We start from the raw sequence: 50,376 nt of genomic DNA, 5'->3' as shown, positions 1-50,376 counted from the left end.
GATACGATTTCATCTGATGACTTATATCGACCTTTTTAAGTTTCTTGAAGATCCAAACAAAAAATGGAAGGAGCTGACCACGAAACCACCAGATAAACAATTAACCCTATTTTGAAGCACACCCCCCCCCCCTTGCTATAGGGTTTAAAAGAAAAATAACGTTTGTATTGGGGCCAATGGTTACTTTTATTAAAAATCGTGTTTTAACCGGACACTAATGATCCTTTTTAAAGAATTTTAAGTCAGGGTTTTATAGAAAGGAAAAAAGCGCTACTTTTGCAGCCTAAAATTTTTCAATAATGAAATCAATTACGATCAACGGATCTAAAAGAGAAAGCGTAGGAAAGAAAGCCACGAAGGCCCTACGTAATGCTGGACAGGTTCCTTGCGTATTATACGGGGGAGATGCCAAGCCGTTGCATTTTGCAACAGAAGAAATTTCGTTTAACGACCTTGTGTACACCCCAGATGTGCATACAGTGGAAATTAAGTTTGGAGATAGCGAGAAAATTAACGCTATTCTTCAGGACATTCAATTCCACCCGGTTACCGATGCTATTTTGCACGTAGATTTCTACCAGATTAGTGATGATAAACCAATCACTATGGAAATTCCTATCCATACCGAAGGTATTGCGAGAGGTGTTAAAAATGGTGGTGTTTTACGTTACAACTTACGTCGTTTAAAAGTAAAAGGTTTGGCTAACGAATTGCCAGATTATATTACTGCAAACGTTTCTAAACTTAAAATTGGTCAAAAACTTTACGTTACTGCTGTTGCAGATGAGTCTTACGAGATTCAGCATCCAGATAACACAGTAATTTGTCAGGTTAGAACTTCACGTAACATTGTTGCCCTTGAGGACGACGAAGATGAAGACGAAGTACCAGCAGACGAAGTACCATCTACTGAAACAGATGATGTTGCTGCAGTTAAAGAAGGAGAAGATAATTAATCTTTTCTTTTTTCAGCAAAAATCTAAAAGCATCCCAAACGGGGTGCTTTTTTTATTTCCGAAGGTTTTTAAATTAATCCTCAAAAAACTACTTCAGAGCAAGTTCACGACTTTTTTATAAAAAATAGCATTATAACTTATTACGTTCGGGGCAAACCCTGAAGCATTTAAATCTCGATTATCGAGTAAAAACTTTTAGTTAGATATTTTAATAATTTTATCTTTACCAAAACAATCGCTATGCTGTCTTTCTTCGGAAAAATACTCAGTAAGAAAAAGCTCCAGGAAGAAGAACAAGATCCCATGAAGAAATTTTTGATCGCCGGGTTGGGAAATCCTGGTCCTAAGTACGAAAATACCCGCCATAATATAGGTTTTAAGATTCTTGATTATATAGCCGAAAAAGAAGAGGTAAGTTTTTCTACAGAAAAATTAGGAGATGTAGCTCAATTTAAATTCAAGGGCAGAACCTTTATACTGCTGAAACCTTCAACCTATATGAATTTAAGCGGAAAAGCCATTAATTACTGGCTTCAGAAAGAAAAAATAGCTTTAGAAAACCTTCTGGTAATTACAGACGATCTTAATTTAGCTTTTGGAACTATTCGATTAAAAACCAAAGGAAGTGATGGTGGTCATAACGGATTAAAAGATATTCAGAATACCTTAAACACTACCAAATACAATAGATTTAGATTCGGTATTAGTGATGAGTTTTCCAAAGGCCAACAAGTAGATTACGTTTTGGGAGAATGGGGAGAAGAAGAGCAAAAGGAATTGCCCGAACGCTTTGAGAAATCGGCCGAGTTGGTAAAATCTTTTGGAACCGCAGGCGTTTCTAACACAATGAATTCTTTTAACGGAAAATAAGTTGAGCTTGAAGATACATAAAGGAGCAAATGTTTTTAAAGGTGAAAAACAAACCGTAGTCACCATCGGCACCTTTGATGGGGTTCACGCCGGGCACCAAAAAATTATAAAACGTCTTGTAGATGCCGCGAAGATCGAGAATCTTGAGTCGGTGATCTTTACTTTTTTTCCACATCCAAGAATGGTGCTGCAAAAAGAAAGCGGGTTGAAACTTATAAATACCATAGAAGAACGTACCGAAATCCTGGAAAAAACCGGAATAGATCATTTGGTAGTTCATCCTTTTACCCAACAATTTTCAAGACTTACTGCCCAGGAATTTGTTCGTGATATATTGGTTAATCGCTTAAAAGCAAAAAAAGTGATTATTGGTTATGATCATCGTTTTGGCCGGAATCGTACTGCCGATATCAATACCCTAAAACAGTTTGGCGAAGAATATGGTTTTGATGTAGAAGAGATCACCAAACAGGAAGTAGATCAGGTAGCGGTAAGTTCTACAAAGATCAGGAATGCACTTTTAGACGGAAGGGTAGAACAGGCCAATAGTTTCTTGCAAACTCCTTTTAGCTTAAAGGGAACTGTGGTGAAAGGCCGCGGTTTGGGAAAAGAATTCAATTACCCAACCGCAAATTTAAGTCTTAAAGAAGACTATAAATTAATCCCGAAAAACGGCGTGTATGTGGTTCGTTCGGTAATTAACGAAAAACGCTACTTTGGGATGATGAATATTGGCACTAATCCCACAGTTGGTGGAAAAGACCAAACCATAGAAACTTATTTCTTTAATCTAGACCAGGATCTTTACGGTGCTGAACTAAAAATTGAAATGCTGGTAAGAATTCGCGATGAGAAAAAATTCGCTTCAGTAAATGCCTTAAAAGTCGCTATGCGCCAGGACGCGGCTTTCTCCAGGCAATATATTAAAGATAATTATGCTGAATAAATGGCTTTTTAAGCAAGTAGATAATTCGGCGCTTATTGCTTTCCGAATTATTTTTGGCTTGCTTATTACCCTTGAAGCCGTTGGTGCTATTTTTACCGGTTGGATTCGTAGAACACTCATCGAACCCGATTTCACTTTTAATTTTATAGGTTTTGAATTTCTGCAACCACTTCCGGGTGAAGGGATGTTGTATTACTACGGAATTTTGGGACTGTTTGGTATTTTCGTAATGCTTGGCTTCAAATACCGCTTTAGTATTTTTTGTTATACCATTATGTGGGCAGGAGTCTACCTGATGCAAAAATCATCTTATAATAATCATTATTATTTACTGATGCTGTTATGCGGAATTATGTTTTTTCTGCCCGCACATCGCTACCTCTCCATTGACGCCTGGAAAAAACCAGATTTTCGAAAAATTGCCATGCCGCAATGGGTCTGGCTTTTAATTGTTTTGCAATTATGGATTGTATATACTTACGCCTCAGTAGCAAAATTATACCCAGATTGGCTTGATGGTACGTTGCCGGCTATGCTTATGCGTGGGAAAGCCGATTATTGGCTGGTAGGAGAAATACTTCAGCAGGCTTGGGTTAGGTATGTTATTACTTATTTTGGATTAATATTCGATTTATTAATTATTCCTGCACTTTTATGGAAACGAACCCGCTTGCCGGCTTTTATCCTCGCTATTTTCTTTCACCTTTTTAATAGCTTTATTTTTCATATTGGGATTTTCCCATATTTATCGTTGGCCTTTTGCCTGTTCTTTTTTCCTTCAAAAAAGATCAATAAATACATTCTTCGGAATAAAAAACCTTATTACCGTAAAGGCGAAATAATAATCCCTTCTTATAGGAAACCACTAATTGCATTGCTTTCTATCTGGTTTGTAATTCAAATTGCTTTACCGCTTAGGCACTGGTTTTTTCAGGATAATGTATTGTGGACTGAAGAAGGACATCGCTTAAGTTGGCGAATGATGCTGCGTTCGCGTTCAGGAAAAACCACTTTTAAAGTTGTTGAAAAAGGAAAAAAAGACACTATTTACGTAAATAAAGCAAGTTTTTTGAGCCGAAAACAAATGCGATCGGTAAGTTCAAAACCCGATATGATGTGGCAGTTTGCCCAACGCCTGGAGAGAGATTATGCCAAAAAAGGTAAAGATGTACAGGTGTTTGTAAAATCTAAAATTAGTATAAATGGCCGTCCCTATGAGCCGTTTATTGATCCAAAAGTAGATCTTGCTGCTGAAAAATGGCAGCATTTTAAACATCACGATTGGATTTTACCTTCAAAATTAGACTAGATTTTTAGAGTGCTTTTGTTACATTTGCTGCTTCAAATTAGTTAAATTACTTCGGGGCAAGCCCACGAAGCATTAAGAGAAAATAATTTATAATTTCGAGGCCCGCCTCGAAGCATTTAACTCTCGATTATCGAGTAAAAGAAAGCTATGTTACAGGTTAACCATATCAGGGAAAATAAAGAAGATTTCATCAAGGGACTCAAAAAACGAAATTTTGAGGCTGAAAATATTCTTGAAGAGGTATTGCAGTTAGACGAAAAACGTCGTGCAACCCAGGTGAAACTCGATGATATTTTAGCTGAATCTAACCGGCTTTCTAAAGAAATTGGAATGATGTTCAAAAATGGCGAGCATCAAAAAGCCAACCTGATTAAAGAAAAAACGGGGAAACTAAAAGAAGATTCTAAAGCGCTTTCTGAAGAACTTTCAGAAATAGTTTTGAAGCTGGAAACCTTGCTTTATACCATTCCTAACGTTCCGCACGATTCTGTGCCAGCGGGAACTTCAGAAGAAGATAACGAAGAAATTTTCAAAGAGGGTGCTGTGCCGGTCCTTGCCGAAGGTTCGCTTCCGCACTGGGAGTTAGCTAAAAAATACGATATCATAGATTTTGAACTCGGAAATAAAGTAACCGGTGCCGGATTTCCTGTTTATAAAGGAAAAGGAGCCAGGTTGCAACGTGCTTTAATCACTTACTTTCTGGATAAAGCGATTGATGCCGGTTATACCGAATATCAATTGCCTTTAATGATCAACGAAGCTTCCGGATTGGGAACAGGGCAATTACCCGATAAAGAAGGCCAGATGTACCACATCACAGCCGATGATCTTTATATGATCCCAACCGCTGAGGTACCAATGACGAATATGTATCGCGACCGATTGCTAACCGATAAGGATTTCCCAATCGCCTGTACCGGTTATACTCCGTGTTTTAGGAGAGAAGCAGGTTCATACGGCGCACACGTGCGTGGACTTAACCGTTTGCACCAGTTTGATAAAGTGGAGCTGGTAAGAATTGAAAAGCCCGAAGATTCCTATGAAGCTTTAGATAATATGGTTGAACATATTAAGGATATTTTAGCCGATCTTAAATTACCTTACCGAATTTTAAGACTTTGTGGTGGAGACCTCGGTTTCACTGCAGCGCTTACTTACGATTTCGAGGTTTTTTCTACCGCACAGGATCGCTGGTTGGAAATTAGCTCGGTTTCAAATTTTGAGACTTTCCAGGCTAACAGGCTTAAACTTCGGTATAAAAATAAAGAAGGAAAAAAGGAATTGGTACACACACTTAACGGAAGCGCTTTAGCCCTACCACGTGTATTAGCCGGAATCCTCGAAAATTATCAAACCGAAGATGGAATTAAGGTTCCCTATGTGCTGGTGCCATACACCGGCTTTGATCTTATAGATTAAACGGCTAAAAATATTGATTCAAAGGGCAAATCCTTATCTTTACGGGATGCGTGTTGCCTTAATATTCTTAATTTTATTTTGCTCCATTTCAGGTGCCCGGGCGCAGTCTGAGGTTTTGGCGCGTAATTTTTTCGATCAGGGGGAATTTGAAAAATCCTTAAAAACCTACGAGCAATTGCTGAAAGAAAATCCGCAGAATACTTCCTATTTTTTCGGGTTGGTAGAAAGTCATCAGCAACTTGAAAATTTCACGAAAGCGAAAGAATTGCTTAGGGAGAAATTGAATAACTCTGCCAATAATCCAACGCTATTAATTGAATTGGGCCATAATTATGAACTTCAGCAAAATACAGAAAGAGCAGAACAATTCTACACAGAAGCCTTAAGCGCGGTAGATGCACGCCCAAATTACGCATATTCCATAGCCCGAACTTTTCAGAAATACAGCTTACTGAAAAATGCCGCCGAAACTTATGAAAAGGCGATGCAGTTAAATAATGAGTTGAACTACAACTTACAACTCGCCCGAATTTACGGGGAACAGGGGAAGACCGAAGAAATGTTTAAGAATTACCTGGAGTTGATTGAAGCCAACCCAGATTTTTTCTCGATCGCCAATCGTGAATTCGGAAAATATATTTCAGCAGATCCCTCAACCGAAGCCAATATTGCATTTAGAAGGTTGTTGCTTACCAAACTTCAACAAAATCCCAGTTTACTCTATAACGAAATGCTCAGCTGGCTTTTTATCCAGGAACAAGAATATTTAAAAGCCTTTTCCCAGGAAAAAGCTATTTACAGGCGAAGCGATAAGAGTTTACAAAGTATTTTAAACCTTGCCGTAATGGCACGGGAGGCTGAAGATTATGACGCGGCGATTGAGATTGTAAATTATGTTATTGTTAAAGCCCCTTCAGAAAATATTGTGCTACAGGGAAACCAGTTTTTATTAAAAATGCAACTGGAAAATGAAGATGAAAATGTCTATTCAGAAGTAGAGAAAAGGTATTCTGAATTGCTGGAGCAGTTTGGAACCGGCCTTAACACCTTGGCTTTGCAAATAGATTTTGCAAATTTCCTGGCTTTTAAACAAGATGAAAAAGACGAAGCCATCGCTTTATTGAAAGAACTTTCAGAGCAGGCAAATCGGGATTTTGACAAAGCAATGATTAAACTTGCGTTGGCCGATATTTTGGTACTTCAGGAGAAATTTAATGAAGCGCTCATTTATTATTCCCAGGTTCAGAATTTGGTTAAAAACGATGAGATTTCGCAGAATGCACGGTTTAAAGTAGCTAAGACCAGTTATTTTAAAGGCGATTTCAAATGGGCAAAACAACAGTTGGATGTTTTAAAATCTTCTACCTCACAGCTTATTGCGAATGATGCGATGGAATTGAGTTTGTTAATTGAAGACAATTCTATTGAAGATTCCACCCAAACAGCGCTTAAAAAATATGCCCGTGCCGATTTGCTGGATTTTCAGGAGAAAAATTTGGAAGCCATTCAACTTTTGGGAGAGATTTTAAACCTTCATAAAGGTGAAAAAATAGAAGATGAAGCCTTGTTGAAACAAGCCCTGCTTTTTGAAGAAACAGGCCAGCCTGAAGGCGCCGAGAAAAATTATCTAGCGATAATTCAAAACTTTAATACCGATATCCTGGCAGATAACGCCCATTATTATTTAGCCGAATTATATGCAAATGAGCTGCAGAATCTGGAAAAAGCCAAAGAATATTACGAACAAATAATTTTTAACTTTGCCGACAGTATTTATTTTGTGGAAGCCCGCAAAAAGTACCGCGAACTAAGAGGAGATTACCAGGAAACCCCATAAAAAATCAACATGTACATATATAACGTAACCATAAATATTGAAGAAGCTATTCACGACGATTGGGTGAAATGGATGAAAGAAGAGCATATCCCTGAAATGCTGAATACGGGAAAATTCAAAAAAGCTTTAATGACCCGCGTGATGGTGACCGAAGCTATGGGCGGCATTACATATTCTGTTCAATACACCGCTGAAAATAAAGCTGAATTGGAGAAATATTACGAAGAAGATGCCGAAAGGTTAAGAGGAAAAAGCAAAGCTTTTGAAGGAAAATTCGTGGCTTTTAGAACCGAAATGCAGGTAATTAGCGAGCAATAATTTATGGGGAAGTTTAAGAAAAAAGCCAGAACTTCACAGTATGAAGATGGTGAGGTAAGAGCAAAAAAACATCTTGGCCAGCATTTTTTAACCGATGAAAGTGTGGCAGAGCAAATAGCTGAAACCCTTAGCTATAAAGGCTATAATAAGGTTTTGGAAATTGGTCCCGGGATGGGCGTTTTAACCAAATATTTACTAAAGCAGGACACTGAGGTTCACGTAATAGAAATTGATACTGAAAGCGTCGCTTATCTTCAGGAACATTATCCGCAACTAGAAGATAGAATTCATCAATTCGATTTTCTTAAATATGATGTGGGAACCACTTTTCGCGATGAGGCTTTTGCCGTAATTGGGAATTTTCCGTACAATATTTCAACGCAAATCGTTTTTAAAGTTTTAGAATTAAAACACCAGATTCCTGAGTTTTCGGGAATGTTTCAAAAGGAAGTTGCCCAGCGAATTTGTGGGAAAGAAGGCAATAAAACCTACGGAATTCTTTCGGTGCTGGTGCAGGCCTTTTACGAAGCTGAATACTTGTTTACAGTGCCGCCTTCAGTATTCAATCCGCCGCCAAAAGTAGAAAGCGGTGTGCTGCGATTAATTCGGAAAGAAGATTTTAGCCTTCCGTGTGACGAAAAACTTTTTTTTAGGGTAGTCAAAACAGCATTTCAGCAGCGTAGAAAGACAATGCGCAACAGTTTAAAAACTTTCGATTTACCCGATAATTTAAGGGAAGATACTATATTTGACAAACGTCCTGAGCAACTCGGTTATCAGGAATTTATAGATTTGACCCTTAAAATTCAGCCGTATGCAATTTCAAATCAGTAGTGAATTAATAGAAAAATTACAGTTCCTCATAGAGCAAGAACATAATGAGGAATTGCTATTGCACCTTGAAGACGTGCACCACGCTGATATTGCCGAAATTCTAACAGAACTTTCCTTAGAAGAAGCCACGTATATCGTTAAGCTTCTGGACAGCCAGAAAACGGCCGAGGCTTTAATGGAGCTGGAAGAAGGGGTTCGGGAACGTATTTTGGATACGCTTTCGGCAAAAGAGATTGCCGAAGAACTGGAAGAAATGGATACCGATGATGCCGCCGATATCATTTCTGAACTTTCTCCTGAGCGTCAGCAAAATGTTATTGCCGAACTCGTAGACGAGGAACACGCCGATAATATTGTGGAACTGCTACGTTACGATGAGGATTCTGCCGGTGGACTAATGGCGAAAGAGCTCGTAAAAGTTAACGAGAACTGGAGTGTGACCGGCTGTATGACCGAGATGCGCGAACAGGCTGAAAATGTGACCCGCGTACATTCCATTTATGTAGTAGACGATAAAAATAAACTTAAAGGAAGGCTTTCGCTTAAAGATTTACTTACTGCACCCAGCCACGCGAATATCCAGGATGTGTATATTCCGCAGGTAGATTATGTAACGGTGCATACCGAAGGAGAGGAAGTAGCCCGGATAATGCAAAAATATGACCTGGAAGCAATTCCAGTGGTAGATGAAATGGGCCGCCTTGTGGGAAGGATCACCATTGATGATATTGTAGATTTTATAAAAGAAGAAGCTGAAAAAGATTACCAGATGGCTTCTGGTATTTCTGAATCTGTAGAAGCCGATGATAGTCTTTTAAGATTAACAAGGGCGCGTTTGCCCTGGTTGGTACTAGGCCTTTTTGGCGGGTTGGGAAGTGTTTACATAATGAAAGGTTTTGAAGAAGCTCTGGAACAATTTCCAATTTTATTCTTTTTCACCCCTTTAATAGCCGCAATGGCAGGAAATGTTGGAGTACAATCCAGCGCGATTATTGTACAGGGACTTGCAAATGACAATTTAAGAGGTAGTTTATTACAGCGCTTAATTAAAGAAGTGGGACTTAGCTTAATAAATGGAGTTGCTTTGGGAATCCTGGTTATGCTTTTTGGGTTTATTGTAGGCCAGGATCAATTGGTTAGCATTACCATAGCCTCATCCTTACTTGCAGTAATTATAGTGGCTGCGTTGGTGGGGACTTTTGTGCCAATCATTTTAAATAAACAGGGGATTGATCCTGCGATTGCAACGGGACCTTTTATTACCACCAGTAATGATATCTTCGGGATTTTCCTCTTTTTCTATATTTCTAAATTAGTGCTTGGCTTTTAACTAAAAGGCTTCAGGCTTTATGTTTTAAAAATCATTCTTTAACTTTGGGGTTTTGTGATTAAAAAACCTCGATTAATATCTTTCGAGAAACTAATTTGAAACCCAAATCAGGCTGTTCAATTGGGTCTATTGGCGTCAAGCTGAACTTGTTTCAGCTTCTAACATGTTTGAATTATTATAAACTTAGATCTCCGAATAAATTTCGGAGCAAGCTCTGAAACAAATTCAGGATGACGATTCAATAAACTTTGCAGACAGTCTCATATAAATCTCACTCAGTGAGTAAACAAATGAAACCGCCTTCATTTCAACATACATCATCCATTCTCAAACTTAATTTTATTGTAATGAGGAAAAAGCCAGTTTTTGAGCTTTCTCCCGGCGGGCGTTATTTTAAAAAAAATAAAAACTCAATTTTAGAGCAATGATTATTTTACATTCAGATACCAATCACCCAACTTTAATCAAACAACTAGACGATGCAGGGCATCACAATATTGAAGGTTTCTCGCAATCGCGGGAGGAAACCCTGGAAAACCAGCATTTATATGACGGGATAGTGATTAGAAGTCGTTATACAATCGATAAAGAATTTATAGATGGTGCGCCCAATTTAAAATTTATCGCTAGAGTAGGAGCGGGCCTTGAAAATATTGATGTGGAATACGCTGAAGAACACGGAATCACCTTATTTTCTGCACCCGAAGGAAACCGAAATGCCGTTGGTGAACATACTCTTGGCATGTTACTTTCCCTTTTTAATAGATTGAATAAAGCCGATAGGGAAGTTCGCGAAGGTCTTTGGCATCGGGAAGAAAACCGTGGTTTGGAATTAGATGGTAAAACTGTGGGAATCATTGGCTACGGAAATATGGGAAAAGCCTTCGCTAAAAAGTTACGCGGATTTGAGGTTGAAGTTCTTTGCTACGATATTAAAGACGGTGTAGGCGATGAAAATGTGCGTCAGGTCTCTTTGGAAGAATTTAGGGAGAAATGTGATGTGGTGAGCTTGCACACCCCTTGGACACCGGAGACCGATCAAATGATCAATAAAGAATTCATCGATGCTTATAAAAAGCCTTTTTGGTTTATAAATACCGCTCGCGGTAAAAACGTAGTTACAGCGGATCTTGTAGATGCACTAAAAGACGGTCGTGTACTTGGTGCAGGCCTGGATGTTCTGGAATATGAAAAGGCTTCTTTTGAAAGTCTTTTTTCTAACAAAAAGAACGTTTCGCTGAGTATTGAGAATCAAATTCCTGATGCTATGCGAGAACTTATGTTTTTGAATAATGTGATTTTGAGTCCGCACGTGGCGGGTTGGACCAAAGAATCTCATGAACGTCTCGCCAGTGTAATCGCCGGTAAGATCATCGATAAATTTGGAAAAGGGGAAGGGAAGTAATTTCTTCCGTCATTCTGAATTTATTTCAGAATCTAATATCTTAAATATTTATCCCTTGAAACAGTAAATTTTCGTCATTACAGTCCTGATAATTATTGGGATTGTAATGACGTTCATAATTTAAAACTTAAACTGAATTATCGTATTTTCAGAAAAATTAATTCAGAAAATATGAATAAAAGAGTCACAGGAATTGGCGGGGTTTTCTTTAAAACCAAAGATCCGAAAGCGGTAAAGGAATGGTATAGCAAACATTTAGGCTTAAATACCGATCAATGGGGTTGTACTTTTTGGTGGATGGATGAGAACGGGAATAAATGCTCAACCCAATGGAGTCCTTTTAAAGAAGACACCGAACATTTTAAGCCTTCAGAAAAAGATTTTATGATGAATTACCGCGTGGAAAATCTAGAAGAATTACTGGAAACCTTAAAAGGTGAAGGTGTAGAGGTAATGGACGAAATTCAAAAGGTGGAAGAAGGAAAGTTTGGTTGGATTATGGATTTAGAGGGTAATAAAATAGAGCTCTGGGAACCAAACGATAAGGCTTTTCTGTAAGCTAAAACCTTCTTTTTTAAGTATAAACTGAAAAAAATATTAAATTCTTTTTCTTTCTAATTCCTATTAATCGTAATATTGCGATATATAAATCTTTAGAATATGAAAACATCAGAATTATTCGATTTGCTAAAACAGCATCAGGAAAAACCATTGTTGTTCGAGTACGCGCCCAACTTACTGGTTGGCGCAAATTATCACATTACCGAAGTAAAACATCTAAAAATTGATTCAGTAGACTGTGGTGCGGGAACCGATGCCTGGAACGAAACCATTATTCAGTTATGGGAAAGTCCGGAAGAAATTGGAAAAACAGAGTTTATGAAAACTGCCAAAGCTATGTCGATTTTAGATAAAGTTGGCCAGATGAAAGCTTACGATTTGGAAGCTGAGGTAAAGTTTGAATATAGCAATGCAAACTTTCATACCGCTCAATTATTCGTGACCGGATTTTTGATTAAAAACGGAAATCTATTAATAAAACTGGACATAAATCCAACCGACTGTAAAGCGAAAGAAACCTGTGGCGTGGCTCAACCGGAGGAAGTTGCCGTAAACGAATGTGCACCCGGCGGCGGTTGTTGCTAAAACAAATCTTTATGAAAAACGTACTTGTACTTTGTACCGGAAATTCCTGCAGAAGCCAGATGGCGCATGGCTATTTAGAGCATTTTGCTAAAAATAAAGCTAAAATTTACAGCGCAGGAATTGAAACCCACGGTTTAAATAAAAAAGCGGTGGCAATAATGAAAGATGATGGACTGGATATTTCCTATCACACCAGCAATCATGTAGATGAATATAAGGATGTAGAATTCGATTTTATAATCACGGTTTGTGATCACGCGAATGAGAATTGTCCGTTTATTCCTTCAAAAAATGCTGTAAGGTTACATCAGAATTTTAAAGATCCTTCAAAAGTAGAGGGTTCAGAAGAAGTTATTCAGGAGGCTTTTAAAACCACCCGAAATGAAATTAAAGTCTGGTGCGAAAAGTTTGTAAATGATAATCTATAAAATAAAAAATGCTGTTTGATATATTATCACATAGTAGATCCTGAAACAAGTTCAGGATGACTTGAATTATCAAACAGCATTTATATAAAAAGTTATTTTGTGAAAATTCTATTAATTATTCTGACTCAATTCTATAAGTGCAGATTTAATCGATTCTTCTCCTTCAAGCGCCTGGAATGCCATATTTTTCCCTAAAGGATCCGCAAGGCACATCACTAATAAGAACGCCACATCGTCTCGAGAAATTTCTCCGCGTTCTTCCAATTTAAGGGCAAGTTTTACTTTAGCGAGTCCCATGTCGTCGGTAAGTCGGCCGGGTTGCACGATGGTATAAACAATTCCGCTATCCACTAAATAATCATCGGCTTCTTTTTTCGCTCTTAGGTAATGTTCCAGGTCTCCACCTTCTTCAGGCTTGTCGGTTCCCATAGCGCTAAGCATAATGAATTTTTTCACATTGAATTTCTTGGCGGCATCAACCATTTTTTTGGCACCTTCCTGGTCTACCGCCGTGGTTTTGTCGGGGCCGGTGCTACCACCAGAACCTGCGGCAAAAATCACACGGTCAATTCCTTTAAAAGCGTGTTCTACATCGCCTTCAAGATCTGCCATCACGCTTTCGACCTCCATGTCGTCAAAGATTTGCTTTTGCTCCTCTTTACGAATCATCGCGATTGGCTTAAAATGCTCGGTATTATTTAAAATTTCAATTACCCTTTTTCCTGTTTGTCCGGTAGAACCGGCTATTAATATCTTTTCCATTTTTTTTTAAATTTTATACAGTTTGAAGATAAGGATGAATTGAAAGCCTTCATAGCGAATACTTCAGAATAACATGAAATTAACAGCTTAATGTGCAGAATTGAACTTTGCTTCCAGTTCTTTCTGAAATTCCTCCATCACTGGTTTTACAGTGCTTTCCGGTAAATCTTCAATCCTAATGTACATCAAGCCATCTACCGCGTTATTGAAAAGCGGATCTACATTAAAAGCGACCACTTTCGCGTTTTGCTTGATGTATTTTTTTATCAAAACCGGTAAGCGCATATTTTCGGGTTCAATTTCATCAATAATCTTGTCGAATTTATTGAGATCGGCTTCACTGGCCTCAAAAACAAAATCTTTATCGGCGTCTTTTAATTTTACCTTGAACTCTTTTTTTGGCTTAATATATTGCGCAACATAAGGATCATAGTAATGCGATTTCATAAACTCGATCATCAGCGACTTGGAAAAATTTGAAAATTTATTGCTTATGCTCACCCCGCCAATAAGATATTTATGCTCCGGAAAACGCAGTGTACAGTGCACAATTCCTTTCCAGAGCAAAAACAGGGGCATTGGTTTTTGCTGATATTCTTTAATAATAAATGCCCGACCCATTTCTATAGACTGACTCATCATTTTATGCAATTCCGGCTCAAACCTGAATAGTTCCTGAAGGTAAAATCCATCAATCCCGCGCCTGGCATAAATTTCATTTCCCATTCCCATACGGTATGCTCCGGCTACTTTTTTTGCTTCGTTATCCCATAAAAACAGGTGGTAGTAGTAATCGTCAAATTTGTCAAGATCGGTGGCCTTGTTCGTGCCTTCGCCAATTTCCCTAAAGGTGATTTCCCGTAACCTTCCCAGTTCGGCTACGATATGTGGGATCACTTCTTTTTTCGCTAAAAAAACTTCGTAATTTTTACTGGACAGTAAACGCTTGTCCATTTGGCGGCAATTCTCGACTTCGATTTCCATTAGAGCTTTAGCCGTTTCTTCCGCGATCTTTTTTGGAGATTTTGGAAGTTTCAAATGCTTCGGAATTTTTTCGAAAAGCTTCTTCTTTTCAAAAACATTAGCCAGCATATAGGTTTTTCGGCGTAAAAATGCCGTAAAAGTTTCCAGATTTGGGTGTTCTAATTGATCTTCTACCGAAATTGGATTTCCAATCCTTACTTTAATTTTTCTTCTTTTCTGAGTAAGCATTTCACTGGGCAGTTTGGCAGTGCGAAAAATATCGCTCATTGAAGCCAGCCTATAGAAAAAAGTGGAATTTTTAGCGTGAAAATAAATAGGCACTACCGGAACTTTTGCTTTTTGAATAAGCTTCATCGCCGCCGGTTCCCAGGGCTTATCTACAATAATTTTTTTGTCTTTATAGGTAGAAACCTCTCCCGCAGGAAACATCCCCAGCGCGTGGCCCTCTTTTAAATGGGAAATCGCTTCTTTAATTCCGCCTAAACTCGATTTTGCTTCTTTATGATCCTCAAACGGATTTACCGGCATAATATAAGGCTTTAGCGGATCTAAACGATGCAAAAGAAAGTTCGCAATCACCTTATAATCGGGGCGTTGGTTTAGTAATAATTTCATCAAAATCATTCCATCAATTCCACCTAGTGGATGATTGGAAATAGTGATAAAAGGACCTGATTTTGGAATGCGTTTCAGGTCTTTTTCAGGAATTTCAAAATCGATCTCAAAACCTTCTAAAATCGAATCTATAAATTCAATTCCACTTAGGTTCTTTCGTTTTTGGTATTCTTTGTTTAGCCTGGAAAGTTTGGTAGTTCGCAGAATTAGCCAACCCATTGACGTTCCAAAAGGGCCAAGTTTCTCAAGGTTCATCACTTTGGCAACTTCCCTGGCACTTACAATTCCCATTTAATAAAAATTAGTTTCGGGTGACAATTTGAAGCGTGTTATGTGTAAGTTGTTTTAGCAAAATTTCCTTGTCTTTTTCAAGGCTTTTTATTGCTTCATCATTAAAATGCCGAATGGTGTACAGAGAAACACCGGGTACAAAACTCACTTTAAATCTTGCCTTTAAATGTTGAAGTAATTTCTCTAACTGGTTGAATTTATTATCTACACAAACCGAAAAACTAATAGCAGAATTCTGGATTAAATCGACTTTCATTTGATACAAATGAAAAAGCCTAAAAATCTCACTCATATTTTCTTCTACCATAAATGAAAAATCCAACGTGGAAAGAGAAATTAAAACCAGATCTTTTTTAACAATAAAACAAGGAATTTCCGGAAAAATAAGTTGCCCCTTTCCAACTTTTGTTCCTGTACTTTCCGGCTTTAAAAAAGGTTTTACAAACAAAGGAATTTCCTTCTGCTGCAGCGGCTGCAATGTTTTTGGGTGAATTACAGAAGCACCATAAAATGCCAGTTCTATTGCTTCTTCATAAGAAATTTGCTGAAGTAATTCCGGATTTTGAAATTCTCGGGGATCGGCATTTAAAACACCGGGAACATCTTTCCAAATAGTTACATTTTCAGCATTTAAGCAATAGGCAAAAATCGCTGCCGTATAATCACTTCCTTCCCGTCCTAGCGTGGTGGTGAAATTATTGGGATCTGAACCAATAAAGCCCTGCGTGATATTTATCTGACTTATATTTAAATTTTGCTGAATAGCTTCCTGGGTTTCTTCCCAGTTTACACCGGCATCGCGGTAAACGCTATCTGTTTTCACAAATTGCCGGGCGTCAAGCCAGTTGTTTTTTATGTTTTGGGAATTGAGATACTCACTAACTATGGTCGTAGAAACCAGTTCGCCGTAGCAAATTACCTGGTCGTAAACAAAATCGTATTGCTCTGATTTATTATGTTGAAGAAAATTTCTAAGTTCTCCAAAAAGTGTACTTATTTTATTGAAAATAGGAGCTTGGGTTTGCGAAAAGAGTTCATTGATAATCTCAAAATGTGCATCTTCTACAGCCTGTAGACTTTCGGGAATTTGCTTGTCAAAAAGATAATCTTTAATAACGATTTCGAGCGCATTGGTGGTTTTTCCCATAGCCGAAATCACGATCACCTTAGGGCCGTTCCCGGTTTTCTCTAATACATTTTGAACATTTCTTACTCCTGCCGCATCTTTGACCGATGCGCCTCCAAACTTAAAAACCTTCATAAATTTTAATCGATATTTTTTTGAATCCCGGTTTCATCCATATGCACGGTGTACCAGTTTTTCTTGATATCGGCTCCTGTGTTTTCGTAGAATTCCTGTGCGTTTTTATTACCTTCAGACACTACCCATTCTACTCTTCTAACGCTATTTTCGTGGCCATATTTTACAACCCTTTTATAGAGAGCGCCGCCAAGCCCGGTGCCACGCATACTTTCTCTAACAATAAGATCTTCTAAATGAACGGTGCGGCCTTTCCAGGTAGAGAACCTAAAATAAACCAGGGCCATTCCTTCAATCTTTTCATTCACTTCGGCTACAAAACATTTAAAATTGCCTTCATCAAAACCCTCGTGCTCAAGATCACTCACGTGAATTTCAACCTGATCTGCTGCACCTTCGTAAGAAGCAAGCTCTTTAATAAGTTCCAAAACTGCGGGCATATCTTCCCGCTTAGCTTCGCGTATATCGTATTCCATAAGTTTGGTGTTTCTACAAAAGTAGGAATAGATTTTAATAAAAAGGGCTATTTATGCAGGCTTAGTGTATTATTAACGTGATTTCTCGAGAAATTTGTCCATTGCTTTCTCGTCCATTTGCACGGTACACCAATCGGTAAAAACTGTTGCGCCGCTGCGGCTATAAAAGTCTCGCGCATGCGTATTCCAGTCTAAAACTACCCATTCGGTACGTTTTACGCCTTCTTCTTTAGCAAATTGAATAACCCTTCTGTATAGTGCATTTCCCAAACCTTTGCCACGCATATTTTTCCTAACTACAAGGTCTTCAAGGTGAACGGTTTTTCCTTTCCAGGTGGAATATCTATAATAGCATAAAGCCATTCCTTCAATTTTTCCCGCTGCTTCGGCTACAAAACAGGTAAACGATGGATTTTCTCTAAAGCCATCTTTTTTGAGGTCTTCCGCAGAAATAATTACGGCGTCGGGCTCTTTTTCAAATTCGGCCAATTCCTGGATAAGTTCTAAAACTGCCGGCATATCTTCCGGCTTTGTTTTTCTGATTTTAAATTCCATTTTTTTGATTGCTTTCATGCAAAAGTAAAGAATGAAATTTCAAAATAGGAATTTCTTAAAATTACAGCTGAAAATTACCAAAAGGACCTACATAAATTGTTTAAATTTTATTTTCTGAAAATTCAATATAATATTAACGAAAACGTTTTAGTAACTAAATAAAATGAATAATTTTGAGGCAAATAACGATATTAGTATATAATGGTTAAGAAAAATCAAACTTTAGGTGAGTTTATTATAGAGAATCAGGAGGCTTTTCCTTATTCTTCGGGAGAACTTTCCCGTTTAATTAGGTCCTTACGCCTGGCGGCTAAAGTGGTAAATCACGAAGTGAATAAAGCAGGTTTAGTAGATATTTTAGGCTTGCATGGCGATACCAATATCCAGGGTGAAGATCAGCAAAAACTGGATGTTTACGCTAATGAAACTTTTATTCAAACCCTAATTAATCGCGAAATTGTTTGCGGAATAGCTTCAGAAGAAAACGACGATTTTATTACTATTTCAGGAAAAAATAATGACAACAATAATAAATACGTAGTCCTTATGGATCCGCTGGATGGGAGCTCTAATATTGATGTAAACGTTTCGGTAGGTACTATTTTTTCTATTTATCGTCGTGTTACTCCAATTGGTACTCCGGTAACTAAAGAAGATTTTTTACAGCCGGGAAATAAGCAGGTAGCTGCCGGTTATATTATTTATGGTACTTCTACAATGCTGGTTTACACTACTGGTTGCGGAGTAAATGGTTTCACCTTAAACCCTGCGTTGGGATCCTGGTATTTGTCACATCCCGATATGAAATTTCCCGAAAACGGTAGTATATATTCTATGAACGAGGGTAATTATGTGCATTTTCCTGAAGGCGTGAAAAAATATATAAAATATTGCCAGGAAGAAAAAGAAGACCGCCCATACACCTCCAGGTATATTGGTTCTATGGTTTCAGATATTCACCGGAATATGATTAAAGGCGGAATTTTTATTTATCCTAAAAGTTCTAAAGCGAATAATGGTAAACTCAGGTTATTGTACGAATGTAATCCAATGGCGTTTATCGTAGAACAGGCAGGAGGTAAAGCCACTGACGGATTTACCAGAATAATGGACATTCAGCCTAAAGAATTACACGAGCGTGCGCCATTTTTCTGCGGAAGTAAAAATATGGTAAATAAAGCTGAAGAATTTATGCAGAAATACGGGTAAAAAATAAGCTCCTTCTTTTAAACGGAGCTTATCTTTATACTCTACTTGTCAAGCAAGTATTGGTAATCCTCAAAATTTAGTTGGCCACTAAAAATCTGGATAGATCTTTTTATGATTTTTTCAGCATTCTCACTTGAAAAACCAAGGCCTATAGCGTAACGCTTGATAAGGGTTTCTTCATCGTGATCTATTTGGTTATCGGCAAAAATGATCTTAAAAAGGTCGTGCAAACGTTCTAAACGTTTTTCCACACTATTATAAGAGCTAATAGGGAATTCAGATGGGCGTTTAATAACCATTTTGTATTCCTGTTCGCTAATATCAAGTTTGCGCGCAAAACGCTCTAAAAGAACACGTTCCTTATCATTGATTTCACCATCTACACTTGCCAGATTTACAATAGAAGCAAAATGGTTAATGTTGCGAAGGTGTTCTCCTGAATCAAATAAATCTGAAAATGACATTTTTAATAATTTTATACCACAAAGATACTTAAAGCATAAAATAAAATTCATTAAAAACCTTCTAAAAGTTTAGTGTTTCATCAATCGCTAATCTTTTCTTAATCCTTTTTTTTAGCGTGGCATTTTGGGTAATTTCAATTCAAGTCTCTAAGAAAAATGAAACCACCTTTACTCGCTTTTAATAAAAAGGGAATTTACTGCGAAGCTGCAGATGTTTACCTGGATCCCTGGAAACCCGTAGATAAAGCCATTATTTCCCACGGCCACGCCGATCATTCCCGCTGGGGAAACAAAAAATATATCACACATCACAGCAATGTTCCTATTATAAAACATCGGTTGGGAGAAATTGAAGTTTCCGGAAAAGAATGGAATGAGACATTTACCATTAATGGCGTGAAATTTTCCCTGCATCCCGCCGGGCATATTATTGGTTCGTCCCAAATTCGGGTTGAATATAAAGGTGAAGTTTGGGTTTTTACCGGCGATTATAAAGATGAAGATGATGGCGTGGCCGTACCTTACGAACCGGTTAAATGCCATACGTTTATTACCGAGTGTACTTTTGGATTGCCCGCTTTTAAATGGCAATCGCAAGCGGAAGTTTTTTCGGAAATCAACAATTGGTGGCAACAAAATAAAGAAAATGGCCAGACTTCTGTAATCTTTGGTTATTCCCTCGGAAAAGCACAACGCCTGCTGAAGCATCTCGATACTTCCATCGGTGAAATTTACACCCACGGCGCTATAGAGAATATGACAGAAGTAATTCGTCCATTATCTGAAATGCCAGAAACTACCAGAATTACCCGTGATACCAAAAATAATGAATTCAAAGGAAATATTGTGGTAGCGCCTCCAAGCGCACACGGCAGTCCATGGATAAAAAAAATGGTAGCCTATGTTACAGCTTCCGCCAGCGGCTGGATGACTTTTCGCGGTGCACGCCGAAGAAGGGCTATAGACCGGGGTTTCGTACTTTCCGATCATTGCGACTGGCAGGGTTTGCTAAAATCAATAAAAGCAACCGGTGCTGAAAAAGTGATTTGCACGCACGGGTACACCGATATATTTTCCCGCTACTTAAGGGAAATCGGTTATGATGCCCGAACAGAAGAAACCCAATACGAAGGTGAAATGGGAGAGGAAGAGTCAAAGAAAGAAATAGAAAATTAAACGGCTTTAACATTTAAATTACATTAGGGAATAAGCATTTTTAGAGGAGGAAATTATGAGAGAAGAAAATCAGGATAAAGAACTTTCCCTTAAAGGTATGCGTGATTTCGCTGAACTCATAAAAACTTTAGATAGTACTAATAAAACCACTCTAAAAGTAGCTGCCTTAACCCATTATTTTAAAAATGCGGAAGATAAAGACAAGGTTTGGACCATTGCTATTTTATCGCATCGCCGTCCGCCACGACCGGTAAACACAACCTTAATGAGGGAATGGGCTTCTGAGCTGGCAAATATTCCGGCGTGGTTATTTGAAGAATCTTATCATATTGTTGGCGATTTAGCTGAAACCATTGCTTTGGTAATTCCGCAAGCCGAAGAACCTTCTGCAAAAAGTCTGAATCAGTTCCTTCAGGAAATTATCGATTTAAAAGCTAAGAGCGAAGCAGAAAAAAAGGAATATTTACACGAAAACTGGCTTTCACTGAATTATTATGAACGCTTTGTTTTTACCAAACTCATTACCGGAAGTTTTCGAATAGGGGTGAGTCAAAAACTAATGACGCGTGCACTTTCAAAAGCAACTGATATCGATGAAGATATTCTGGCCTATAAAATGATGGGTAATTGGAAGCCTGAAAAAACGACTTTTAAAAAACTGATTTTAGAAGAAAACGAAGAAGATTATTTATCAAAACCTTATCCGTTTTACCTGGCCTACGCCATAGATGGTGACGTGGAAGAATTAGGTGACGTAGCCGAGTGGAGCGCTGAGCATAAATGGGATGGCATCCGCTCGCAGGTAATTGTTAGGAATGACGAACTATTTGTTTGGAGCCGCGGGGAAGAGCTGGTCACCGATAAATATCCCGAATTTGAAGATTTCGTGGGGAAGGTTCCTAATGGAACGGTAATAGACGGCGAAATATTACCTTTTCCAGATGGCAAAATTGGGACCTTTAAAGATCTGCAAACCCGAATTGGAAGGAAAAATATCAGTAAAAAATTACTGGAAAAAACTCCCGTAATTTTAAAGGCTTACGATGTTTTGGAATGGAAAGGAGAAGATATAAGAACCGAGCCGTTTATAGAAAGGAGAAAAATTCTGGAGAAGCTTTATGCTGAAGTTGCTGCTGAGGAAATTCCCTTGCATTTATCTGAACGAATTTCTTTTAAAAACTGGGTTGAAGTAGCCGAAGAAAGAGAGCGTGCGCGAGAAGAAAAATCGGAAGGATTAATGCTAAAAAGATTGGATTCGCCATATTTAGTAGGAAGAAAAAAAGGCGACTGGTGGAAGTGGAAAGTAGATCCGCTTACAGTAGATGCAGTGCTCACTTATGCCATGCGTGGTCACGGTAGACGAAAGAATTTATTTACAGATTATACTTTCGGCTTGTGGGACGATGATAAAAAGGAACTGGTGACTTTTGCCAAAGCCTATTCCGGTTTAACCGATGCCGAATTTAGAAAACTGGATAATTGGATCAAGAAAAACACTTTAGAGAGGTTTGGCCCAGTTAGAAGCGTAACTCCACACCATGTTTTTGAAATCGCTTTTGAAGGAATTGCAGAATCCAAACGCCATAAAAGTGGAGTAGCAACCCGTTTCCCAAGAATGGTACGCTGGCGAACCGATAAAAATATACACGAAGCAAATACGCTGGGTGAGTTGCGGGATTTAATACCGGACTAATACGGAAGGATTAAAACATGAATAGAAATCAACTCATAAAAATTGCTGAAATCTGGTTCTCTAACCAGGGGTGGATGCCTTTTGCTTTTCAGAAGCAAACCTGGACTGCATTTTTGCAAGGGAAAAACGGACTATTAAACGCGCCCACGGGTAGCGGAAAAACTTACGCACTTTGGGTACCAATAGTGCTGGATTATTTAAAGAAAAACCCAGAGTATAAAACTAAACATAAAAAGGGCTTAAAAGCAATTTGGATTACGCCCCTGAGAGCGCTTTCGGTAGAAATTGAACAGGCCGCACAACGCTTTGCTAATGAAATTGGAAGCGGATTAACTGTGGGAATCCGCACGGGGGATACCCCGCAAAAAGTACGTGCTGCGCAAAAAAAATCAATGCCCGATTTATTGATTACCACGCCCGAAAGTTTGCAATTATTGCTTTCTTCAAAAAACTACGATAAAACTTTTAAAAAACTAAGCGCCGTGGTGGTTGATGAATGGCACGAATTACTGGGTACCAAGCGCGGCGTGCAAATGGAACTCGCTTTATCGCGTTTAAAAACGGTTTCAGAAGATTTACGAATTTGGGGAATTTCAGCAACGATTGGGAATTTAGAGCAGGCGCGGGAAGTTTTGCTGGGCCCCGATTCTGAAGCTTTTCAAAATTCAGTTTTGATAAGGGCTAATTTGAAGAAAAAGATAAGCGTAAAATCCATTATTCCGGAGAAAATGGAAAAGTTTCCCTGGCGGGGGCATTTGGGTTTGCATTTGATTGATGAGGTTGTTCCCATTATAAAAAATTCCAGAACTACGCTGCTTTTTACCAATACCCGTTCACAATGTGAATTATGGTTTCAAAAGTTAATGCACAAATATCCTGAGTTTGCGGGGGAAGTGGCAATGCATCACGGAAGTATCAACAAGGAAACCCGGCTTTGGGTAGAACAGGCCATTAGAAATGAAACTTTAAAAGCCGTGGTTTGCACGTCCAGCCTGGATTTGGGAGTAGATTTTGCTCCTGTGGAAACCATTATCCAAATCGGTGGACCGAAAGGAGTGGCGCGATTTTTACAACGGGCTGGGAGAAGCGGTCACCAACCGGGAAAAGAAAGTGTAATTCATTTTTTACCGACGCACGCTATAGAACTTATTGAAGCTTCAACTTTACAAAAAGCGGTACAGAAGACTGCCGTAGAAGATAGAATTCCGTATTTGTTGAGTTTTGATGTTTTGGTGCAATATCTCACAACCCTGGCGGTTTCTAACGGATTTTTTCCGAAGGAAGTCTGGCCCGAAATTAAATCTACATTTTGTTTTAATTCGATGACAGAAGGCGAGTGGATTTGGATCTTAAACTTTGTGACAAAAGGCAGCCAGAGCTTGCAGGCTTACGATGAATACAAGAAGATTGAAATTGAAGAAAACGGTCTTTTTAAAGTAAATAATCGTGGGATTGCAATGCGTCACCGCTTGCAAATTGGAACAATTGTGAGCGATGCAGTTTTAAGTGTAAAATACCTGAAAGGCGGTTATATTGGTACGATTGAAGAATGGTTTATTTCTAAACTTACGCCTGGAGACGTATTTACCTTTGCCGGCAGAAACCTGGAATTAGTGCGAATTAAAAGTATGCAGGTTTTGGTGCGAAAATCGAAGAAAAAGACCTCTAAAGTTCCCAGTTGGATGGGCGGTAGGATGGCATTTTCAGCACAAATGAGTGAATTGCTTCGTGAAGAAATGTACGCAGCTTCTGCTTCTACATCTGCCGGATCTACCGAAAAGTCATTAGAATTAAAAGCTTTACAACCAATTCTGGAAAGGCAAAAGAAAGAATCGATTATTCCAAACCAGGATGAATTTTTAATTGAAACTTTTAAGACTCGTGAAGGCTATCATGCGATTTTTTATCCGTTCGAAGGACGGTTTGTACACGAAGCTTTGGGAAGTTTACTGGCGTATCGCATCAGTCTGCTCTCGCCTATTTCCTTCAGTATAGCCTTTAACGATTATGGTTTTGAATTGCTTTCAGACCAGGAAATTGATATGCAGCAAGTTTTGGATAACGACCTTTTTTCTGCAGCATTCCTTATGGATGATCTTTATAAAAGTTTAAACGCTACCGAAATGGCAAGGCGAAAATTCAGGGACATTGCGGTAATTGCCGGGATGGTTTTTACCGGTTACCCTAATAAACTGATTAAAAGCAAGCATCTGCAAAGCAGCTCGCAATTGTTGTTCAGCGTTTTTAAAGATTATGAAGATGATAATTTATTGTATTTGCAATCCTTCAGGGAAACTTTTGAACACCAGTTGGAAGAAGGTCGTTTAAGGTTGGCTTTAGAGCGCATTCAGTATCAAGAGATCATTTGGAAAAACTGCGAAAAACCAACGCCATTTTCTTTTCCGATCATCACAGACCGATTAAGAGAAAAATTATCTTCAGAAAAACTGGAAGATAGGATTAAAAGAATGCTGAAAAGCCTTGAAAATTAGTCTCTCTCGTTTAATCTTTGCAAAACTGTACTGCGAACCACTTCAGTAGTAATTCCAAAAAGAACGTGGGCGAATAGTTCGTTAAATTGCATTCTCATAGGAACATCTGTAGGTTTTGGCTCTAGTCCCATCATTGGGAGCGAAGTTTCGTGAGTCGAAATCCAGGTAGAACCTCCTAAGATTATCCCGTCTGTAATATTTAATTCTTCATTGTCTTTTTTACCGAAACCGTAAGCCGCACCAACACTGGCACCCATAGGGAAATTAACCAATTGCTCGGCTAATTCTTCGTTATCAACACTTATTGGAGACCCGGTGATTTTTGTAGAAAGCTCATCTACAATTTTAATTTGAGCTGAACGTTGCTCAACTTCTCGCACAGTTAAAAAGTGTTCTACCAGGCTCTTTACCGCTGTTCCGGCTAATCCGCCAATTACTCCGGCCAGTAATCCACGACCGGCAGCTTTGGAATAAGAATCTTTTTTCAATAAAGTTTGTACTTTCATATTGTATGATTTACACATTAAAACTATCCATTATGTGAGTTCTCTACAATTGTTTAACAAGGATTTAGCAGCAGAAATTTAAAATTTGGTAATTTTGGGTATGGCACAAAAACTAAATACCGCGATAATACAGGCAAATTTAAAGTGGGAAGATCCGCAGGAAAATAGAAGTCTTTTTTCAAAAGAGATCAAAGCACTTTCTGAAGATGTAGACTTAATTATCCTGCCCGAAATGTTCACTACAGGTTTTAGCATGAATGCTGAAAGGCTGGCCGAACAGACCGATGGTTTAAGTTTACAGTGGATGCGCGAAATTGCAAAACTGAAAGATGCAGCGGTAACCGGAAGCCTGATCATTACCGAAAATAATAATTATTACAACAGACTTTTCTTTGTTTATCCAGATGGAACTTATAAAATCTATGATAAGCGCCACACTTTTACTTTGGCCAACGAACATAAAACCTATACCGCCGGAAAAGAAAGATTGGTGGTCGAATATAAAGGCTGGAAAATTTGTCCGCTTGTATGTTATGACCTGAGGTTCCCGGTTTTTTCGAGAAATACCGAAGATTACGACTTATTAATATACGTGGCCAATTGGCCAAAGAAACGAGTTTTTGCCTGGGATGTTCTTTTAAAGGCCCGCGCTATAGAAAATATGAGCTATTGCATTGGCGTAAACCGAACCGGAAACGATGGAAATAAAGCCGAATACAATGGGCATAGCGCAGTTTACGACGGTTTAGGCCAAAACATAACCGACTTGGATAGGGAAGAGCCTTTTGTACAGGAAATCGCCCTGGACAAAAATCAATTGGAAGAAACCCGAAGTCATTTCAAATTCCTCCAGGATCGCGATGAATTTACTCTAAAGTAAAAGTCTTTGGCATATCCCAGTTAGACCTTACATCTATGGTATCCCGGTAATATTGGATTTCTTCAGGCTGAATTTTCTTTAGATAATTCCCGGTGTCCCATTTTCGATTTTCATTATTATCAAAAATAACCCGAATAAGATATTTTCCGGGCTTTAAAAATCTGAAATGTAAATTAGTATCACCGTTAGAATATTTTTCGGCCTGTACTTCACCTTTTTCATTAGTGAGTTGAACCAGCAGCGGAAAACGATTCACATTTTGAAGCGTTAAAATAATGCTACCATAATCTGCATAAGACTTAGTATTTAAACTCTGTTGAAGGGTGTCGTTGGTTTCTTCAAAAAGATCGGTAATGGCTCCCGGTAAAGCAGTTACGCGATAATCGGTGCTTTCTTCTTTTTCAAAAGATATTACAATTTCGTTTTCAAGGCGGCGCATTTCAGCATTAAATGGAACTATAACAGAATCTCCATCACGAATGCTAATTAGATCCTGATTAAACTCTGTAATTGGCGTATTTGCCTTCAGTTTAAAATCCTGGTCAAACTCAATACCGCCTGAAGGCTCTGTAGTAATATTTAAAGAATCACGTGCGGCTTCCGCTATTTTTGTAAACAGAGTGTCCCGACGGGTTGGGCTTACTACCTCAAAAGAAAGACTGTCGTTCTCGGGACGAATATTATACCAGTAGTAAAGGGTATCGGTTTTACTATCTTTTACTATTCGCGATTTAAAACCTTCCGGTTCTGGGGTTAGTAAGTTGATTTCTACACTATCTACTCCTTTGTTCCCTTGATACCCAAATAAGATTTGATTTCCTTTTAAGAGTTTAGGTCTTTCGGCTTCAAACTCCAGTTCTTCCTTAAAAATGGTTATTTGATAAGTAGAATCTGTAGGTAGGGTAACATAATTCTCGACGAAACCTATTTTTTCATTTTTCGGATTAAAGTTATAATTATCGTTTTTGTCTTCAACGGCAAGTATCTGGTAGGTACCTTCCTTAAGATTTTCGAGTTCAAAATTTACACTACTGTCTAAAGTATAGGTGATATATCTTGGAGTTTCCTTATAAACCAGAGAATCTGAAAAAGTTGAATCTACTTCATATAAAAAAATAGAAATAAATTCGTTTGGGGCTTTTAAATAAGCGTCTTTTATAGTTCCGGAGATTTTCAACGAATCCAGATAATCACCGGTAGAGAAAACGTACTTAAAATAGGGTAACGGGTTGCCCTCGTTATTATCTACAATACTTTTCCCAAAATTAATGGTATAGGTAGTATTTTCCTGAAGGGAATCCAGGTTCTGGATACGCACATCTTTACGCGCCGTTCCCATAGGCATAATGCTTGGGCGTGGTTCTATTGGTGGTGAAATCACTATTTGCTGACGCGCGTCTTCTAATTTCACGTATTCATTGAAAAAAATCCTGATTTCATCTGCAGAGAAATTAGTATTGTAATTTTCAGGATTTGCCCTTATAAATTTTGGCGGTTCTTCATCTTTGGGACCACCTTCTGGCATTCCTTTCTTGGCACATTGCACACATAGCAGAAGTAGAGCGGCAACAAGTAAAATTCCTGGAATTCGTTTCAGCATAATTTATAAATGAAATCTAAAAGCAAAGAAACAATTATTTTAGGTTTTAACGCGGGTATCAATCTGTAATTGCCATAGTCGCGATACTTAATTTGGTGTTTTTTATTTGAAGGAGTTTATTTCCGCAGGCTTCAAGAGTTGCGCCGGTAGTAACCAAATCATCTACCAGCAAGAGATGATTGTTTTCCAGTTTTTCAGGATTTTCTATCATAAAACTTTCGTCTATACTTCCCCATCTTCCCAAACGTTTTTTAAAAGTCTGGGTGCGTGAAGCCGACTTTTTTACCAGCACGTCTTCAATAAATTTGGCATCTAATTTTTTAGCGAGTTCTTTTCCAAATCCGGTTACCTGGTTGAAACCTCTTTGCTTTAATTTTCTACGATGAAGAGGTACGGGTATTACACAGTCAATTTTTTTAAAGCCGGAATGCGATTCCAGTTCCTCTCCAAGCCAGTTTCCGAGGAAAATCCCAACGTCTTCTTGTTTTTTATATTTAAGGTTGTGTATAAGGTTTTGCACTATGCCTTTCTTTTTAAAATAGAGCAAGGAAGTTGCATTTTCAAGGTGAAGGCGGGCATAAAATACTTTTTTGGTTGCATTTTCGTTATCAAGGTGATAATTAGTAGTTGGGAGTTGATGCAAACAGGAAGTGCAAATCACTTTTTCGGCCTTTAATAATGGGCTGTCGCAGCAATTGCATATTTTTGGATAGAATAGGTTGGCTAAATCGTGAAACATTTGTTAAGTCCTTACGCTTTACCTTAATAAACTCCTAAATTTACAAACAAAATTAATTAAAATGATGACCGAAAAGAAAAACAACACCGCGCTTAAAATTTTAACCGGAGTTTTAGCTGTGGCTTTACTGGCCTTAGGTATCTATACAATTAAATTCTATAACGAAGAGAAGGAAAATAAGGCTATCCTCACCAAAGAAAAAGAGGTGATAGAGGACGAACTTAACGATTTAATCATTAAATATGATGAAGCCATAGATGAAAATCAGGTAATGGATCAAAACCTGGTAGATGCCAGAAACCGAATTGAGCGTTTGCTGGATTCAGTAGAAGACAATGAAGCCAACCTGGTATTAATTTCACGTTATCGCCGTGAAATTAGCAATCTGAAATCAGAAAAGGATCGTTTGTTTAGAGTGGTAGATAGTTTGAATCGTCAAAACCAAATGATGTCTCAAACTTTAGATAGTACTAATGTGATTCTTCAGGAAAGAACAAGAGTTTCTGATTCTTTACAAACTACAAACCAGGATCTTTCTAATAAGGTAGATCGTGCAGCACAGCTTAAAGTTACAAATCTTCGTGGCGAAGGGGTAATTGTAAGAAATAGTGGAAAGCTGGTAGAAAACGACCGAACCGGAAGAATAGATCAAATCAGGACTTGTTTTACTATTACCGCCAATGACCTTGCAGGTCCGGGTGAAAGAGATATGTATGTACAGGTTTATAATCCTGAAAATGAACTTGTAGGTGATGAAATTGTGGTAGAACATGAAGGAGGTGCTATGGTTTATAGCGCAGCTTCAAAAGTTTATTACGAAAACAATGAATTGGATGTGTGTTTGCTGGCCAATACCAACGAAGATAAATTACTGGAAGGCACCTATAAAGTGTATATTTATGCTGATGCAACTTTACTGGGAACTGCCTCATTTAACTTAAGATAATTAAAACCTAAATTTCAAAGGCCGCCCTGCTGTTTATCAGGGCGGTTTTTTTATTTTTGCGCTATGGCAAAACAAGAAGACTTTTTTAAAAATGTAATATCCCATGCTAAAGAGTATGGGTATATTTTTGCATCGAGTGAAATATACGACGGACTTAGCGCCGTTTATGATTACGGGCAAAATGGGGCCGAATTAAAGAAAAACATCAAAGATTACTGGTGGAAAAGTATGGTGCAACTGCACCAGAACATAGTAGGTTTAGATGCAGCAATCTTAATGCACCCAACCACCTGGAAGGCTTCTGGACACGTAGATGCATTCAACGATCCTTTAATTGATAATAAAGATTCTAAAAAGCGCTACCGTGCCGATGTTTTGGTTGAAGATTATGCTGAAAAAATCAATCAAAAAGCACAGAAGGAAATTGCAAAGGCAAAGAAACGTTTTGGCGATAAGTTTGATGAAGAAGAATTTGTAACGACCAATCCGCGGGTAATTCGTTATAAAAAGGAAGAAAAAGAAATTCTTGAGCGCCTTGCAAAATCACTTACCGACGAAAATTTAGCTGATGTAAAGGCGTTAATTGAAGAGTTGGAAATCGCCTGCCCTGAAACCGGATCCAGAAACTGGACCGATGTAAAACAGTTCAATCTGATGTTTGGGACCAAACTGGGAGCTTCAGCCGATTCTGCCACAGATCTATATTTACGACCTGAAACCGCTCAGGGAATTTTCGTGAACTTTTCTAACGTGCAAAAAACCGGGAGGATGAAAATTCCTTTTGGAATTGCGCAAATAGGAAAAGCATTTAGAAATGAAATTGTAGCGAGACAATTTATATTCCGCCAGCGGGAATTTGAACAAATGGAAATGCAATTTTTTGTGCGTCCCGGCGAAGAACTTAAATGGTTTGAGCACTGGAAAGAAACCCGCCAAAAATGGCACGCTTCACTTGGACTAGGCGAAGAAAATTATCGTTTTCACGATCACGAAAAAATGGCGCATTATGCTAATGCCGCTACCGATATAGAATTTAATTTTCCTTTTGGATTTAAAGAATTAGAAGGAATTCATTCCAGAACAGACTTTGACCTTAAAGCACACGAAGAACATTCAGGAAAAAAATTACGTTTTTTCGATCCTGAAATGAAAGAAAATTACGTGCCTTATGTAATTGAAACTTCAATTGGTTTAGACAGAATGTTTTTAGCGGTCTTTTCAGCTTCATTAAAAGAAGAAGAATTAGATGGCGGAACAACAAGAACTGTCTTGAAATTACCAGCAGTACTGGCACCTACCAAGGCTGCGGTTCTTCCGTTAGTGAAGAAAGACGGTTTACCCGAGCTTGCCCATGAAATCATTGAAGAATTAAAATGGGATTTTAGGGTGCAGTATGACGAAAAAGATGCAATTGGACGCAGGTACCGTAGGCAAGATGCAGCGGGAACACCACTTTGTATTACCGTAGATCACGATTCGCTGGAAGACAAAAAGGTGACTGTGCGTTATCGCGACACTATGGAGCAAAAACGTGTGGACATTACAGAACTTAAAACACTCATTCAACAGGAAGTGGATTTCAAGACCTGGATGAAGAAATAAATAAGAAGTGTTTTTTAAAATTACAAAAAGGAGCGGTTAATCAACTTAATCGCTCCTTTTGTTTTAGATAAGCATAGAATCATTATTTTTAGAAAGTAAAAGAAGAAGTCGCGTAAAAATGAAAAAAATTGTATTCCTTTTAGTTTTAATTTTTGGTTTTCATTCTATATTTCTGGGGCAGGATAGAGAAACTGCAGGCCCGGTTTATATAGATTCTACCAAAGCAGTGCCTTCTTCTGCAATGTCAAAAAGAAAACTAATTCCTCCGGCAAAGGAATTCAAAATTTACAATCCTAGGAATCGCGGAATTAATAAAATTGTTCCGGGAAAAGGTTTGCCAAAAACCAAAGATGAAGCACTTCAGCAAAAAATGGGGGAAATCCCTGTGAAAGCTCCTTACTTTACTTTTGAAGCTGCTTCTACACAAGCTACACCTACAGATCCTACTGGAGCTGCCGGCCCTAACCACTATGTAAACGGTTGGAATTCGGCTTTTTCAATTTTCGATAAATCAGGAAACAGAATTATGGAGCCCGCTTCTCTCGCCAGTATTGGTGGAGAATTTACCAATGAGACGCTTGGGGACCCTATTATTTTATACGATGATTTTGCCGATAGATTTATAATTTCACAGTTTAGTGATACTCCTGAAAGTTTTTTGATTGCTGTCTCACAAGGCCCAGATCCAATTAATGATGGATGGTATACCTATCGCTTTACCACAAATGGTGTTTTGCCAGATTATCCTAAAATTTCGGTTTGGGGAGATGGGTATTATATTACTACTAATAAAAATTCAAGAACTGCAGCCACCAGTCAGGTGGTTTATGCTTTAGAAAGAGACCAAATGCTTAATGGTGAAACGGCTCAAATTATGTCATTTCCTTTGCCTGGCATTAGAACCAATGGATTTTACAGTCCGGCTGGGTTTTCCGGGATTGGAGAAGAAATGCCTCCACGGGGAAATTCACCAATAATTTTTCTTCAGGACGATTCCTGGGCGGGAGTTAATGAAGATCATTTAAAGCTCTGGCTTATAAATGTAGATTGGAATAATCCTTCAGCTTCAACGATTTCAGAATCTCAGGAATTAGGAGCTGCAGAAGGTGTTTCGCCGTTTATTGCCACATTTGATGGAGGCTCGTTTTCAAACCTATCCCAACCGGGTGACGATACTCCCGAAATTGATGTGCTACAGGCCACAATGATGTATATGACTACTTACAGACGATTTCCAAATTATAATGCCGTGGTGATGAATTTTGTGGTGGATGTAGATCCCAGTGCAGCAGAACACGCGGGGATAAGATGGTATGAGTTAAGGCAGCAGAATGATGGTGGTCCCTGGAGTGTTTACCAGGAAGGAACTTATGCCCCGGATAATAGTGACCGTTTTAGCGGAAGTATTGGCCTGGATGCCGAAGGAAATATAGCCCTGGGTTATACCGTTTTAAATGATAATCCACAAAATCCTGTTTTTCCATCTCTACGTTATACTGGGAGATACCTGAATGATGAGCCGGGAATTATGACTATTGAAGAGCAAAATATTATTGAAGGAGAAAGTCCTAATCCCAATTCAAGATATGGGGATTACGCGCATTTGAGTGTAGATGCTGCAGACGGACTCACTTTTTGGCATAATGGTGAGTATTTTGTTGGCCAGGAGAGGAGAAATCACGTGGGTGTTTTTAAAATCGCTCCTGATTTTAATAATGATCTAGGGGTGGTTTCCTTGGTTAGTCCGCAGGATGCAAGTTTAGGTACAAACGAAGAAATAATTGTGAAAATCAGGAATTATGGCCGAAATGCACAATCTAATTTTGAAGTTAGTTATAGCATTAATGGTGGCCCCGAAGTGACTGAAACTTTCGAAGAAAGCCTTCCTGCAACCAGTTCTGCAGAATTCACTTTATCTGAAACGGCCGATCTTTCTGAAGTAGGGCAGACCTACGACTTCCTTTTCAGTACAAATTTAGAAGGAGATGAAAACATTGAAAATGATACATTGATTGCTTCGGTTCGAAACTTACCACCAAACGATGTTGGAGTAACCTCAATTGATTCTCCACAAACCGGTGAAAGTTTAGGAAATACAGAAGAATTAACCGTGACTATAGAAAATTTTGGAGGTGAACCACAACAGGATATCCCGGTTTTTTACCAGGTAGGAAATAACACGCCGGTAAGGGAGGTTTTTAATGGTACTCTTGAAGTGGGAGGACTTGAAGTTTATACTTTTAATCAGACTGCGGATATTTCTCCTTCCGGAAGTTATAGAATTACCGCTGGGACACGGCTGGAAAATGATTTTGATGCAAGTAATGATACCAGTGTAAGATCTGTAGCTAATTTAAATTGTATTCCCGAAGGATCTGATTGCAGTTTTGGTGATGGAATTTCATTTTTTGAATTAGAAGATGTTCTCAATGAACGAATTCCCTGTGGAAATGGTTACGCCGATTTTATTGGACTTGCGGCTAATTTAGATCGTTCCCAGGATGAATTTACCGTTTCGGTGCAATCTCATTTTGCTGAAGAAGAGAACGAACAATTCTCGATGTGGATAGATTTTAATGATGATGCCGTTTTTGATGATGAGGAGCGAGTAATCTCTTCAGAGGTTATTCCTACCGCTAATACCTGGCATTCCTATAATTTTAGCATTCCTACAGATGCATCTTTGGGTCAACATCTTATGCGAATAAGAGCCGGAGATACCAGTTTTGATGGAGATCTCAATAATCCCTGTGAAGTAATGGATTATGGAACTACCCACGACTATTCAGTAAATATTACCGATTCTACTTTAGATATCGAAGATTTTATTCTTACCGAGGCTGAATTGGTAGTAGTTTCCGAAGAAAATAAGCAGTATAGAGTCATTATGGAAACCGATTATGAAGAAACTTTGAGAATTACGGTTCATAATATTTTAGGGCAAAAAATGTTAGAGAATCAGGTAGAAAATAATGGTACCGGTTATGTGTATGAGCTGGATATGTCTTACGCCGCGCGAGGAGTTTATTTAGTGAGAATGGGAACGCGGGAAGTAGGAAAGGTAAAACGCTTTATTGTAGAATAGGATTTCTTTAGTTATAATTTTTTCAGGTGTATACGCAAGAATTTACACGCAGGCTGGATGAACTTACTTTAAAGTTCAAAAAGGTATTTGGCAAACTTAATGAACGTGAAATTCATTGGAAACTAAATGCCGATACCTGGAGTATTGCCCAAAATTTAGAGCATCTTATTTTAATAAATGAGTCGTTTTTCCCGATGATTAACAGGTTGCGGAATAAAGATTATAAAAAGCCATTTATAGCTAAACTCGGATTTTTGGTAAAATTTTTCGGAAAGGCGATCTTAAAATCGGTTCAGCCTAATAGCAGTAAAAAAACCAAAACATTCTCAATCTGGAAACCTTCAGAAGAGAATGCTTCAAAAGACATTTTAGCCAGATTTATTGAACATCAGGAAAAATTAAAACAGAAAATTTTAGACTCTGAAGACCTGTTGAAGCAAAACGCAGTAATTTCTTCCCCTGCAAATCCTAAAATCGTATATAAGCTTGATGCGGCTTTTAAAATTATTCTTGCTCACGAAGAAAGGCATTTTCAGCAGGCAAAAAAGCTGTTGGAAATTCAGAAATCCAACTTGTAAATCTTGCATTTAGCCTTATTTTTGAGGAAAATTGACTTAAATGAAGATCATTTCCTATAACGTAAACGGAATTAGAGCTGCCGTAAGAAAAGGCTTTTTAGATTGGGTGCAACAGGCAAATCCAGATGTGGTTTGTTTACAGGAGATAAAAGCAAATCCCGATCAATTAGATCTCGAAGATTTTAAGGAAGCCGGTTATCCTTATCATTATTGGTATCCGGCGCAGAAGAAGGGCTACAGCGGCGTGGCGATTTTAAGCAAACACAAACCTTTGCATATAGAATACGGCACCGGCATAGATTATATGGATTTTGAAGGCCGAACTATTCGTGCCGATTTCGAAGATTTTTCTATTATAAGTTTGTATTTACCTTCGGGGACTAACATTGCGCGGTTGGAGCACAAGCTTCAATTTATGGACGATTTTCAGAAATATGTAGATGAAATAAAACAGGATTTCCCCAATTTGATAATTTGTGGTGACTATAATATTTGCCACGAAGCCATAGATATTCACGATCCAGTTCGACTTAAAAATACATCCGGATTCTTGCCGGTAGAGCGAAAGTGGATAGATAATTTTATGAAAAGTGGCTTTATAGATTCTTTCAGACATTTTAATGAAGAAGGCGACAACTATTCCTGGTGGAGTTACCGAGCCAATGCCCGTGCTAACAACAAAGGCTGGCGTATAGATTATAATCTTGTGGCCGAGCCTTTACAAGAAAAACTGAAAAGAGCCGTTATATTACCCGAGGCCAAACACAGCGATCACTGTCCTGTTTTGGTGGAACTGGAATCAGATTTTTAGAAAGAACGTCATTACAAACGGAGTGAAGTAATCTCTACCAATTTGCAGATTGCTTCGTCCGATAATTATCGGCCTCCCAATGACGGTAAATTAGAGATATTAAAATTTAAATTAATAAAAATGAAAAAATTACTTGTTTTAGCATTCTCAGCGGTTTTTATGCTGACTTCCTGTGTATCTTCCAAAAAATACGGGGAACTTGAAGGCAGGCACGCCGATTTAAAACGTGAAAATAGAAATACACAATCTGAACTCGAGAAATATCAGAACTTAGATGAAGAATTTTCAGCCTTAAAAAAAGATTATGCTGAAGCTACGGCTGAAAGAGATCGTTTACGGGATGAATTGGAAAGTTCACGAAAAAACTATGCAACCCTTAAAAATTCTTATGATGCTTTAGAGGAAAACAGTTCCGCTGCAATTTCAGAAAATTCACGGCAAAATCGTCAACTACTAGCTGAATTGGAAGAGAAAGAACAAGCTCTGGTAGAAGAGCAGAGCAGGCTAAATAAGTTGCAACGTGATCTTGATGCCCGTTCCAGAAGGGTGAACGAGCTGGAAGAATTAATCGCGGCCAAAGATGCTAAAATGAATGCTTTAAAAGACGCTATTTCAAAGGCCTTGACCAATTTTGAAGGTAAAGGTTTAACCGTGGAACAAAGAAACGGAAAAGTTTATGTTTCTATGGAAAATAAATTGTTGTTTAGTTCTGGAAGCTGGGCGGTGAATAATGAAGGAAGACAGGCCGTGCAACAATTAGGTCAGGTACTGGCAGAAAACCCCGATATCGCGGTTCTAATTGAAGGACATACCGATAATGTGCCTTACGGTGGAAGCGGTGCATTAAACGATAACTGGGATCTTTCTACCAAAAGAGCGACCTCTATTGTTCAGATTTTAAGAGAAAACAATAATATAGATCCGCAGAATTTAACTGCAGCCGGGCGTGGCGAATATGCGCCCATAGCTACTAACGAAACTGCCGAGGGAAAAGCAAAAAACCGAAGAATTGAGGTGATTTTAACACCAAAATTAGATGAGGTTACTAAATTGCTGAATGAAGAATAAATTGAATTTCTGAAAAACGATTAATGAAATATACCACCCTACCGAATACCGATATTAAAGTTAGTAAAATTTGCCTGGGCTCCATGACCTGGGGAGAACAAAACACCGAAGCCGAAGGCCACGAACAAATAGATTTTGCACTTGGAAAAGGAGTGAACTTTATAGATACGGCTGAAATGTATTCCATACCGGGCAAACCGGAAACACAGGGCAGTACCGAAGAAATCATTGGTTCCTGGTTTAAAAAATCGGGAAGAAGAGATGAGGTGGTGCTCACTTCAAAAGTGGTGGGTCCTGGAAATTCGATGGAACATATTCGGGAAAATCTTGGTTTTTCTAAAGAAGCGGTAACCGATGCTTTGCATAAAAGTCTGAAGAGATTACAAACCGATTACATAGATCTTTATCAACTTCACTGGCCGGAGCGAAATACTAATTTCTTCGGAAAGTTGGGTTATGAGCACGATAAAGATGAAAAATGGGAAGAGAATTTTAAAGAAGTGCTGCAAACTTTAAATGAGTTTGTAAAAGAAGGAAAGATCAGGCAGGTTGGTTTGTCTAATGAAACGCCCTACGGACTTATGCGTTTTCTGGAAGAAAGCCGGAAGCACGATCTCCCAAAAATGATTACGGTACAAAACCCGTATAATTTACTTAACCGAAAAGATGAAATTGGGCTTACCGAAATTCTTCATCGAGAAAATGTGGGATTATTTCCATATTCACCATTAGGAATGGGTACTTTAAGTGGGAAACATTTAAACGGAGTAGAAGCAAATTCAAGGTTAGGTTTATTTCCGCAGTATAAAAGATATTCAAATAAGCAGGCTTTAAAAGCCACCAAAGCTTATGCTGAAATTGCAAAAAATTATAATTTGAGTTTAGCTCAAATGTCTTTGGCTTTTGTAAATACCAGGCCATTTGTAACCAGCAATATTATAGGTGCGACTTCCATAAAACAGTTAGAAGAAAATATTGGAAGTATAGATTTGGAACTTTCTGAAGAAGTTCTGGAAGCGATCAATGAAGTTCACGAAACTTATCCTAATCCTGCGCCATAAAATTATAATTTTAGAGAATTAGATCCTGAAATAAATTCAGGATGACGCAAAAATTAAATTGGACTCACCAAACTTTGGTGGATATAAGAAGCCTTATTAGCTGAGGTTCTTATATGAAACCAGTCTTTTGTTTTTCCTAAAAATTGAAGCGTGTCCTGAGCTTTTGAAATACTTAAATCCTGGAATTGGAAGTTGTGGGTTTATTTCTAAGATTAGCCGTGCTGCTTTTAACGATCAATTTTTCTGGAATACTGTCCGGTATTTCAGGATCGGTTTCTTGTAAACTAGTTTGATACACAAAATGCAACGGATTTATCGCACCACGGTAACCTTTATAGATTCCAAAATGAAGGTGTGGCGGTGTGGTCCTGGCATTTCCGGTATTGCCTACAAAACCTAAAGTATCTCCTCTCTTCACTTCACTTTTCCTGAGACATTCGCGATACTGTCTAAATGCGCGTAATAAAGCGACTGGTTTCGTTTACGATCGCGTAGCCAAACTTGTTTGCCACCCAAACCCTTTTCTCCTTTATAGCCTATACTTCCATTCGTTGCGGCCACTACAGGAGTGCCTCTTTTTGCAAAAATATCAATGCCTTCGTGGCTCCTGGCACCACCGTCACGATTTGCCCCCCAATAACTTTGCACATTGGCATTAATACCTTCACTAACCGGAAATAAATAAGCGGGATTTTTCTCCATTTTAAATTTGAAGGGGGTATGTGCTTCAATTTCGGGTTGAATTACCAGTTTGTAAGTTGCGGCTTTTTCAGCTTCAAAACTTAAAATTTTCTTCTGAAAATCGTTAGATTCTACTTTTTCAAATTTATTGATGGTATCAGCGGTTTTTTCAAAAAGCTCAATAAAAACCAATTGCTTTGTAGAATCGGTTTCTACCTCTAACTTAAAAACTTCCCCGGGTTGAAGGTCGGTTTCATAAGAATATACCGAAAAATTTTTAGGGTAAAACTTTCCTGTTTCAGCATAGGGAAGGCTGATTTCCACACTATCCTGAAATGCGGTTTTAGATGTATTTTCCCAGATCTGGAACAATTCATCTGAAACATTAAAATCACGTTTATATTGTTCTTTTGCGGTTGGATTGGTAATAAAATCTGATGCTTTATTGACTTGCGAGCAACTCGTAATAATTAAAATCAAGAATAGGCTTAAAATTTTCATCTGCTTCATTGTCTTTCGCTTCCGGGCAATATGGAGCAGTAATTGTGCCACACTAAAAATGCTACTTTTTCATTCTTTCCACCTTATTATTATTGAGATACTTCAATCAATTTACCCAAATAAATGACTAACCACATCCTCAATTTTTGCAACTTTTATAATATTAATGCTGAAGTTTGATTTTGGGATTTTACTTTGTTTGGAAACCATAATTCCCGCAAAACCGAGTTTTTCAGCTTCCATAATACGTTGTTCTACACGGGTTACGGGCCTGATTTCTCCGGCAAGTCCAACTTCGGCAGCAAAGCAAATATCTTTTTCAATAAAAATATCTTCATTTGAAGATAAAATCGCTGCAATTACGGCAAGGTCTATCGCGGGGTCGTCTACACTAATGCCACCCGTAATATTCAGGAAAACATCTTTTGCACCCAATCTGAAACCGGCACGTTTTTCTAAAACGGCCAGTAACATATTCAGTCTTTTCACATTATAACCGGTAGCCGAACGTTGCGGAGTTCCATAAACCGCAGTACTAACCAGCGCCTGGATTTCTATCATTAGCGGTCGCATTCCTTCCAAAGTGGCAGAAATTGCAGTTCCGCTAAGATCTTCATCGTTTTTGGAAATTAAAATTTCTGATGGATTACTTACTTCTCGAAGTCCGCTGCCTTGCATTTCGTAGATTCCCAATTCGTGGGTTGAGCCAAATCGATTTTTATGTGCGCGTAGAATTCGATATACGTGATTCCTGTCGCCTTCAAATTGCAAAACCGTGTCTACCATGTGCTCCAGCACTTTGGGGCCGGCAATGCTTCCTTCCTTGGTAATATGGCCAATTAAAATAACCGGTGTATTGGTTTCTTTAGCGAATTTTATAAGTTCTGCGGTGCACTCTCTAATTTGAGAGATACTTCCCGGCGCACTTTCAATATAATCGCTGTGCAGGGTTTGGATGGAATCTATAATTATTACTTCGGGCTCTATAGCTTCAATTTGCCTAAAGATATTTTGGGTTTTTGTTTCGGTAAGGATATAGCAATTGGCAGCAACGGGATTAATTCGTTCTGCCCGCATTTTTATTTGCTGCTGACTTTCCTCACCGGAAACATATAAAACCTTATAATTTAACTGAAGTGAGATTTGAAGTAACAACGTACTTTTTCCTATTCCCGGTTCACCGCCCAGTAGGGTGAGCGATCCCGGAACAAGTCCGCCGCCCAAAACACGATCCAGCTCGTTATTGCCGGTATGCCATCGGTTTTGAGGGCTGTTTTCAATTTCAGCTATTTTTAAAGGTTTGGCAGTACGTTTTGCTTCCCGCTCGCTAGGAGATTTCCAGTCTTTTGCATCGGGCTTTTCTACAATTTCTTCAGCAATGGTATTCCACTCGCCACAGGCGCTGCATTTGCCCTGCCATTTTGCATACTGACTGCCACAATTCTGGCAGTAAAACGTTGATTTAACCTTGGCCATTTAGCTTGGATTTTTCCTGCTAATAACCGAAATCTTTTTTAATTGCATCGGCTTTAGCGAGCATAAAATCGGTATCTAAAAATGCAATTTTTTCCTGCCCGTATGCATTTTGATAGGTACGCATTGCTTTTTTCGGATTTCCGGTTTCTTCTTCATAACGGGCCTCAAAAAAAGTTCCCAACATTGTACCCGGATAATTATCGTAGGCCAATTCGCTTAAACCTTTATAATCGTCCCAGCGTCTTGTTTTTTCAATAGCATTATGAACAGCTATAAAATCCTCTAACCTTATTTTTTTCTGAATATTAAAAAGCTCGTTGATGCTTTCATATTTATCAGTTAAAAACTCAACTGAGGATACCGAAGTTTGTAATAAAAGCTCGTTGTAATCTTTTTGACTAATAGGCCGGTAAACGCTGAACATACTTTCTAAGGCAGAAGGTATTGCTTTTCCTACCAGGGAATAATGTGTGGCGTTTTCAAAATTATCGAATTTATAAGTTACCAAATCGTTTTCTATAGCAGCAAGCTGAGAGTTTAAATCTTCAATTCCCTTTTTTAACTGTGGAATATCAGCGGTACCTGTAGCCAGATAAATCCACTTTTTAGTTTCAGATTTAGCCAGATTACTGCTGATGCGATCTGCCATTGGTGGCGCTAAATCTGGACTAAGATTGATGTAGCCGTCAAAAATAGGGTCGGGTTTCAGTAAATAATAATTAATAAAATTCGCGGTATAATCGTGCCCCACGATTACCCTAAAATCGGCAGTTCGATATTTAGTATCTAAATGCTGCATAAGTTCCATTCCCAGGAATTCAAAAAAGGCTGCGCCTTTATCTGCCGGAAGAAAGTTTCGCTCATCGTAATAAGCGTCGTCCATTCGGGTTTTACTTTGGTTGATGCCTACGACAATCATTTCGGGCGCATCTTCCCAATAAGAAGAATAATCTACGTTGCCTGCCATAGGTTCAAACAGGTAGTCACCATCCAGTACCAGGATCACCGGATAGGTTTTTGCTGTATTTTCCTCGTAATTTCGTGGGAGTTGAATTTTGATTTCCCTTGTTTCACCGAGCTTTTCGGAAGAAATCGTTTCGTAAAGAGTTTGTGCTGAACTTAGTAGCGGGGCCACTAGCAGCACAAAAATTAGTAATTTTTTTACCATAGGTGTTAGGTTTTGTTTAACCTACACAAGATATATATTATTTTTGACGGTTGAAAATAGGAAGAAATATGAAGGAAAGTCCGCCTAGAATCAATACCAGCACGGTTTGCGTTCCCCAGGTAAGCCAGCCAAAAGCTTCGCCACTTTGTTTAGAAATACCAAAAAGCATCAGGATTGCACCAATTGCAACGGGGTAAACACCAATTCCACCATTTGTTGCAGAAATAGCAAAAGAACCTACAACAAATGCTGCCATTATTATTGAAAATTCAGTATTGTCAAGTCCAGGTATTGAAAATACAATCACGTAGAACATAAGAATATACATCAGCCAGATAAAGAGGGTGTGAAATATAAACGCCCATTTTTGTTTCATTCTTAAAATACTACGCATTCCTTCCAGAAGGCCCCTAGCCATTTTTCTAATGCGAACCAGGAAAGAAAGTTGAGATCTCTTAATAATTTGAAGTCCTAAAACCCCGAGTAATATTAGCACTAAAAGAATTCCCACGCTAAATAATGGGTTAATTTCGTTGGCTTTAAAATAAGCGAGAAGGTGTTCGGTTTGAAGAAATAAAGTAATGGCTGTTATACTAAGCATCACGATTACATCGGCTATTCTTTCTGAAATAATAGTCCCAAAGGCTTTTTCAAAAGGGATTTTCTCGTAAGTAGAAAGACTGGCCGCTCTAAGGACTTCTCCAGATCTCGGAATTCCAAAATTAGCCAAATATCCGGCCATCACCGCCATAAAACTATTGGCTAACTTAGGTTTGTAGCCCAGGGGCTCAAGCATAAATTTCCAGCGGTATGCGCGGGAAAGGTGAGAAAGACCTCCAAAAAGCATGGAAAGTAACAAAAACCACGGATTAGCCGTTGAAATATTTTGCCACAACTCCTCCCGTTCTTGTGGGGTGGCGCTTTTAAGAGAATACCAGATTAAAAAAACTCCCAATAATAATGGGAGTATAATTTTGAGTATTTTAATTATCTTTTTCTTCAACTGATTAACTCAATAGATTGGTTTCTTCGTTTGGGAAAACCAGGGAAGGTTTGAATGCTTTTGCTTCTTCAAAATCCATAATCGCATAAGCAATAAGGATTAAAATATCGCCTTTAGCAACTTTTCTTGCCGCAGCACCGTTTAAAGTAATTTCTCCAGAATTTCTTGGTCCCGGGATTACGTAAGTTTCTAAACGTTCGCCATTGTTATTATTTACAATCTGAACTTTTTCGCCTTCAATAATATTCGCAGCATCCATAAGATCCTCGTCTATGGTAATGCTTCCAATATAATTTAGATCGGCGCCTGTAACTTTTACTCTGTGTATTTTAGATTTTACTACGTGAACTTGCATAGATTATTCTTCGTTATTTAAAGCAATATTATCTATAAGTCTAATATCGCCGGCATAAGCCGCTATAAAAGCGCGGTAATTATTACCTTTTCTTTTTCGGTTAATTTTTTTTAAAGTTTGGGTGTTTGCAATTTCAAAATATTCCAATTCTAGAACGGGATGATTTTTAAATTGCTCTGTTACCCAATCGTGGATATAATCTGCACTTTTTGTGCCAAATAATTCCCTGGTTTGAAGAAGCGTTTGATAAATAAAAGCAGCTTTTTCACGCTGATCTGTATTTAACCTTTCGTTTCTTGAACTCCTTGCTAAACCGTTATCCTCTCGCAAAATAGGACAGCCAATAATTTCTACCGGAAGTTCTGCTTTTTCGGTTAACTTTCTTATAATTTGTAATTGCTGAAAGTCCTTTTCACCAAAAAATGCTTTGTGTGGTCCAACGATAGTAAACAATCTTTTAACTATGGTCCCCACGCCGTCAAAATGTCCGTTTCGGTATTTTCCTTCCATTACTTGCTCCAAACCGTCAAAATTAAACTGCTCAGAGCTTATGTTTTCACCGTATAATTCGTTCGCGGTAGGAGCAAAAACCCAGAGGTTCTCACTGGCTTCTTTCAGGAGCTTAATGTCTTGTTCTAAAGTGCGTGGATATTTCTCAAGATCGGCGGGATTGTCAAATTGGGTTGGGTTTACAAAGATGCTGATAATCACCCGATCACATGATTGTAAAGCTTGTTTAACCAAAGATAAATGGCCGTGGTGTAAAGCACCCATGGTAGGTACCAAACCAATGGTTTTGGCTTTAGATTTTTCGGCTTTAATCGCCGCTTTTAAAGGGGTTTTTTCTTTGAAAACCTGCATTTTATTATAAAATTAACAGCGTGCAAACTTAATATATTACCAGCAATCTGCATAAATTTTTGTAATTTTGCGTGTTTTTTGTTCGCAATCGCAATTAAAGCAATCAATTTATGAAAGATAAGAGGATATTGTACGTATCATCTGAAGTTATTCCTTACCTGCCCGAAACCGAAATATCATCCACGTCTTTTGAAGCCGCAAAAATGGTAAATAATATTGGAGGGCAAATTAGAATTTTTATGCCCCGGTTTGGTAACATCAACGAACGTCGCCACCAGTTACACGAAGTGATAAGACTGTCGGGGATGAATTTGGTGATTAATGACCTGGATATGCCGTTGATTATTAAAGTAGCTTCGATCCCAAAGGAGAGAATGCAGGTTTACTTTATTGACAACGAAGATTATTTTAAAAGAAAAGCTACGCTTACCGATGAGGAAGGCAATATGTTTGATGATAACGACGAACGAGCCATCTTTTTTGCCAAAGGAGTAATAGAAACCGTTAAGAAATTAAACTGGTCTCCCGATATAATTCACGTTCACGGCTGGCTGGCATCTCTGCTTCCGCTATACCTTAGACGTTATTATGGGAATGAGCCGTTATTTAGTGGTGCAAAAATTGTTACCTCTGTATACAATCAAGACTTCGAAGGAACGTTAGATGAGAATATGCAGGAGAAAGTTTTGTATGACGGGATGGAAAAAGAAGATATAAAACATTTAAAAACCCCAAACTACGTTAATTTAATGAAGCTTGCGGCAGATCATTCAGATGCTATCATTACTGCAGGTGAAAGTATTCCTGAAGATCTTTCAAAATACCTTGGCAAGCTTAATAAGCCTTTGCTTCCGTATAAAAACAGGGAAGAATTTAGCCAGGCTTATCAGGATTTTTACATAAACGAAGTTTTATCTGAATAGAAATTTTATCGAATGAATTTAATGAGAATGATGTATAAAACAGCAACTTTATTTGTTGTTGTTTTTGCTTTTGTGGCCTGTGATGATGAATATAGCACCGTTGGCGGAGAAATTATAGAAAACCCGAGTAACCTAGAGCTGGAAGAAGTTGAAGTAACTGCTTACAGTAAAAAACTGAACTCAGTACAAACCAATAATCTGGGAAACCATTTACTTGGTGTTTATAATCACCCAATTTACGGGCAAACTACGGCAAGCATACTTAGCCAGATTTCTTTGCCTACTAATAATCCTACTTTTGGTGTGGAGCCAGAGCTTGATAGTGTGGTTTTAACCATTCCTTACTTTAGTACAGAAGGAGATTTAGATACAGACGGAAATATAGAGTACGTTTTAGATTCGGTTTATGGAAATACGCCGATTAAAATTTCACTTCAGGAATCTAATTATTTTCTGAATACTTTAGATCCTGAAGCCGATTTTCAAGATCGTCAAAAGTATTATTCAGATCAACAAGACTTGTTTGAGCAAAACCTTATTGGAGAAGTAATTTATGAAAATGAAAATTTTATACCCTCTCCCCAAGCCATCGTTTCTTATGAAGAAAATGATGAAGGGGTGCAGGATACTATAAGTTCTGGCCCTGCTTTAAGAATTAAATTACCGGTAGACTATTTCCAGGAGAAAATAATAGATAAGGAAGGTTCTAGTGTGCTTAGCAATAATAACAATTTCAAAAATTATTTGCGCGGAATGTTTATTAAAGCGGAGGCAACTGCTGAAGATGGTACAATGATGTTGTTTAACCTTCAGTCTGGCGACGCTGGCATTGAGCTTTTTTATACTACTGAAGTGGAAACTACCAATGATGATGGAGATATTGAAACGCTAAGAAGCCCCAGAAGTTACGCGTTGAATTTTGGAAGTACCATTGTAAATACATTTTTAGGTGAATATCCGGGAGATGTGTTGCAGGCTATAGAAGAAAGCAATGAAGAATCTGGAGCAGAAAAACTTTTCCTTAATGGAGGTGAAGGAACTATGGCTGTGATTGAGCTTTTTGAAAATGAAGAGCAAATAGTAGCATTTAGAGAAAATGAGTGGCTAATTAACGAAGCTAACCTTACATTTTATGTAGATCAGGATTTTGTAAGTGGGATTGATCAGCCTACACGTCTTTATTTATATAATTTAGATGATAACAGAATTATAGCCGATTACAGTTTTGCCATGAACTTTGTGCAAGACGGTAATGAAAATAGTCCATCTACTTCGCTTACTTCTTTCTCTACACCCTTGGAAATTGATGAGGATGAAAACGGAGTACGTTATAAACTCAATCTTACTCAGCACGTAACTAATATTATTGAAGGCGATGCAGATAATGTAAGATTAGGATTAGCTATTACTCAAAATATTAATATCACCAATAACTCAGCGGTTAGAAATACTGAAAATGTAAAGTTCTATCCTGCAATGGGGATTATTAGTCCTAAAGGAACTGTGTTGCACGGAAACCTTTCAGATGATGAGGAAAAAAGATTAAAACTTAGAATTTACTATACAGAAATTAATAATTAAATAATACCAATATACTATGTGCGGAATTGTAGGATATATTGGGCATAGGGATGCTTATCCCGTTGTCTTAAAAGGACTCCAGCGACTGGAATATCGGGGATATGATAGTGCTGGGATAGCGATTTACGATGGAGAGGAACTTAAACTTTGTAAAACCAAAGGGAAAGTTGCCGATCTAAAAGAAAAACTTGAAAACACTATAACTACCAATGGAAATGTAGCTATTGGGCATACACGTTGGGCAACCCACGGCGTGCCAAACGATGTGAATTCTCACCCGCATTACTCAAATTCTGGAGATATTGTAATTATTCATAATGGAATTATAGAAAATTACGATGCCCTCAAAAAGGAATTAAAAACTCGTGGTTATACTTTTGAAAGTGATACCGATACCGAGGTTTTGGTAAATCTTATTGAAGATGTAATTATTAACGAAGGCGTTAAATTGGGAAAAGCGGTACAAATCGCCTTAAACCAAACAATTGGCGCTTACGCTATTGCGGTTTATAACAAAACCAAACCCGATGAAATTGTTGTGGCACGTTTAGGTAGCCCGCTAGCTATTGGAGTTGGGGAAGACGAATTTTTTATCGCTTCAGATGCCTCTCCATTTATTGAGTATACCAACAACGCAATTTACCTGGAAGACGGTGAAATGGCGGTGGTAAGAAGAGGTAAAGAGGTTAAGGTTAGAAAGATTAAAGATGACACTTTGGTAGATCCTTATATTCAGGAACTTCAACTTAATCTTGAGCAAATAGAAAAAGGTGGTTACGAGCACTTTATGCTTAAAGAAATTTACGAACAACCAACCGCAATTAAGGATACTTATCGCGGTAGAATGTTAGCGGATGAAGGTTTAATAAGAATGGCCGGGGTAGATGATAACCTGGAGCGTATTGCTAATGCAAAACGTATTCTTATCGTTGCTTGCGGTACCAGCTGGCACGCTGGATTGGTAGCCGAATATATTTTTGAAGAGCTTGCGAGAATTCCTGTAGAAGTAGAATATGCTTCAGAATTCAGGTATCGTAATCCTATTATTTCAGAAAAAGATGTAATTATAGCTATTTCCCAAAGTGGAGAAACTGCCGATACTATGGCGGCTATAAAACTTGCCAAAGAAAAAGGCGCATTTGCTTTTGGAGTTTGTAACGTAGTAGGTTCTTCTATTTCCAGGGAAACACACGCGGGTGCTTATACTCACGCTGGGCCTGAAATAGGTGTGGCTTCAACAAAGGCTTTTACAACTCAAATTACAGTGTTGACTTTAATGGCGCTAAAACTTGCAAAACATAACGGTACGATCTCTAATACAGATTTCATGACCTATTTGCAGGAAATGGAACGTATTCCTTCAAAAATCGAAAAAGCACTGAAAGGTGATGAGCACATAAAAATGATTGCCGATATTTATAAAGACGCTAGAAACTGTCTTTATTTAGGTAGAGGATTTAACTTCCCGGTTGCTTTAGAAGGCGCACTTAAGTTAAAGGAGATTTCTTATATACACGCGGAAGGATATCCTGCTGCCGAAATGAAACACGGCCCAATTGCGCTTATCGATGAAGAAATGCCAGTGGTGGTTATTGCAACCAAAAAAGGACATTACGAAAAAGTGGTAAGTAATATTCAGGAAATAAAATCCAGAAGCGGTAAAATTATCGCGATCGTTACTGAAGGTGATACCGAAGTGCGCGATCTTGCCGATCACGTAATTGAGGTGCCTGAAACGTTAGAACCGCTTACACCGCTTCTTACAACTATCCCACTTCAGTTGTTATCGTATCATATTGCGGTAATGCTCGGGAAAAATGTAGACCAGCCAAGGAATTTGGCAAAATCGGTTACGGTTGAATAAACTTTCATAATAAATAATAAGAGTATAAAAATCCCTTTTGAATTTTTTCAGGAGGGATTTTTTGCTTCAGAATGATGCTTTAAAACTTATTTTTGCCGGCTTTGAGAATCAGCAAAAAAGTTATTTTAAGAGAGGTATGATTTTATTAAGAAAAAACTATCTTTGCAGCCTGAAAATACCCTTGTTCTATTTTAACACATTGTGAATTATTACATTGAGTGTTTCAGATATTTTAAATACGAAAACATTAAAGAATTAAATAATGTCTAAAGTAACAGGTAAAGTTGCCCAAATTATTGGCCCTGTAGTTGATGTTGTGTTCGACTCAGAGAATGCTGAATTGCCAAAAATCTACGATTCTTTGGAAATCACCAGAAAAGATGGTTCCCTTCTAATTTTAGAAGTGCAATCTCACATTGGTGAAGAAACAGTGAGAACAGTATCTATGGATTCTACCGATGGTTTAAGCCGTGGGGTTGAAGTAGTAGCAACAGGTGCGCCTATTCAAATGCCGGTTGGTAAAGAAGTTTATGGCCGTTTGTTTAACGTGGTAGGTGATGCTATTGATGGACTTGGGAATTTGCCTAAAGCCGGAAAAGCCGGTATGTCCATTCACAGGGAAGCGCCAAAATTTGAAGACTTATCTGTTTCTACAGAAGTTTTATTTACCGGGATTAAAGTAATTGACCTTATTGAGCCTTATGCAAAAGGTGGTAAAATTGGTCTTTTTGGTGGTGCCGGTGTTGGTAAAACAGTACTTATACAGGAATTAATTAACAATATTGCCAAAGGCCACGGTGGTCTTTCGGTATTTGCCGGAGTAGGAGAGCGTACTCGTGAAGGGAATGACCTTCTTAGAGAAATGCTTGAATCTGGTATTATAAAATACGGTGATGCTTTTTCTGAATCTATGGAAGAAGGCGGATGGGATCTTAAGAAAGTAGATAAAACTGCTATGCTGGATTCTAAAGCAACTTTCGTTTTCGGACAAATGAACGAGCCACCTGGAGCACGTGCTCGTGTAGCGCTTTCTGGATTAACTATTGCTGAATATTTCCGTGATGGAGCCGGAGAAGGCCAGGGGAAAGACGTTCTTTTCTTCGTAGATAACATTTTCCGTTTTACACAGGCCGGTTCAGAGGTGTCTGCACTTCTAGGGCGTATGCCTTCAGCGGTAGGTTACCAGCCAACTTTGGCAACAGAGATGGGTGCGATGCAAGAGCGTATTACTTCAACTAAAAACGGATCTATTACTTCTGTACAGGCGGTTTACGTTCCTGCAGATGACCTTACGGATCCGGCGCCGGCAACTACTTTTGCCCACCTGGATGCTACAACGGTACTTTCACGTAAAATTGCCGAGCTTGGTATTTATCCTGCGGTAGATCCTTTAGAATCTACGTCAAGAATTCTTACTGCCGATATTTTAGGTGACGATCATTATAAATGTGCACAACGAGTAAAAGAGCTTTTACAGCGTTATAAAGAATTGCAGGATATTATTGCTATTCTGGGTATGGAAGAGCTTTCTGAAGAAGATAAGCTTGCCGTATCTCGTGCAAGACGTGTACAACGTTTTCTTTCTCAACCTTTCCACGTAGCCGAGCAGTTTACTGGTTTAAAAGGAGTTTTGGTTGATATTAAAGAAACTATTAAAGGATTTAATATGATTATGGACGGGGAATTAGACCACCTTCCTGAATCTGCCTTTAACCTTAAAGGAACCATTGAAGAAGCGATCGAGGCCGGTGAGAAAATGTTGGCTGAAGAAGACTAATTTATTTTAGTATGCAGTTCTTTCTAGGTAAACATTACGCAGAAATTTCTGTGTTGTTACCGAAAGCTGTAAACACAAACTAAAAAATATGTACTTAGAAATAGTAACTCCTGAAGCGGTAGTTTTTAAAGCTGATGTTGATGCAGTAAAAGTTCCCGGTCACGATGGGGAATTTCAAATGCTGAACAATCACGCGCCTATAGTTTCTACATTGGTTGAAGGTGAAGTTAAAATTCAACTTGCTGCCTCTAATAAAGAATTGGACGATGAACTTTCTGAAGAATTTAGAAAGGATTCTGCAAATAGCAATGTTCTTTATTACACCATAAAAGGTGGTGTTTTAGAAATGAAAGACAACAAAGCCATTATTCTGGCCGATTAACTTTCAGGAAATTTAATATAGAAAAAGCCGGGCAAGTGCCTGGCTTTTTTAGTTTTTGGTATATTCTAAAATATCTCCCGGCTGGCAATCTAAAGCTTCGCAAATAGATTCTAAAGTGGAAAACCGCACCGCTTTTGCCTTCCCGGTTTTTA

47 protein-coding genes (1 of these 47 running past the window's edge) are annotated in these 50,376 nt (G+C 38.3%); 30 read left to right on the top strand and 17 right to left on the bottom strand.

Features of this window, described 5'->3' with window-relative positions; genetic code table 11:
- The first annotated feature begins 299 nt into the window (after positions 1–299).
- The 13 genes from LB465_RS10195 to LB465_RS10135 all read left to right on the top strand — a co-directional run bounded on the left by LB465_RS10195 (position 300) and on the right by LB465_RS10135 (position 12,798).
- The gene (locus LB465_RS10195; RefSeq protein WP_224469762.1) at positions 300–956 is read left to right on the top strand and encodes a 50S ribosomal protein L25/general stress protein Ctc; all 657 of its coding nucleotides are present in this window, start codon (positions 300–302) and stop codon (positions 954–956) included.
- 240 nt (positions 957–1,196) lie between these two features.
- On the top strand, positions 1,197–1,826 hold the full coding sequence (gene pth, locus LB465_RS10190; RefSeq protein ID WP_224469761.1) for an aminoacyl-tRNA hydrolase: 630 nt from the start codon (positions 1,197–1,199) through the stop codon (positions 1,824–1,826).
- Between the two features lie 7 nt (positions 1,827–1,833).
- Complete coding sequence (locus LB465_RS10185; protein ID WP_224469760.1) at positions 1,834–2,772, top strand: bifunctional riboflavin kinase/FAD synthetase; 939 nt, start codon at positions 1,834–1,836, stop codon at positions 2,770–2,772.
- Positions 2,762–4,081, top strand: coding sequence for an HTTM domain-containing protein (locus LB465_RS10180; protein WP_224469759.1), 1,320 nt, complete (start codon positions 2,762–2,764; stop codon positions 4,079–4,081). Before LB465_RS10185 ends, LB465_RS10180 begins: the two co-directional genes overlap by 11 nt.
- Positions 4,082–4,228: 147 nt before the next feature.
- A complete protein-coding gene (gene serS, locus LB465_RS10175; protein WP_224469758.1) occupies positions 4,229–5,500 on the top strand; it encodes a serine--tRNA ligase in 1,272 nt (423 codons plus the stop codon).
- Positions 5,501–5,513: 13 nt separating this feature from the next.
- Complete coding sequence (locus LB465_RS10170) at positions 5,514–7,337, top strand: tetratricopeptide repeat protein (protein WP_317198433.1); 1,824 nt, start codon at positions 5,514–5,516, stop codon at positions 7,335–7,337.
- A 9-nt stretch (positions 7,338–7,346) separates the two neighbouring features.
- Positions 7,347–7,655, top strand: a complete 309-nt coding sequence (locus LB465_RS10165) for a DUF4286 family protein (protein WP_224469757.1) — start codon at positions 7,347–7,349, stop codon at positions 7,653–7,655.
- A 3-nt stretch (positions 7,656–7,658) separates the two neighbouring features.
- Positions 7,659–8,489, top strand: coding sequence for a 16S rRNA (adenine(1518)-N(6)/adenine(1519)-N(6))-dimethyltransferase RsmA (gene rsmA / locus LB465_RS10160; protein ID WP_224469756.1), 831 nt, complete (start codon positions 7,659–7,661; stop codon positions 8,487–8,489).
- On the top strand, positions 8,470–9,819 hold the full coding sequence (mgtE, locus tag LB465_RS10155) for a magnesium transporter (RefSeq protein WP_224469755.1): 1,350 nt from the start codon (positions 8,470–8,472) through the stop codon (positions 9,817–9,819). The genes rsmA and mgtE overlap by 20 nt, the downstream gene beginning before the upstream one ends.
- Positions 9,820–10,243: 424 nt before the next feature.
- The gene (locus LB465_RS10150; RefSeq protein WP_224469754.1) at positions 10,244–11,224 is read left to right on the top strand and encodes a 2-hydroxyacid dehydrogenase; all 981 of its coding nucleotides are present in this window, start codon (positions 10,244–10,246) and stop codon (positions 11,222–11,224) included.
- Positions 11,225–11,395: 171 nt separating this feature from the next.
- Positions 11,396–11,782 carry a VOC family protein gene (locus LB465_RS10145; protein ID WP_224469753.1) on the top strand — a complete coding sequence of 129 codons (387 nt, stop codon included), beginning with the start codon at positions 11,396–11,398 and terminating at the stop codon, positions 11,780–11,782.
- 102 nt (positions 11,783–11,884) lie between these two features.
- Positions 11,885–12,370: a DUF6428 family protein gene (locus tag LB465_RS10140; protein WP_224469752.1), complete on the top strand. Its 486-nt coding sequence runs from the start codon at positions 11,885–11,887 to the stop codon at positions 12,368–12,370.
- An 11-nt stretch (positions 12,371–12,381) separates the two neighbouring features.
- Entirely contained in the window at positions 12,382–12,798 is a 417-nt protein-coding gene (locus LB465_RS10135; protein WP_224469751.1) for an arsenate reductase ArsC, read from the top strand.
- 111 nt (positions 12,799–12,909) lie between these two features.
- Here LB465_RS10135 and LB465_RS10130 read toward each other — a convergent pair whose 3' ends face one another.
- From LB465_RS10130 to LB465_RS10110, 5 genes are all read right to left on the bottom strand, one after another.
- Positions 12,910–13,560, bottom strand: a complete 651-nt coding sequence (locus LB465_RS10130; RefSeq protein WP_224469750.1) for an SDR family oxidoreductase — start codon at positions 13,558–13,560, stop codon at positions 12,910–12,912.
- Between the two features lie 87 nt (positions 13,561–13,647).
- Positions 13,648–15,450 (bottom strand): GNAT family N-acyltransferase, encoded by a 1,803-nt coding sequence (locus tag LB465_RS10125; RefSeq protein WP_224469749.1) that lies wholly within the window; start codon positions 15,448–15,450, stop codon positions 13,648–13,650.
- A gap of 10 nt (positions 15,451–15,460) precedes the next feature.
- Positions 15,461–16,711: an aspartate kinase gene (locus LB465_RS10120; RefSeq protein WP_224469748.1), complete on the bottom strand. Its 1,251-nt coding sequence runs from the start codon at positions 16,709–16,711 to the stop codon at positions 15,461–15,463.
- 5 nt (positions 16,712–16,716) lie between these two features.
- Positions 16,717–17,187 (bottom strand): GNAT family N-acetyltransferase, encoded by a 471-nt coding sequence (locus tag LB465_RS10115; RefSeq protein ID WP_224469747.1) that lies wholly within the window; start codon positions 17,185–17,187, stop codon positions 16,717–16,719.
- A gap of 72 nt (positions 17,188–17,259) precedes the next feature.
- On the bottom strand, positions 17,260–17,742 hold the full coding sequence (locus LB465_RS10110; protein WP_224469746.1) for a GNAT family N-acetyltransferase: 483 nt from the start codon (positions 17,740–17,742) through the stop codon (positions 17,260–17,262).
- A 201-nt stretch (positions 17,743–17,943) separates the two neighbouring features.
- Here LB465_RS10110 and fbp point away from each other — a divergent pair, with 201 nt between their 5' ends.
- Positions 17,944–18,951, top strand: a complete 1,008-nt coding sequence (fbp, locus tag LB465_RS10105) for a class 1 fructose-bisphosphatase (RefSeq protein ID WP_224469745.1) — start codon at positions 17,944–17,946, stop codon at positions 18,949–18,951.
- A 41-nt stretch (positions 18,952–18,992) separates the two neighbouring features.
- Here fbp and LB465_RS10100 read toward each other — a convergent pair whose 3' ends face one another.
- Entirely contained in the window at positions 18,993–19,415 is a 423-nt protein-coding gene (locus LB465_RS10100; RefSeq protein WP_224469744.1) for a tellurite resistance TerB family protein, read from the bottom strand.
- A 156-nt stretch (positions 19,416–19,571) separates the two neighbouring features.
- Between LB465_RS10100 and LB465_RS10095 the strand changes: the two genes are divergently transcribed.
- From LB465_RS10095 to LB465_RS10085, 3 genes are all read left to right on the top strand, one after another.
- Positions 19,572–20,591, top strand: a complete 1,020-nt coding sequence (locus LB465_RS10095; RefSeq protein ID WP_224469743.1) for a ligase-associated DNA damage response exonuclease — start codon at positions 19,572–19,574, stop codon at positions 20,589–20,591.
- 97 nt (positions 20,592–20,688) lie between these two features.
- Positions 20,689–22,284, top strand: a complete 1,596-nt coding sequence (locus tag LB465_RS10090; protein ID WP_224469765.1) for an ATP-dependent DNA ligase — start codon at positions 20,689–20,691, stop codon at positions 22,282–22,284.
- A gap of 17 nt (positions 22,285–22,301) precedes the next feature.
- Complete coding sequence (locus LB465_RS10085; protein ID WP_224469742.1) at positions 22,302–24,776, top strand: ligase-associated DNA damage response DEXH box helicase; 2,475 nt, start codon at positions 22,302–22,304, stop codon at positions 24,774–24,776.
- Here the strand turns inward: LB465_RS10085 and LB465_RS10080 are convergent.
- Entirely contained in the window at positions 24,773–25,282 is a 510-nt protein-coding gene (locus LB465_RS10080; RefSeq protein ID WP_224469741.1) for a DUF1440 domain-containing protein, read from the bottom strand. The genes LB465_RS10085 and LB465_RS10080 overlap by 4 nt on opposite strands.
- Before the next feature lie 100 nt (positions 25,283–25,382).
- Between LB465_RS10080 and LB465_RS10075 the strand changes: the two genes are divergently transcribed.
- Entirely contained in the window at positions 25,383–26,162 is a 780-nt protein-coding gene (locus tag LB465_RS10075) for an amidohydrolase (protein ID WP_224469740.1), read from the top strand.
- On the opposite strand, the gene LB465_RS10070 is transcribed toward LB465_RS10075, so the two are convergent.
- Both LB465_RS10070 and LB465_RS10065 read right to left on the bottom strand, forming a co-directional pair.
- Complete coding sequence (locus LB465_RS10070) at positions 26,149–27,762, bottom strand: Ig-like domain-containing protein (RefSeq protein ID WP_224469739.1); 1,614 nt, start codon at positions 27,760–27,762, stop codon at positions 26,149–26,151. The two genes, LB465_RS10075 and LB465_RS10070, sit on opposite strands and share 14 nt — an antisense overlap.
- A 58-nt stretch (positions 27,763–27,820) precedes the next feature.
- Entirely contained in the window at positions 27,821–28,501 is a 681-nt protein-coding gene (locus LB465_RS10065) for a ComF family protein (RefSeq protein ID WP_224469738.1), read from the bottom strand.
- A 61-nt stretch (positions 28,502–28,562) separates the two neighbouring features.
- Here LB465_RS10065 and LB465_RS10060 point away from each other — a divergent pair, with 61 nt between their 5' ends.
- The 7 genes from LB465_RS10060 (at position 28,563) to LB465_RS10030 (ending at position 37,652) form a co-directional block, all read left to right on the top strand.
- Positions 28,563–29,447, top strand: a complete 885-nt coding sequence (locus LB465_RS10060) for a hypothetical protein (RefSeq protein ID WP_224469737.1) — start codon at positions 28,563–28,565, stop codon at positions 29,445–29,447.
- Positions 29,448–29,510: 63 nt separating this feature from the next.
- Positions 29,511–31,049: a glycine--tRNA ligase gene (locus LB465_RS10055; protein ID WP_224469736.1), complete on the top strand. Its 1,539-nt coding sequence runs from the start codon at positions 29,511–29,513 to the stop codon at positions 31,047–31,049.
- Between the two features lie 118 nt (positions 31,050–31,167).
- Entirely contained in the window at positions 31,168–34,134 is a 2,967-nt protein-coding gene (locus LB465_RS10050) for a T9SS type A sorting domain-containing protein (protein ID WP_224469735.1), read from the top strand.
- Positions 34,135–34,160: 26 nt separating this feature from the next.
- The gene (locus LB465_RS10045) at positions 34,161–34,712 is read left to right on the top strand and encodes a DinB family protein (protein WP_224469734.1); all 552 of its coding nucleotides are present in this window, start codon (positions 34,161–34,163) and stop codon (positions 34,710–34,712) included.
- Between the two features lie 40 nt (positions 34,713–34,752).
- Complete coding sequence (locus tag LB465_RS10040; RefSeq protein WP_224469733.1) at positions 34,753–35,523, top strand: exodeoxyribonuclease III; 771 nt, start codon at positions 34,753–34,755, stop codon at positions 35,521–35,523.
- Between the two features lie 120 nt (positions 35,524–35,643).
- Positions 35,644–36,591 carry an OmpA family protein gene (locus LB465_RS10035; RefSeq protein WP_224469732.1) on the top strand — a complete coding sequence of 316 codons (948 nt, stop codon included), beginning with the start codon at positions 35,644–35,646 and terminating at the stop codon, positions 36,589–36,591.
- Between the two features lie 23 nt (positions 36,592–36,614).
- On the top strand, positions 36,615–37,652 hold the full coding sequence (locus tag LB465_RS10030) for an NADP(H)-dependent aldo-keto reductase (RefSeq protein ID WP_224469731.1): 1,038 nt from the start codon (positions 36,615–36,617) through the stop codon (positions 37,650–37,652).
- Positions 37,653–37,824: 172 nt separating this feature from the next.
- Here the strand turns inward: LB465_RS10030 and LB465_RS18365 are convergent, their stop codons facing one another.
- From LB465_RS18365 to panC, 7 genes are read right to left on the bottom strand one after another with little or no spacing between them, the layout of a single operon-like run.
- Positions 37,825–38,070 (bottom strand): M23 family metallopeptidase, encoded by a 246-nt coding sequence (locus LB465_RS18365; protein ID WP_317198432.1) that lies wholly within the window; start codon positions 38,068–38,070, stop codon positions 37,825–37,827.
- Complete coding sequence (locus LB465_RS18415; protein WP_317198431.1) at positions 38,067–38,885, bottom strand: M23 family metallopeptidase; 819 nt, start codon at positions 38,883–38,885, stop codon at positions 38,067–38,069. Before LB465_RS18415 ends, LB465_RS18365 begins: the two co-directional genes overlap by 4 nt.
- Positions 38,886–38,945: 60 nt before the next feature.
- Positions 38,946–40,310 carry a DNA repair protein RadA gene (gene radA / locus LB465_RS10020; RefSeq protein WP_224469730.1) on the bottom strand — a complete coding sequence of 455 codons (1,365 nt, stop codon included), beginning with the start codon at positions 40,308–40,310 and terminating at the stop codon, positions 38,946–38,948.
- Positions 40,311–40,329: 19 nt separating this feature from the next.
- Positions 40,330–41,478 carry an alpha/beta hydrolase gene (locus tag LB465_RS10015; RefSeq protein ID WP_224469729.1) on the bottom strand — a complete coding sequence of 383 codons (1,149 nt, stop codon included), beginning with the start codon at positions 41,476–41,478 and terminating at the stop codon, positions 40,330–40,332.
- 37 nt (positions 41,479–41,515) lie between these two features.
- Positions 41,516–42,481: a lysylphosphatidylglycerol synthase transmembrane domain-containing protein gene (locus tag LB465_RS10010; RefSeq protein ID WP_224469728.1), complete on the bottom strand. Its 966-nt coding sequence runs from the start codon at positions 42,479–42,481 to the stop codon at positions 41,516–41,518.
- Between the two features lie 4 nt (positions 42,482–42,485).
- Positions 42,486–42,836, bottom strand: a complete 351-nt coding sequence (gene panD, locus LB465_RS10005) for an aspartate 1-decarboxylase (protein WP_224469727.1) — start codon at positions 42,834–42,836, stop codon at positions 42,486–42,488.
- A gap of 3 nt (positions 42,837–42,839) precedes the next feature.
- Positions 42,840–43,697: a pantoate--beta-alanine ligase gene (gene panC / locus LB465_RS10000; protein WP_224469726.1), complete on the bottom strand. Its 858-nt coding sequence runs from the start codon at positions 43,695–43,697 to the stop codon at positions 42,840–42,842.
- A gap of 110 nt (positions 43,698–43,807) precedes the next feature.
- Between panC and LB465_RS09995 the strand changes: the two genes are divergently transcribed.
- The 5 genes from LB465_RS09995 (at position 43,808) to LB465_RS09975 (ending at position 50,224) form a co-directional block, all read left to right on the top strand.
- A complete protein-coding gene (locus LB465_RS09995) occupies positions 43,808–44,620 on the top strand; it encodes a glycogen/starch synthase (protein ID WP_224469725.1) in 813 nt (270 codons plus the stop codon).
- 12 nt (positions 44,621–44,632) lie between these two features.
- The gene (locus LB465_RS09990; RefSeq protein WP_224469724.1) at positions 44,633–46,201 is read left to right on the top strand and encodes a DUF4270 domain-containing protein; all 1,569 of its coding nucleotides are present in this window, start codon (positions 44,633–44,635) and stop codon (positions 46,199–46,201) included.
- A gap of 16 nt (positions 46,202–46,217) precedes the next feature.
- Entirely contained in the window at positions 46,218–48,065 is a 1,848-nt protein-coding gene (gene glmS, locus LB465_RS09985) for a glutamine--fructose-6-phosphate transaminase (isomerizing) (RefSeq protein ID WP_224469723.1), read from the top strand.
- Positions 48,066–48,327: 262 nt separating this feature from the next.
- The gene (gene atpD / locus LB465_RS09980) at positions 48,328–49,842 is read left to right on the top strand and encodes a F0F1 ATP synthase subunit beta (RefSeq protein ID WP_079711240.1); all 1,515 of its coding nucleotides are present in this window, start codon (positions 48,328–48,330) and stop codon (positions 49,840–49,842) included.
- An 88-nt stretch (positions 49,843–49,930) separates the two neighbouring features.
- Entirely contained in the window at positions 49,931–50,224 is a 294-nt protein-coding gene (locus LB465_RS09975; protein WP_224469722.1) for a F0F1 ATP synthase subunit epsilon, read from the top strand.
- 48 nt (positions 50,225–50,272) lie between these two features.
- On the opposite strand, the gene LB465_RS09970 is transcribed toward LB465_RS09975, so the two are convergent.
- A protein-coding gene (locus LB465_RS09970; RefSeq protein ID WP_224469721.1) for a helix-turn-helix domain-containing protein crosses the window boundary here: on the bottom strand, positions 50,273–50,376 show its 3' portion. Its footprint extends 103 nt past the window's final position; 104 of the gene's 207 nt are visible here — the last part of the coding sequence; the start codon falls outside the window, past its right edge; its stop codon occupies positions 50,273–50,275.

The organism is Salegentibacter lacus (genome assembly GCF_020164555.1).
Lineage (GTDB): Bacteria > Bacteroidota > Bacteroidia > Flavobacteriales > Flavobacteriaceae > Salegentibacter > Salegentibacter lacus.
Note: the sequence above shows the minus strand (reverse complement) of the source record. Positions and strands in the feature narration are given on the sequence as shown.

Bases quoted from the DNA above. Each gene is read 5' to 3' on its own strand.
- LB465_RS10070 (WP_224469739.1), bottom strand. From the start codon at position 27,762: ATGCTGAAACGAATTCCAGGAATTTTACTTGTTGCCGCTCTACTTCTG.
- LB465_RS10050 (WP_224469735.1), top strand. From the start codon at position 31,168: ATGAAAAAAATTGTATTCCTTTTAGTTTTAATTTTTGGTTTTCATTCT.
- panC (WP_224469726.1), bottom strand. From the start codon at position 43,697: ATGCAGGTTTTCAAAGAAAAAACCCCTTTAAAAGCGGCGATTAAAGCC.
- LB465_RS10015 (WP_224469729.1), bottom strand. From the start codon at position 41,478: ATGGTAAAAAAATTACTAATTTTTGTGCTGCTAGTGGCCCCGCTACTA.
- LB465_RS10180 (WP_224469759.1), top strand. From the start codon at position 2,762: ATGCTGAATAAATGGCTTTTTAAGCAAGTAGATAATTCGGCGCTTATT.
- LB465_RS10130 (WP_224469750.1), bottom strand. From the start codon at position 13,560: ATGGAAAAGATATTAATAGCCGGTTCTACCGGACAAACAGGAAAAAGG.
- atpD (WP_079711240.1), top strand. From the start codon at position 48,328: ATGTCTAAAGTAACAGGTAAAGTTGCCCAAATTATTGGCCCTGTAGTT.
- LB465_RS10145 (WP_224469753.1), top strand. From the start codon at position 11,396: ATGAATAAAAGAGTCACAGGAATTGGCGGGGTTTTCTTTAAAACCAAA.
- LB465_RS10035 (WP_224469732.1), top strand. From the start codon at position 35,644: ATGAAAAAATTACTTGTTTTAGCATTCTCAGCGGTTTTTATGCTGACT.
- LB465_RS10095 (WP_224469743.1), top strand. From the start codon at position 19,572: ATGAAACCACCTTTACTCGCTTTTAATAAAAAGGGAATTTACTGCGAA.
- LB465_RS10150 (WP_224469754.1), top strand. From the start codon at position 10,244: ATGATTATTTTACATTCAGATACCAATCACCCAACTTTAATCAAACAA.
- LB465_RS10165 (WP_224469757.1), top strand. From the start codon at position 7,347: ATGTACATATATAACGTAACCATAAATATTGAAGAAGCTATTCACGAC.
- panD (WP_224469727.1), bottom strand. From the start codon at position 42,836: ATGCAAGTTCACGTAGTAAAATCTAAAATACACAGAGTAAAAGTTACA.
- LB465_RS10040 (WP_224469733.1), top strand. From the start codon at position 34,753: ATGAAGATCATTTCCTATAACGTAAACGGAATTAGAGCTGCCGTAAGA.
- LB465_RS10065 (WP_224469738.1), bottom strand. From the start codon at position 28,501: ATGTTTCACGATTTAGCCAACCTATTCTATCCAAAAATATGCAATTGC.
- LB465_RS09975 (WP_224469722.1), top strand. From the start codon at position 49,931: ATGTACTTAGAAATAGTAACTCCTGAAGCGGTAGTTTTTAAAGCTGAT.
- LB465_RS10195 (WP_224469762.1), top strand. From the start codon at position 300: ATGAAATCAATTACGATCAACGGATCTAAAAGAGAAAGCGTAGGAAAG.
- LB465_RS10115 (WP_224469747.1), bottom strand. From the start codon at position 17,187: ATGGAATACGATATACGCGAAGCTAAGCGGGAAGATATGCCCGCAGTT.
- LB465_RS09990 (WP_224469724.1), top strand. From the start codon at position 44,633: ATGAATTTAATGAGAATGATGTATAAAACAGCAACTTTATTTGTTGTT.
- LB465_RS09995 (WP_224469725.1), top strand. From the start codon at position 43,808: ATGAAAGATAAGAGGATATTGTACGTATCATCTGAAGTTATTCCTTAC.
- glmS (WP_224469723.1), top strand. From the start codon at position 46,218: ATGTGCGGAATTGTAGGATATATTGGGCATAGGGATGCTTATCCCGTT.
- serS (WP_224469758.1), top strand. From the start codon at position 4,229: ATGTTACAGGTTAACCATATCAGGGAAAATAAAGAAGATTTCATCAAG.
- mgtE (WP_224469755.1), top strand. From the start codon at position 8,470: ATGCAATTTCAAATCAGTAGTGAATTAATAGAAAAATTACAGTTCCTC.
- LB465_RS10055 (WP_224469736.1), top strand. From the start codon at position 29,511: ATGGCAAAACAAGAAGACTTTTTTAAAAATGTAATATCCCATGCTAAA.
- LB465_RS10075 (WP_224469740.1), top strand. From the start codon at position 25,383: ATGGCACAAAAACTAAATACCGCGATAATACAGGCAAATTTAAAGTGG.
- LB465_RS10125 (WP_224469749.1), bottom strand. From the start codon at position 15,450: ATGGGAATTGTAAGTGCCAGGGAAGTTGCCAAAGTGATGAACCTTGAG.
- LB465_RS10135 (WP_224469751.1), top strand. From the start codon at position 12,382: ATGAAAAACGTACTTGTACTTTGTACCGGAAATTCCTGCAGAAGCCAG.
- LB465_RS10140 (WP_224469752.1), top strand. From the start codon at position 11,885: ATGAAAACATCAGAATTATTCGATTTGCTAAAACAGCATCAGGAAAAA.
- LB465_RS10100 (WP_224469744.1), bottom strand. From the start codon at position 19,415: ATGTCATTTTCAGATTTATTTGATTCAGGAGAACACCTTCGCAACATT.
- LB465_RS10120 (WP_224469748.1), bottom strand. From the start codon at position 16,711: ATGAAGGTTTTTAAGTTTGGAGGCGCATCGGTCAAAGATGCGGCAGGA.
- pth (WP_224469761.1), top strand. From the start codon at position 1,197: ATGCTGTCTTTCTTCGGAAAAATACTCAGTAAGAAAAAGCTCCAGGAA.
- LB465_RS10080 (WP_224469741.1), bottom strand. From the start codon at position 25,282: ATGAAAGTACAAACTTTATTGAAAAAAGATTCTTATTCCAAAGCTGCC.
- LB465_RS10030 (WP_224469731.1), top strand. From the start codon at position 36,615: ATGAAATATACCACCCTACCGAATACCGATATTAAAGTTAGTAAAATT.
- fbp (WP_224469745.1), top strand. From the start codon at position 17,944: ATGGTTAAGAAAAATCAAACTTTAGGTGAGTTTATTATAGAGAATCAG.
- LB465_RS10090 (WP_224469765.1), top strand. From the start codon at position 20,689: ATGCGTGATTTCGCTGAACTCATAAAAACTTTAGATAGTACTAATAAA.
- LB465_RS10060 (WP_224469737.1), top strand. From the start codon at position 28,563: ATGATGACCGAAAAGAAAAACAACACCGCGCTTAAAATTTTAACCGGA.
- rsmA (WP_224469756.1), top strand. From the start codon at position 7,659: ATGGGGAAGTTTAAGAAAAAAGCCAGAACTTCACAGTATGAAGATGGT.
- LB465_RS10085 (WP_224469742.1), top strand. From the start codon at position 22,302: ATGAATAGAAATCAACTCATAAAAATTGCTGAAATCTGGTTCTCTAAC.
- radA (WP_224469730.1), bottom strand. From the start codon at position 40,310: ATGGCCAAGGTTAAATCAACGTTTTACTGCCAGAATTGTGGCAGTCAG.
- LB465_RS10110 (WP_224469746.1), bottom strand. From the start codon at position 17,742: ATGGAATTTAAAATCAGAAAAACAAAGCCGGAAGATATGCCGGCAGTT.